The sequence below is a fragment of the Janthinobacterium sp. CG3 genome (genome assembly GCF_000344615.1).
Classification (GTDB): domain Bacteria; phylum Pseudomonadota; class Gammaproteobacteria; order Burkholderiales; family Burkholderiaceae_D; genus Janthinobacterium.
In genome coordinates this window covers 3,535,388-3,590,884 of record NZ_KB467824.1, presented here as the reverse complement: position 1 = coordinate 3,590,884, position 55,497 = coordinate 3,535,388, and the positions used below count along the sequence as shown (strand labels likewise).

At 66.4% G+C, this 55,497-nt stretch carries 55 protein-coding genes (2 of these 55 only partly in view); 28 read left to right on the top strand and 27 right to left on the bottom strand.

The window, feature by feature from the left end:
• The 3 genes from JANGC3_RS0115815 to yjgA form a co-directional block, all read right to left on the bottom strand.
• A protein-coding gene (locus tag JANGC3_RS0115815) for an alpha/beta hydrolase (protein ID WP_026133049.1) crosses the window boundary here: on the bottom strand, positions 1–524 show its 5' portion. Its footprint begins 145 nt before the window's first position; 524 of the gene's 669 nt are visible here — the first part of the coding sequence; it begins with the start codon at positions 522–524; its stop codon lies off the left edge, out of view.
• A complete protein-coding gene (mog, locus tag JANGC3_RS0115810) occupies positions 521–1,147 on the bottom strand; it encodes a molybdopterin adenylyltransferase (protein ID WP_017877466.1) in 627 nt (208 codons plus the stop codon). Before mog ends, JANGC3_RS0115815 begins: the two co-directional genes overlap by 4 nt.
• A gap of 143 nt (positions 1,148–1,290) precedes the next feature.
• Positions 1,291–1,905 (bottom strand): ribosome biogenesis factor YjgA, encoded by a 615-nt coding sequence (yjgA, locus tag JANGC3_RS0115805; RefSeq protein WP_026133047.1) that lies wholly within the window; start codon positions 1,903–1,905, stop codon positions 1,291–1,293.
• 89 nt (positions 1,906–1,994) lie between these two features.
• Between yjgA and pmbA the strand changes: the two genes are divergently transcribed.
• Both pmbA and JANGC3_RS0115795 read left to right on the top strand, forming a co-directional pair.
• Positions 1,995–3,347, top strand: a complete 1,353-nt coding sequence (gene pmbA / locus JANGC3_RS0115800; protein ID WP_017877464.1) for a metalloprotease PmbA — start codon at positions 1,995–1,997, stop codon at positions 3,345–3,347.
• A 168-nt stretch (positions 3,348–3,515) separates the two neighbouring features.
• Positions 3,516–4,601 carry a TRAP transporter substrate-binding protein gene (locus JANGC3_RS0115795; protein ID WP_026133046.1) on the top strand — a complete coding sequence of 362 codons (1,086 nt, stop codon included), beginning with the start codon at positions 3,516–3,518 and terminating at the stop codon, positions 4,599–4,601.
• A 73-nt stretch (positions 4,602–4,674) separates the two neighbouring features.
• Here JANGC3_RS0115795 and JANGC3_RS0115790 read toward each other — a convergent pair whose 3' ends face one another.
• From JANGC3_RS0115790 to JANGC3_RS0115740, 10 genes are all read right to left on the bottom strand, one after another.
• Entirely contained in the window at positions 4,675–5,292 is a 618-nt protein-coding gene (locus tag JANGC3_RS0115790) for a LysE family translocator (RefSeq protein ID WP_017877462.1), read from the bottom strand.
• A gap of 81 nt (positions 5,293–5,373) precedes the next feature.
• Complete coding sequence (locus JANGC3_RS0115785; RefSeq protein WP_198292031.1) at positions 5,374–6,225, bottom strand: sugar phosphate isomerase/epimerase family protein; 852 nt, start codon at positions 6,223–6,225, stop codon at positions 5,374–5,376.
• A 43-nt stretch (positions 6,226–6,268) separates the two neighbouring features.
• A complete protein-coding gene (locus tag JANGC3_RS31680) occupies positions 6,269–6,421 on the bottom strand; it encodes a rubredoxin (RefSeq protein WP_327075952.1) in 153 nt (50 codons plus the stop codon).
• Positions 6,422–6,608: 187 nt separating this feature from the next.
• On the bottom strand, positions 6,609–7,238 hold the full coding sequence (locus JANGC3_RS31675; RefSeq protein WP_081611880.1) for a helix-turn-helix domain-containing protein: 630 nt from the start codon (positions 7,236–7,238) through the stop codon (positions 6,609–6,611).
• 86 nt (positions 7,239–7,324) lie between these two features.
• Complete coding sequence (locus JANGC3_RS0115765; RefSeq protein ID WP_017877457.1) at positions 7,325–7,813, bottom strand: DUF4405 domain-containing protein; 489 nt, start codon at positions 7,811–7,813, stop codon at positions 7,325–7,327.
• 60 nt (positions 7,814–7,873) lie between these two features.
• A complete protein-coding gene (locus JANGC3_RS0115760; RefSeq protein WP_026133044.1) occupies positions 7,874–8,701 on the bottom strand; it encodes an FAD:protein FMN transferase in 828 nt (275 codons plus the stop codon).
• Positions 8,698–9,234, bottom strand: a complete 537-nt coding sequence (locus JANGC3_RS0115755; protein ID WP_017877455.1) for an FMN-binding protein — start codon at positions 9,232–9,234, stop codon at positions 8,698–8,700. Before JANGC3_RS0115755 ends, JANGC3_RS0115760 begins: the two co-directional genes overlap by 4 nt.
• A 9-nt stretch (positions 9,235–9,243) precedes the next feature.
• Entirely contained in the window at positions 9,244–10,557 is a 1,314-nt protein-coding gene (locus JANGC3_RS0115750; RefSeq protein WP_017877454.1) for a hypothetical protein, read from the bottom strand.
• Positions 10,558–10,581: 24 nt separating this feature from the next.
• The gene (locus JANGC3_RS0115745; protein ID WP_017877453.1) at positions 10,582–11,811 is read right to left on the bottom strand and encodes a cytochrome-c peroxidase; all 1,230 of its coding nucleotides are present in this window, start codon (positions 11,809–11,811) and stop codon (positions 10,582–10,584) included.
• A gap of 408 nt (positions 11,812–12,219) precedes the next feature.
• Entirely contained in the window at positions 12,220–13,350 is a 1,131-nt protein-coding gene (locus JANGC3_RS0115740; RefSeq protein ID WP_017877452.1) for a M14 family metallopeptidase, read from the bottom strand.
• Positions 13,351–13,556: 206 nt separating this feature from the next.
• Here JANGC3_RS0115740 and JANGC3_RS0115735 point away from each other — a divergent pair, with 206 nt between their 5' ends.
• The 3 genes from JANGC3_RS0115735 (at position 13,557) to JANGC3_RS0115725 (ending at position 16,046) form a co-directional block, all read left to right on the top strand.
• On the top strand, positions 13,557–14,648 hold the full coding sequence (locus JANGC3_RS0115735) for a TRAP transporter substrate-binding protein (protein WP_026133040.1): 1,092 nt from the start codon (positions 13,557–13,559) through the stop codon (positions 14,646–14,648).
• Positions 14,649–14,814: 166 nt separating this feature from the next.
• Positions 14,815–15,081 carry a hypothetical protein gene (locus JANGC3_RS29440; RefSeq protein WP_035788736.1) on the top strand — a complete coding sequence of 89 codons (267 nt, stop codon included), beginning with the start codon at positions 14,815–14,817 and terminating at the stop codon, positions 15,079–15,081.
• A gap of 209 nt (positions 15,082–15,290) precedes the next feature.
• Positions 15,291–16,046 (top strand): hypothetical protein, encoded by a 756-nt coding sequence (locus JANGC3_RS0115725; RefSeq protein WP_017877449.1) that lies wholly within the window; start codon positions 15,291–15,293, stop codon positions 16,044–16,046.
• On the opposite strand, the gene paaX is transcribed toward JANGC3_RS0115725, so the two are convergent.
• Positions 16,043–16,966 (bottom strand): phenylacetic acid degradation operon negative regulatory protein PaaX, encoded by a 924-nt coding sequence (gene paaX, locus JANGC3_RS0115720; protein WP_017877448.1) that lies wholly within the window; start codon positions 16,964–16,966, stop codon positions 16,043–16,045. The genes JANGC3_RS0115725 and paaX overlap by 4 nt on opposite strands.
• Positions 16,967–17,190: 224 nt before the next feature.
• Here paaX and paaA point away from each other — a divergent pair, with 224 nt between their 5' ends.
• The 20 genes from paaA (at position 17,191) to JANGC3_RS0115620 (ending at position 37,856) form a co-directional block, all read left to right on the top strand.
• Positions 17,191–18,180 carry a 1,2-phenylacetyl-CoA epoxidase subunit PaaA gene (gene paaA / locus JANGC3_RS0115715; RefSeq protein ID WP_026133039.1) on the top strand — a complete coding sequence of 330 codons (990 nt, stop codon included), beginning with the start codon at positions 17,191–17,193 and terminating at the stop codon, positions 18,178–18,180.
• A 21-nt stretch (positions 18,181–18,201) separates the two neighbouring features.
• On the top strand, positions 18,202–18,486 hold the full coding sequence (gene paaB, locus JANGC3_RS0115710; protein ID WP_026133038.1) for a 1,2-phenylacetyl-CoA epoxidase subunit PaaB: 285 nt from the start codon (positions 18,202–18,204) through the stop codon (positions 18,484–18,486).
• A gap of 18 nt (positions 18,487–18,504) precedes the next feature.
• Positions 18,505–19,257: a 1,2-phenylacetyl-CoA epoxidase subunit PaaC gene (gene paaC, locus JANGC3_RS0115705; RefSeq protein ID WP_026133037.1), complete on the top strand. Its 753-nt coding sequence runs from the start codon at positions 18,505–18,507 to the stop codon at positions 19,255–19,257.
• Positions 19,258–19,776 (top strand): 1,2-phenylacetyl-CoA epoxidase subunit PaaD, encoded by a 519-nt coding sequence (paaD, locus tag JANGC3_RS0115700; protein ID WP_017877444.1) that lies wholly within the window; start codon positions 19,258–19,260, stop codon positions 19,774–19,776.
• A 35-nt stretch (positions 19,777–19,811) separates the two neighbouring features.
• Positions 19,812–20,888, top strand: a complete 1,077-nt coding sequence (paaE, locus tag JANGC3_RS0115695) for a 1,2-phenylacetyl-CoA epoxidase subunit PaaE (RefSeq protein ID WP_026133036.1) — start codon at positions 19,812–19,814, stop codon at positions 20,886–20,888.
• A gap of 92 nt (positions 20,889–20,980) precedes the next feature.
• The gene (gene paaG / locus JANGC3_RS0115690; RefSeq protein WP_017877442.1) at positions 20,981–21,772 is read left to right on the top strand and encodes a 2-(1,2-epoxy-1,2-dihydrophenyl)acetyl-CoA isomerase PaaG; all 792 of its coding nucleotides are present in this window, start codon (positions 20,981–20,983) and stop codon (positions 21,770–21,772) included.
• 3 nt (positions 21,773–21,775) lie between these two features.
• Complete coding sequence (gene paaH, locus JANGC3_RS0115685; protein WP_017877441.1) at positions 21,776–23,332, top strand: 3-hydroxyacyl-CoA dehydrogenase PaaH; 1,557 nt, start codon at positions 21,776–21,778, stop codon at positions 23,330–23,332.
• Positions 23,325–23,777, top strand: coding sequence for a hydroxyphenylacetyl-CoA thioesterase PaaI (gene paaI / locus JANGC3_RS0115680; protein WP_017877440.1), 453 nt, complete (start codon positions 23,325–23,327; stop codon positions 23,775–23,777). The genes paaH and paaI overlap by 8 nt, the downstream gene beginning before the upstream one ends.
• Positions 23,778–23,831: 54 nt before the next feature.
• The gene (paaK, locus tag JANGC3_RS0115675; protein WP_026133035.1) at positions 23,832–25,160 is read left to right on the top strand and encodes a phenylacetate--CoA ligase PaaK; all 1,329 of its coding nucleotides are present in this window, start codon (positions 23,832–23,834) and stop codon (positions 25,158–25,160) included.
• A gap of 96 nt (positions 25,161–25,256) precedes the next feature.
• Entirely contained in the window at positions 25,257–26,462 is a 1,206-nt protein-coding gene (pcaF, locus tag JANGC3_RS0115670; protein ID WP_017877438.1) for a 3-oxoadipyl-CoA thiolase, read from the top strand.
• A 111-nt stretch (positions 26,463–26,573) separates the two neighbouring features.
• On the top strand, positions 26,574–27,725 hold the full coding sequence (locus JANGC3_RS0115665; RefSeq protein ID WP_017877437.1) for an ABC transporter substrate-binding protein: 1,152 nt from the start codon (positions 26,574–26,576) through the stop codon (positions 27,723–27,725).
• 160 nt (positions 27,726–27,885) lie between these two features.
• Complete coding sequence (locus JANGC3_RS0115660) at positions 27,886–28,761, top strand: branched-chain amino acid ABC transporter permease (RefSeq protein WP_026133034.1); 876 nt, start codon at positions 27,886–27,888, stop codon at positions 28,759–28,761.
• Complete coding sequence (locus JANGC3_RS0115655) at positions 28,758–29,711, top strand: branched-chain amino acid ABC transporter permease (protein ID WP_017877435.1); 954 nt, start codon at positions 28,758–28,760, stop codon at positions 29,709–29,711. Before JANGC3_RS0115660 ends, JANGC3_RS0115655 begins: the two co-directional genes overlap by 4 nt.
• Before the next feature lie 3 nt (positions 29,712–29,714).
• Positions 29,715–30,470, top strand: coding sequence for an ABC transporter ATP-binding protein (locus JANGC3_RS0115650; RefSeq protein WP_017877434.1), 756 nt, complete (start codon positions 29,715–29,717; stop codon positions 30,468–30,470).
• Entirely contained in the window at positions 30,467–31,198 is a 732-nt protein-coding gene (locus JANGC3_RS0115645; protein WP_017877433.1) for an ABC transporter ATP-binding protein, read from the top strand. The genes JANGC3_RS0115650 and JANGC3_RS0115645 overlap by 4 nt, the downstream gene beginning before the upstream one ends.
• 35 nt (positions 31,199–31,233) lie before the next feature.
• Positions 31,234–31,845, top strand: coding sequence for a phenylacetic acid degradation protein PaaY (gene paaY, locus JANGC3_RS0115640; RefSeq protein WP_017877432.1), 612 nt, complete (start codon positions 31,234–31,236; stop codon positions 31,843–31,845).
• A gap of 63 nt (positions 31,846–31,908) precedes the next feature.
• On the top strand, positions 31,909–33,957 hold the full coding sequence (paaZ, locus tag JANGC3_RS0115635) for a phenylacetic acid degradation bifunctional protein PaaZ (protein ID WP_017877431.1): 2,049 nt from the start codon (positions 31,909–31,911) through the stop codon (positions 33,955–33,957).
• Between the two features lie 514 nt (positions 33,958–34,471).
• Positions 34,472–35,704: a hypothetical protein gene (locus JANGC3_RS0115630; RefSeq protein WP_017877430.1), complete on the top strand. Its 1,233-nt coding sequence runs from the start codon at positions 34,472–34,474 to the stop codon at positions 35,702–35,704.
• Positions 35,705–35,714: 10 nt separating this feature from the next.
• Entirely contained in the window at positions 35,715–36,128 is a 414-nt protein-coding gene (locus JANGC3_RS0115625; RefSeq protein ID WP_017877429.1) for a hypothetical protein, read from the top strand.
• 147 nt (positions 36,129–36,275) lie between these two features.
• The gene (locus JANGC3_RS0115620; protein WP_017877428.1) at positions 36,276–37,856 is read left to right on the top strand and encodes a methyl-accepting chemotaxis protein; all 1,581 of its coding nucleotides are present in this window, start codon (positions 36,276–36,278) and stop codon (positions 37,854–37,856) included.
• 143 nt (positions 37,857–37,999) lie between these two features.
• Here JANGC3_RS0115620 and JANGC3_RS0115615 read toward each other — a convergent pair whose 3' ends face one another.
• The 11 genes from JANGC3_RS0115615 to JANGC3_RS0115565 form a co-directional block, all read right to left on the bottom strand.
• Positions 38,000–39,229, bottom strand: coding sequence for a M24 family metallopeptidase (locus tag JANGC3_RS0115615; RefSeq protein ID WP_017877427.1), 1,230 nt, complete (start codon positions 39,227–39,229; stop codon positions 38,000–38,002).
• Positions 39,230–39,413: 184 nt separating this feature from the next.
• A complete protein-coding gene (locus JANGC3_RS29435; RefSeq protein ID WP_017877426.1) occupies positions 39,414–39,992 on the bottom strand; it encodes a hypothetical protein in 579 nt (192 codons plus the stop codon).
• Between the two features lies 1 nt (position 39,993).
• Positions 39,994–40,386 carry a type II secretion system protein gene (locus JANGC3_RS0115605; RefSeq protein WP_017877425.1) on the bottom strand — a complete coding sequence of 131 codons (393 nt, stop codon included), beginning with the start codon at positions 40,384–40,386 and terminating at the stop codon, positions 39,994–39,996.
• A 4-nt stretch (positions 40,387–40,390) separates the two neighbouring features.
• The gene (locus JANGC3_RS0115600) at positions 40,391–40,864 is read right to left on the bottom strand and encodes a type II secretion system protein (RefSeq protein WP_017877424.1); all 474 of its coding nucleotides are present in this window, start codon (positions 40,862–40,864) and stop codon (positions 40,391–40,393) included.
• Positions 40,861–42,798: a hypothetical protein gene (locus JANGC3_RS0115595; protein ID WP_017877423.1), complete on the bottom strand. Its 1,938-nt coding sequence runs from the start codon at positions 42,796–42,798 to the stop codon at positions 40,861–40,863. The genes JANGC3_RS0115600 and JANGC3_RS0115595 overlap by 4 nt, the downstream gene beginning before the upstream one ends.
• Positions 42,795–43,328, bottom strand: coding sequence for a hypothetical protein (locus JANGC3_RS0115590; RefSeq protein ID WP_017877422.1), 534 nt, complete (start codon positions 43,326–43,328; stop codon positions 42,795–42,797). Before JANGC3_RS0115590 ends, JANGC3_RS0115595 begins: the two co-directional genes overlap by 4 nt.
• Positions 43,325–43,933, bottom strand: a complete 609-nt coding sequence (locus JANGC3_RS0115585; protein ID WP_017877421.1) for a hypothetical protein — start codon at positions 43,931–43,933, stop codon at positions 43,325–43,327. The genes JANGC3_RS0115590 and JANGC3_RS0115585 overlap by 4 nt, the downstream gene beginning before the upstream one ends.
• Entirely contained in the window at positions 43,921–44,472 is a 552-nt protein-coding gene (locus JANGC3_RS0115580; RefSeq protein WP_017877420.1) for a hypothetical protein, read from the bottom strand. Before JANGC3_RS0115580 ends, JANGC3_RS0115585 begins: the two co-directional genes overlap by 13 nt.
• A complete protein-coding gene (locus tag JANGC3_RS29430; RefSeq protein WP_017877419.1) occupies positions 44,463–45,329 on the bottom strand; it encodes a hypothetical protein in 867 nt (288 codons plus the stop codon). The genes JANGC3_RS0115580 and JANGC3_RS29430 overlap by 10 nt, the downstream gene beginning before the upstream one ends.
• Positions 45,316–47,013: a GspE/PulE family protein gene (locus JANGC3_RS0115570; protein ID WP_017877418.1), complete on the bottom strand. Its 1,698-nt coding sequence runs from the start codon at positions 47,011–47,013 to the stop codon at positions 45,316–45,318. The genes JANGC3_RS29430 and JANGC3_RS0115570 overlap by 14 nt, the downstream gene beginning before the upstream one ends.
• Positions 47,010–48,200: a type II secretion system F family protein gene (locus tag JANGC3_RS0115565; RefSeq protein WP_017877417.1), complete on the bottom strand. Its 1,191-nt coding sequence runs from the start codon at positions 48,198–48,200 to the stop codon at positions 47,010–47,012. The genes JANGC3_RS0115570 and JANGC3_RS0115565 overlap by 4 nt, the downstream gene beginning before the upstream one ends.
• A gap of 1,146 nt (positions 48,201–49,346) precedes the next feature.
• Here JANGC3_RS0115565 and JANGC3_RS0115560 point away from each other — a divergent pair.
• The 3 genes from JANGC3_RS0115560 to JANGC3_RS30860 are packed head-to-tail and all read left to right on the top strand — an operon-like array spanning position 49,347 to position 51,984.
• Entirely contained in the window at positions 49,347–49,814 is a 468-nt protein-coding gene (locus JANGC3_RS0115560; RefSeq protein WP_017877416.1) for a (2Fe-2S)-binding protein, read from the top strand.
• Complete coding sequence (locus tag JANGC3_RS30865) at positions 49,811–50,863, top strand: molybdopterin cofactor-binding domain-containing protein (protein WP_051068314.1); 1,053 nt, start codon at positions 49,811–49,813, stop codon at positions 50,861–50,863. Before JANGC3_RS0115560 ends, JANGC3_RS30865 begins: the two co-directional genes overlap by 4 nt.
• Positions 50,767–51,984 (top strand): xanthine dehydrogenase family protein molybdopterin-binding subunit, encoded by a 1,218-nt coding sequence (locus JANGC3_RS30860; RefSeq protein WP_081611878.1) that lies wholly within the window; start codon positions 50,767–50,769, stop codon positions 51,982–51,984. The genes JANGC3_RS30865 and JANGC3_RS30860 overlap by 97 nt, the downstream gene beginning before the upstream one ends.
• Positions 51,985–52,228: 244 nt before the next feature.
• Here JANGC3_RS30860 and JANGC3_RS0115550 read toward each other — a convergent pair whose 3' ends face one another.
• Both JANGC3_RS0115550 and JANGC3_RS0115545 read right to left on the bottom strand, forming a co-directional pair.
• Positions 52,229–54,481 (bottom strand): M4 family metallopeptidase, encoded by a 2,253-nt coding sequence (locus tag JANGC3_RS0115550; RefSeq protein WP_026133031.1) that lies wholly within the window; start codon positions 54,479–54,481, stop codon positions 52,229–52,231.
• A gap of 278 nt (positions 54,482–54,759) precedes the next feature.
• Positions 54,760–55,497, bottom strand: the final stretch of a protein-coding gene (locus JANGC3_RS0115545) for a M4 family metallopeptidase (protein WP_026133030.1). Its footprint extends 1,782 nt past the window's final position; the window shows 738 of its 2,520 coding nt (coding positions 1,783–2,520); its start codon lies beyond the right edge, outside the window; it ends in the stop codon at positions 54,760–54,762.

Here is a 55,497-nt window from a genome sequence, read left to right as displayed (position 1 = left end):
ACCACCGGGTCGGCGCTGCCGTGCGCCATGAAGATCGGCGTCGCCAGGCTGGCCGCGTGGCGCTCGGCGGCGGCCTTGTCGGCCAGCGGCAGGTAGCCAGACAGGCACAGCATGCCGGCCAGGCGCTCGGGGTGGCGCAGGCCGGTTTGCAGCGTCATCGCGCAACCCTGCGAGAAGCCGGCCAGGACGATGCGTTCGGCCGGGATGCCGCGCGCCTTTTCGCGGGCGATCAGCGCTTCGATCTGCGACTGCGAGGCGCGCAGGCCGCTTTCGTCCTCGCGCCGGGTCAGGTCGGTGGCGACGATGTCGTACCACGAGCGCATTTCGTAGCCGCCGTTGATGGTCACCGGCATCACGCCGGCGTGCGGGAAGACGAAGCGGATGCCCGCCAGGCCGCTCAGGTCCAGTTCCCGTACCAGCGGCACGAAGTCGTTGCCGTCGGCGCCCAGGCCGTGCATCCAGATGATGGCGGCGCCCGGGTTGGGCGCGGTGTCGACTTCAATGTTCTCTAGCAGCATGCTCATTGTTTTTCCTCGGTGGTGGTCGGCGCCGTTCGCAGCGCGTTTTTTGGGCGGAAGGCCTTGCAGACGGCCGGGTCGGTTTCCATGTAGGGGCCGCCGATCAGGTCGACGCAATACGGCACGGCGGCGAAGATGCCGCCGACGATCTGTGTGCCGTCGGCGTCCTTCAAGCCTTCCAGGGTTTCCTTGATGGCCTTCGGCTGGCCCGGCAGGTTCATGATCAGCGCGGCGTGGTCGGGCGTTTCGCGGATGACCGCGAGCTGGCGCGACAAAATCGCCGTCGGCACGAATTGCAGGCTGATTTGCCGCATCTGCTCGCCGAAGCCCGGCATTTCCTTGCTGCCGACGGCCAGCGTAGCCTCCGGCGTGACGTCGCGCCGGGCCGGGCCGGTGCCGCCGGTGGTCAGCACCAGATGGCAGCGGGCCTGGTCGACCAGTTCGACCAGGGTCGCCTCGATGTGCGCGCGCTCGTCGGGAATCAGGCGCGTTTCGACGCGGAACGGCGTCGTCAGGGCGGCGCCCAGCCAGTCGCGCAGCGCCGGAATGCCCAGGTCCTGGTAGACGCCGCCGCTGGCGCGGTCGGAGATCGACACCAGGCCGATCACCAGTTCATGTTGGTTTGTCATGGTCGTCCTGTCGTAAAAACCACAAAACCGGGCGGATCCCGGTTTTGTCGTGTGCAGCGGCTGATTCAGTCAACAACCAGCGGCGGGGGCGGGGGGGCGGACCCCGAGGATCCGCCCCCCGGCTCCTTGCCGGTGGCTCTTTATTACTCGTCGTCGCGCTCGGCGGCGTCGTCGTCGGTCTCGCCGTCTTCATCGTCGCCGCCCTTGCCGCCGGCGGTTTTCTTGGCCACTTGCTTGAGGATCTGGAAGATTTCGCGGTAGGCCTTCGGCGGCTTGTTCTCGGCCTGCTCCTTGCGGGCGTTGCGGATCAGGGTGCGCAGTTGCTGCACGTCCAGTTCCGGGTTCTCCGACAGCAGCACCGTCAGCGCCTTGTCGTCCGTCAGCAGCTTCTCGCGGCGGCGCTCCATCGCGTGCATCGCCGCGGTGTCGGCCTTCGACAAGCCCTTCCAGCTGTCGATGGTGCGCTGGACCGCGGCCAGTTCGGCCTCGTCCAGGGTGCGCATCTTCTTGCCGACGAATTGCAACTGGCGGCGGCGGCCCTCGTGGTCCTTGATCAACTGGCAGGCGAGGATGGCGTCGCGCACGTCCTCCGGCAAGGGCACCCGCTTGACGCGGTCGCGCGCTTCGTTGACCAGCTCTTCGCCCAGCTTTTGCAGGACGGTCATTTGACGCTTGAGCTCGGATTTCGACGGACGGTCGTATTCCTGTTCGAATTCGGAGGATTGGAAGCCGCAAGCTCCCCGGTTTGGATTTGGCATGATGTGTCGATTTGGCGTGCGGCCATATCTGTAAACTGTAAACGACTGCTATGATAACTGTTTTAGCGGTCATCCGAAGAAAACACCTCATGAACGATTCCGTATTTACCCACACGCAGGACCAATTGAAGCAACTTGCGCGCGATGTGTTGTCTTTTGCGCGGGAGAAGGGCGGCACCGACGCCGCCGTCGAAATCAGTGAAGGCGGTGGGCTCTCGGTCTCGGTGCGCAAGGGCAAGATCGAGACGATCGAGCAGAACAAGGACAAGGGCATGGGCGTGACGGTGTTCGTCGGCCAGAAGCGCGGCAACGCCAGCACCTCGGACTTTTCGCCGGCGGCGCTGCGCGCCACCGTCGACGCGGCCTACAACATCGCCCGCTTCACCGCCGACGACGACTGCGCCGGCCTGGCCGACGCCGACATGCTGGAAATGGCGCCGCGCGACCTGCAACTGTTCTACCCGTGGCTGATCTCGGCCGAGGAGGCGGTGGCGCTGGCGCAGCGCGCCGAGGCGGCCGCCTTCGCGGTCGACTCGCGCATCAGCAACAGCGAGGGCGCCGGCGTGCATGTGCAGCAGTCGCACTTCGTGTCGGCCAACTCGCGCGGCTTCATCGGCGGCTACCCGTTCTCGCGCCATACGCTGTCGGTGGCGCCGATCGCCGGCAAGGGCGCCAAGATGCAGCGCGACGACTGGTACTCGTCGGTGCGCGACCCGGCCAAGATGGCCGCGCCGGAAGCGGTCGGCCGCTACGCCGCCGAGCGCGCGCTGTCGCGCCTGAACGCGCGCAAGCTCGACACCCGCACCTGCCCGGTGCTGTTCGAGGCGCCGCTGGCGGTCGGGCTGCTGGGCGCCTTCGTGCAGGCGACCTCGGGCGGCGCGCTGTACCGCAAGTCGACCTTCCTGCTGGACTCGCTCGGCACGCAGGTGCTGCCGTCGCACATCCAGATCGTCGAGGACCCGCACATTCCCGGCGGCGTCGGCTCGGCGCCGTTCGACGAGGAGGGCGTCAAGACCCAGCGCCGCGACGTCGTCAAGAACGGCGTGGTGCAGGGCTATTTCCTGTCGACCTACTCGGCGCGCAAGCTGGGCATGCAAACGACCGGCAACGCCGGCGGCTCGCACAACCTGTCGCTGACGTCGAGCAAGACCAAGCGCGGCGACGACTTCGTGGCGATGCTCAAGAAAATGGGCACCGGCCTGCTGGTCACCGAACTGATGGGCCAGGGCACCAACTACGTCACCGGCGACTACTCGCGCGGCGCGTCCGGCTTCTGGGTCGAGAACGGCGTGATCCAGTACCCGGTCGAGGAAATCACCATCGCCGGCAACATGAAGGACATGCTGCGCCAGATCGTCGCCGTCGGTTCCGACGTGCTGCTGCGCGGCACCAAGCAGACCGGCTCGATCCTGATTGAAAACATGGTCATCGCCGGCGGCTAAGCGCCGAAGCCGGCGGCGCGCTACGCCATCGCCCCACGGGCGGCGGCGTATTGCGCCGCCGCCGCATATTTTCGTTGCACGCAAGGTCTCCCGCCTCTACACTAGTCCCAGCATATTGCATGCTGTAACGTTTTTTTAGTGACGTAAAACTTCGGGAGACACACAAATATGGAACGTCGTTCCTTTCTAAAAAAAGCCGCAGTGGGCGCATCGGCCGGCGCCATCGCGGCGCCGGCGCTGGCCCAAGCGCTACCGACCATTAACTGGCGCCTGGCGTCGAGCTTTCCGAAATCGCTGGACACCATTTACGGCGCGTCGGACACCTTCATCAAACGCATCTCCGAGCTGACCGGCGGCAAGTTCAACATCCGCGCGTTCGCGGCCGGCGAAATCGTGCCGGGCCTGCAAGTGATGGACGCGGTCCAGGCCGGCACCGTCGAATGCGGCCACAGCGCCTCCTACTACTACTTCGGCAAAGACGCCACCTTCGCGTTCGACTGCGCGGTGCCGTTCGGCCTGACCTCGCGCCAGCACACCGCCTGGTACGACCAGGGCGGCGGACGCGAGCTGACGCGCGAATTCTTCAAGGGCTACGGCATCGTCAACTTCCTGGGCGGCAACTCCGGCACCCAGATGGGCGGCTGGTTCCGTAAAGAAATCAAATCGGTGGCCGACCTGAAGGGCACCAAAATGCGCGTCGGCGGCTTCGCCGGGCGCGTGCTGGAACGCCTCGGCCTGGTGCCGCAGCAACTGGCCGGCGGCGACATCTATCCGGCGCTGGAAAAGGGCACGATCGACGCGGCCGAATGGGTCGGCCCGTACGACGATGAAAAGCTCGGCTTCTTCAAGGTCGCGCCGTATTACTACGCGCCGGGCTGGTGGGAAGCGGGCGCCTCGTTCTCGTTCTACGTCAACATCAAGGAATGGGAAAAGCTGCCGAAGGAATACCAGGCGGCGGTCGAAGTGGCGTCGTACGAAGCCCACGTCGTGATGCAGGCCGAATACGACGCGAAAAACCCGGCGGCGCTGGCGCGGCTGCTGAAAAGCGGCGTCAAGCTGCGCAACTTCCCGAAAGACGTGATGGACGCCTGCTACAAGGCGGCCACCGACGTCATGAACGAAGAAGCGGCGAAGAACGCCAAGTTCAAGAAAATCTACGAGCCGTGGAAGCGTTTCCGCCAGGACCAGAACCAATGGGCCTCGGTCGCCGAGGCAACCATGCAAAACTACCTGATCAACGCCGGCCGCAAATAAGCCGGATTGCTCCCCAAAAAAACCCGCGGATTGCGGGTTTTTTTTGACGACGCCGCGCCGTCGGCCATCGCCGTCAGCGTTTCGCCGTCGCTAGCATTACACCAAAGAAGACCAGCGTGCCCCCGCCGACTTTGTTCACCACCAGCCCGCCTTTTTCCGAAGTCAGCCACGTCTTTGCCTTGGACGCAAAGAAGGCGTACATGAAATGAATCCCTATCAGCAGCGCGCTGAAAGTCAATACCAGAAATGAAAACTGGGTCCCGTAAGCGGCGGACGGGTCGATGAACTGCGGGAAGACTGACAGAAAGAAAAAAATCGATTTGGGATTCGTCACCTGCAGCGACAGGCCTTCCGCGAAGCGCCGCCGCATGCTCACTTCACGCGGCGCCAATTCGTGAAACTGGAAGGGTGGCGCGCGCCACAGCCGCACGCCCAAGTAAACAAGGTAGCCGGCACCGATAAATTTGATCACCGTGAAGGCGAGGGCGGAAGTCGCTAGGACGAGACCCAAGCCGGTGGCGGAAATCCCGGCCACGATCACGATGCCAAAGGCCAGCCCCATAATGCCGCTAACGGTGCCACGGAAGCCCTCGCGCAAGGAATTGGTCAGCGTCATAATCACGCCCGGACCCGGGCTCAGGATGGTCATCGTCGCCATGATGAGGAAAAGGGCGTAAAGCTTCATGTTCATGTTTATCCTATAGAAAAAACCGCCGATATCAACGCTGGCCCGCCCTCGGGTGGCGGGCCAACGCCACCCGAACCCTTGCGCCTAGTTACCCACGGCTTCCAGGAGTTTCTGGTTGATCTCCGAGATATCCGCCACGCTTTGCGCAGTGGAGCGGCTTCTCGTCTCAAAGGCAACGAGGCCGCGCCATCCGCACTTTAAAATCTCGTCAATAATGGCGTCATAATCCAAAGTGCCTTCACCGATGCCAAAGTGCTGGTCTTGAACGCCGTTGTTGTTGCTGAACGATATCCCTTTAATTCGGTGGTGGTGCTTTCTGATGACGTCGACAGGGTTGCCGTCGCAAATATTCTCATGGCCGATGTCGAGGAACATGAAAACGTTTTGATTGCCCTTTAAGTTATCAAAAATATAAGCATATTCATCAAAGTTGGTGAAGATGTAGTGGAACGGCCGGTAGTTCTTGTAGTTGGAAAGATTCTCCAAGTAGATATCCACACCTTTGTCCGCAGCGTATTCGGCTAGCTCCGTCACGGATTTCAAGTAGTTGTCCAGCGCAATTTTTTTTGCCTGAACCACCATTTTTGGCTCGACAATGCAGCCGCCGTGCGCGATCAACGGCGCTTTGATTTTGGCGCAAATATCTATTTCTTTTTTTACATAGGCGACTGCGGCGACCCGGAATACATCGACGTCGCTGGCGAGGGGCGCCTTGAAATTCCCGTGGAAGATAGGCTGGACGCGGGTCTTCCGGATCAGCGTGTTCAAGTTGTCAATCCGCTCGTCGGTCCAATCGTCGACCATCTCGCCGATCAAACTGGCATCCAGATACCAATGCGTGCATCCCGACTCAAACGCTACATTGATTCCGTCCTCCGCCCTGAGATATTTTTGATGCGCGATGCCACTGGCGAAAGAAATTGAATCGTCAAACATGGCGCTATTCTGCGTAACCATAATCAATTACCTCAAAAAAAAGTTAAAATTCTAAAAGTATAAAATCGGATTTTGTCAAATCGCAGTCAGGGCAGTTCCAGCCGTCTGGGATGTCGGTCCACAGCGTTCCTGGTGCGATTCCATAGGCCGATAATCCAACTTCCTCGTCATAGATAAACCCGCAATCCACGCACATATACTTCTTCATAGTTGACTAATTAATGGGAGGTTGATGGAGGAAATGATGGAACATTCCCCCGCAAAGTGAGAAAGGATCTTGGATCGGCTGGTAAGATACAAGGGACCACTGGTGTCGAAATCGCCGGTGATTCAAGCTGCCCACATGCGGACGCGCAGTGTAGCATGTGTACAAATAGCAAATGTTATTTTTTAATTAAAATTATTTGCGGTTTGTTTTTAATCAATTGTTGATTGAAAAATAGTTGACGCTGCGACCGGGCTGCTATATGCCGGCCGCCGGGGTGGCGGGCGGGGAAGCGGCAACGCCGAACCAGCTGATCAAGGCCCCCCTTCCATGTAGTAACAGGTGCCGCCGACCGTGTGCTCGATCTCGGACAAGCGCGCCAGGAACTGCTGCCACAGCGGCGGCAGTCGCTCGGCGATATTGTTTTTCTCCGAGTCGGTGCCGAAGAAGCTGGTGCGCATGCCGACCAGGTGCATCCGCGCCTGCGCGTAGATTTCCTGCTCGGCGCTGACGCCGTGCTTGATGTGCGCCAGGTAGTCCTGGTCGAACCTGGCCTTGGGCTGTCGTCGGCTTCAACGGCGATGTCGATGATCCGCCTATCCGTGTTCAGCAGCAGCTCCAGCGCCCGCGCCAGCCGGCGCGAGCGGATGTAGTCCTTGACGGTGTCGCCCGTCAAACCTTTGAACATGCGCTGGAAATGCCACGGGCTCATGCCCGACTCGCGCGCCACCGCGCCGATGGCGATGGGCGGGTCGAGATGGCCTTCGATGTAGTCGACGCCGCGCTGGATGTGACCGAGATAGTTCATGTGCTCTCCTAAGTGAGCACATAATTAGGGAGGCGCCGGGCTGGCTTTTGATATTTTGTGCCGGTTACGGCGCGCCCGCTACCGCCTCAGTGGCCGCGCGACGGGTTGGCGCGTCGGCCAAGCACGATGTGCAGCACCGTCAAGGCGCCCAGCGCCAGGCCGACGACCCAGTGCAGCGCCGACCACAGCGGCCGGTCGCTTTCGCCGGCCAGGTAGTAGAGCCCGAAGCCGCTGACGACCAGCAGCGCGAACGTGGCGATCATGGCCCAGCCCGACGCCAGATTGCGGCCCGCCTTGAGGGCGCGGCGGATGTGGGCGTTCATCAGGCTGCCGAGGAAAAACAGCGTGACCATGGCGGCGGCGCCGTGCGTCTTCATCGCCCATGGCTCCAGCGGATGGATGGTTTCGCCGAATTGGCCGGGAGCGCGCAGGCAGTAGCGCGCCAGCAGCCAGGCGACGCCGCTGGCGAACAGCGCCGCGCAACTAAGGTAGACGCAGCGGCGGTGCCAGCGCTCCAGCCGCAGGTTGACGTGGTGGCGGGCGTGGGCGGCGGTGGCGGGTTTGGTCGAAGGCATGGGGCCGATTATAAGGGTTGGCCGGTGTTATACGGCGAATGGCTGTGGCGGACGTCCCGCTCACAGTATCAGCGCGCTGGCGCCGAAGGCCGCCAGCGCCGGGTGGCGCGGGTCGCCGCTGGCCAGCACCACCTTGGTCAGCGCGTCGGCCACGGCGCAACTGGCCGCGCGCACCGAGGCGCTGGCGGCGCTGCCCATCGGCCGGCCGTCGCGGCCGTCGACCAGCGCGCCGACCCGCACGCCGTCCTTCATCCCGGCCGAGAAGTAGCTGGCCGAGGTGGCCATCGCCGCGTCGCCCAGCAGCAGTTCCAGCGCCGCCGATTGCGGCCGCCGCGGCGCGCGCAGCGCCACCACGAACGGCGCCTCGCCGAGCACGCGCAGGTCGCCGCCGGCGTTGACGCAGGCCGAGCGCACGCCGGCGCCGGCCAGCGCGGCGACTGCCAGGTCGACCGCGTAGCCCTTGGCGAGGCCGCCCAGGTCGATCCAGCCGGGCGCCAGCTTGCGCACCCCGCCGCCGCGCTCGCAGCGCAACACCGCCAATTCGGGCTGGTAGCGCGGCGCCGCGCCCGGCGGCGCCGGCAGTTGTTCCCACGCCACCAATTGCGGCGCGCAGGCGATATTGAAGATGCCTTCCGAGGCGGCGGCCACCCGCTGCGCCAGCTCCAACACGCGCCGGGTGTGCCGGTGCACCTCGACGAGCGCGCCGGGCGGCGCGCGGTTCAGGCGCGCGACGTCGCTGGCGTCGTCGTGAAAACTCATCAGACGGTGCACCAGCGCGACCTCGGCGAAGGCCAGCGCGGCCGCGGCGTGCGCCTCGGCCGCCGGCAGCGGGTCGGCGACGCGGATGTCGACCAGCGTGCCCAACCAGGGCTGGGCACGCCGTATCATTTTTTCAGCATCACCTGGGCGATCGCGGCGATGCGCCGCACGCCGTCGGTGACGTGGCTGGCCGACAATGTGGCGCCGCTGATGTTGGCGACGCCGTCGCCGATGGCCAGCCCGGCCGGCGCGCTCTTGCCGACGAATTGCCGGCGCCAGGCCGGGTTGCGGATCTCGCCGCCGTGGCTTTCGCGGTAGGTCAGGATTTCCACCTGGCGCACGCTGGCGTCGAGGTTGACGCCGACCGCGTACGAGATCAGCTCGAACTTGCCGACGACGTCGTCGAGGATCAGGTAGCCGATCGCCGCGTCGGCCTTGTAGGCGCCGAACACGCGCCAGTTGACCGAGCGCGCCGGCAGGGCGCAGAGTTTTTCGATGTCCCGCATCTGCGCCGCGCTCAGCGCCAGGTTCTGTTCGCGGAAGGCGCTCGCCTCGGGGAACACCAGGCGCTGCGCCTGTTCCAGGGTGAGGTATTGGGTGGCGAAGGCGGGCGCGCTGGCCGCGCCGGCCGCCAACGCGGCCAGGTGCAGGGTTTTCATCATGCCCGGATTTTAATACGAAAAGCCGACGCCCAGGTTGAGGCGGTCGCGCGAGCTGTCTTCGCTAAATTTCTGGTAGTCGGCCTTGAGCACCACGCCTTCGCCCACGCGCAGGTTGGCGCCGATGGTGCCGACCTTCTCGTCGCTGGCGGCGGTGATGCCCAGGCCCGGTGGCACGCCGGAGAGGCGCTTGGCGGTGTTGAACCGCTCGTAGCGCAGGAACGGGCTGAGCGTGTAGTCGCCGGCCTTCAGCAACTGGTAGGCCGCCTGCAGGTACCAGCCGGAGAAGGCGCTCGGCACCGGGTTGGGTTGGCCGAAGTTGGCCTCGTTGAGGGCGGCGGTGTGGCTGATCTGGCCGCGCGCGTACAGCGCCGACAGGTCCCAGCGGCCCGGCGTGTAGCGCCCGTGCAGGTCGAGCAGCGTGATGCGGGCGTTCGGCGCGGCGAAATCGGCCGACTTGTGGCCGGCCTTGCCGGTGAAGAGCGAGCCGCCCAGCAGCAGGCCGGGCACGCCGCGCCAGTTCAGCGCGCCGTGCACGCTCAGGTCGCGCGACTTGGCCAGCATGCCTTCCTGGTGGATGCTGCCCAGCGGCGATTCGCGCCCCTCGCCGTCGGCGTCGTAGCCCCAGCCGCCCAGATTGAAGCCGGTGGTGACGCCGGCGTCCCAGCTCAAGGCGTTGGCGAATTCGCCCGACAGGCCCAGGCCGACTTCGCGCCAGGTGGTCGGAATGATCGCCGTCTCGACGAAGTTGCGTTCGACGCCGTAATACGCGGTCGGTTCGTGGTTGGTGTTGAGCAGGCCGACCGGCATCAGGAACAGGCCGGCCTTGCCGCGCATGCCGTTGCCGAATTCGCGTTCGACGTACAGCTGTTCGACTTCGACCTCGCCGCTGTCGTCCTTGGAGACGACGGCGTGCTCCAATTCGAACTCGCCGACCACCTTGGTCTTGTCGTCGAAGCGGTGCTGGACGCCGATCACGGCGCGCCGCACGTCGCTCTGGGCCGCGCTGGCGTCCTTGCTCGGGCGGTTGTAGTTGATCTCGCCGTAGCCGGTGATCACGGTGGCGGGGGCGGACGGGCCGGCGGCGTCCGCCGCGCCGGCCGGCGCGCGGGCCGGCGTTGCGGCCTGCGCCGCCAAGGTTTGCTGGCGCTGCTCGACGGCGTCGGTTTTCCTGGCGCTGGCGCGCAGCTCCAGCTTCAACTGTTCCAGCTCGGCGGCCATTTTTTCAATCCGCTGCAGCAGTTCGGCTTCGCCGGCGGCGGCGCCCGGCGCGGCGCCCAGGAATGCGGCGGCGATAGCGGCGGCGATCAGGTTTTTGTTCATCATATTGGTTCTCTTTGAAGTAAGGGGTTAGGGGGCCAGGTAGCCGTCCGTGAGGGTGCCGAGGAATTTCACGACGTCGCCGATTTCGCTCTCCGTCAGCGCCGGCGCCATGCCGGGGCGGCGGTTGTACGGGCCTTCGACGACGTTGACGTTGGCGCGGTATTGCGGCGGCAGGTCGTTGAATTTGTCCACCGCGCCGTCGGCGCCGAGCGGATACCATTCCTCGGGATTGGTATCGCGGCGCACGTAAAAGCGCAGCACCTCGGTCAAGTCGCTGAAGGCGCCGTTGTGGAAGAAGGCCGTGCGGGTGGCGACGTTGCGCAGCGTCGGCACCTTGAACGCGCCGCACAGGTCGGCGCGGGCGGCGAGGTCGCCGCGGTCCGGGCCGCACAGGCCCAGGTCGAAGTAGGCCGGGTCGAGCGTGGCGGCGAGGCGCTTGTTGCGCGGCACGCCCAGGTTGTCGAAGCTGAAGTCGGTGAACAGCGGCGGCGCGCCGTCGGCGCCGCGGGCGCTGGCGTGGCAAGCGGCGCAATTGCCCTTGCCCGGATTGTTGAACAAGGCCAGGCCGCGCATTTCCGCGTCGTCCAGTTTGGTTTTACCGGCCAGGAACAGGTCGTATTTCGAATCGTAAGGGTGGAAGGCCGGGTCCTCCTTCTGGAACTGCTGCAGCGCGAAGGTTAGCCGGGCGAAGGCCTGGTCGGCGTTGTCGAGGATGGCGGCGCCGAACACTTGGCGGAACTGCTCGGCGTAGGCCGCGCGCCGCAGGCGGGCGAGCACCTCGTCCTTGTTGGCGTTGGCCATTTCGTGGGCCGCCAGGAAGGGCCGCTCGGCCTGCTCGGCCAGCGAGCGGGCGCGGCCGTCGCGGTCGAGGCCGCCGGTCGGGGTGCCGTCCTTGGCAAAGAAAAACGCCGGGTTCAAGTCCAGGTAGCGTAGCGACGGCGAGGTGCGGAAACCCTGCACGTCGCCGTTCGGGCCGCCCAGCTGGGCCGCCAGCTTGTCGCTCGGGGCGTGGGCGTTGGCGGGGTTGTGGCAAGTGGCGCAGGATTGCTTGCCGGACGCCGACAGCGACTGGTCGCTGAAGATTTTTTCGCCCAGGGCGGCGGCTTGGCTCAGGGCGCCGGCCGGGGCGGGCGCCGGGGTCGGCGCGGCGTCGCCGCCGCCGCCGCAGGCGGACAGGCCGAGCGCCAGCGCGAAGGCGGCGGCGCGGGATAACACCGAGGAGCGCGCGGAGGGCCGGGCGGTTGTGCTGTTTGTCATTGCGTCGATATCGATATAAAAGGTGCGGTAAAAGGTGCGCCCAGGCGCAAATGCGAATGATTATAATTTCCAATTCGTATTGCCGCAATTCGGCCGTATGAACTAGATCGGGGAGGGGTGGGCAAATGGCGGGCGCGCGCGGCGCCGGAATGGCTGGGAAATGGCGGGGAAAGGGCTGGCCCCATAGCGCGGGCGGGGGGCTGGACGGGTGGCGCGGCGGGCGCCGCCGGGGTAAAGCGCGGGTGTTGTATTTTTACAAATGGCGGGCGCCCACCGTGGCGCCGCGCGGGCGGCGGGCGCAATCCGGCCCTGTGCCCGCAGCGGGCCGCGCCGCCCCGGGGGCTTGCGTTGCCGGCTGACGCCGCGCGCACCCGGCCGCCGGCGCCACGCCCCGCGGCGCTCGCCCGCTTATTGCGCCGCGCGCAGCGTTTGCAGGATGGGTTGCAGGATGGCTTGGCCGAGGCGCACGCTGCGCGGACCGCTCCAGCCCGCTTGCGGGTCGGGGTCGTTGGCGTTGTCCTTGAACGGCATCTCCAGGGTCAGCGCCAGGCAGCCGAAGGCGTGCGTGATGTGCGGCGAGCCCATCGTCAGCACTTCCGGCGTGAACGGCGCGTCCGGGTAGCCGACCGCGTCCTGGAAGTCCGGGCTGGCGATCTTGAAGTCGGCGATGAAGCGGTCCTGCTCGGCCTTTTGCGCCGGCGTGAAGGTTTCCAGCGCGTCGCTGCCGGCCACGAACACGTACGGCAGGCCCTCGTCGCCGTGGATGTCGAGGAACAAGTCGCAACCGACCTCGTGCATTTTGTTCTTGACCACGAACACTTCCGGGCTGCGCTCCATGCTCGGCGTCATCCATTCGCGGTTCAGGTTGGCGCCGACGGCGTTGGTGCGCAGGTTGCCGCGCACCGAGCCGTCCGGGTTCATGTTCGGCACCACATAGAACACGGCGTCCTTGAGCAACTGGCGGGCGAACGGGTTGGCGTTGTCGAGCAGGGCGTCGAGCATGCCCTCGACGAACCATTCGGCCATCGTCTCGCCCGGATGCTGGCGCGCGATGACCCACACCTTGTTGGCGGCGTCGGGGTTGCCGACCACCAGCAGGTTCATGTCGCGCCCCTCGACGCTGCTGCCCAGGTCGAGCATTTTCACCAGCGGCGACGCCTGCGCGTTGTCGAGCAGGGCCAGGTGGCGGTCCCACGGGTACGGTTCGAAGTAGGCGTAGTAGACGCTGTCCTCTTCCGGCGTGTGCTCGATGGTCATGACGCTGCCGTCGTAGCTGGTCGGCACGCGGAACCAGGTTTCGCGGTCGTAGCTGGCGACGGCCTGGTAGTCGACCCAGCCGTCCGGGTAGGCGGCCTTGCCGGCGTTCAGGAAACGCATCGTGCACGGCTCGGCCTGCGCGCCCTGCAGGCGGAAGTAGAACCATTGGATGATGTCGGCGTGCGTATCCTTGCGGATGTTCAGTTCGATGGCGTGCGGCGCGTCGGCGCGCACGACGTCGATCGCGCCGGCGTCGAATTGGTGGCTGATTTTGATGGACATGGGGAAGTTCCTGTTAAATTTTAGTACGCTAGGTATCGCATCAATGTGCAATGACTTCATGATACTTGTTTTGCCAGTGTTGTAGAAATTGCGCATCAGGATTTGCGCTATTGCCAGCGCGCGGCGCGGCCCCTACACTAGAGCGGTGAATGACAGGCTTGTTATTTATGCATTTCCGACAATAAAAAACTTCCGGAGACTTTGATATGGAACGTCGTTCTTTCTTGAAAAAAGCAGCGGTCGGCGCCTCCGCCGGCGCGGCCATCGCCGCTCCGGCGCTGGCGCAGAGCGGGCATCCCGCCGTCAGCTGGCGCCTGGCGTCGAGCTTCCCGAAAACGCTGGACACCATTTTCGGTTCGGCCGACCAGTTCGTGAAGCGCGTCGCCGCGCTGACCGGCGGCAAATTCCAAATCCGCCAGTTCGCCGCCGGCGAAATCGTCCCCGGCCTGCAGGTGATGGACGCGGTCCAGGCCGGCACCGTGGAAATGGGCCACACGCCGTCCTACTATTACTTCGGCAAGGACCCGACCTTCGCCTTCGATTGCGCGGTGCCGTTCGGCCTGACCTCGCGCCAGCAGACGGCGTGGATGGACCAGGGCGGCGGACGCGAGCTGATGCGCGAGTTCTTCAAGGGCTACGGCATCATCAATTTCTTCGGCGGCAACACCGGCACGCAAATGGGCGGCTGGTATCGCAAGGAAATCAAGTCGGTCGCCGACATCAAGGGCTTGAAGATCCGCATCGCCGGTTTCGCCGGCCGCGTGATGGAGCGCATGGGCGCGGTGCCGCAGCAGATTCCGGCCGGCGACATCTACACGGCGCTGGAAAAAGGCACGATCGACGCGGCCGAGTGGGTCGGCCCGTACGACGACGAGAAGCTGGGCCTGGTCAAGGTGGCGCCGCATTACTATTCGCCGGGCTGGTGGGAGGCCGGGCCGCAGCTGTCGTTCTACATCAACATCAAGGAATGGGAAAAGCTGCCGAAGGAATACCAGGCGGCGATCGAGGTGGCCAGCTACGAGTGCCACGTCGTCATGCAGGCCGACTACGACGCCAAGAATCCGGCTGCGCTGGCGCGGCTGATGAAGAACGGCGCCAAGCTGCACAATTTCTCGAAGGACATCATGGACGCCGCCTACAAGGAGTCGAACGCGGTGATGGAGGAGGAGGCCGGCCGCAACGCCAAGTTCAAGAAGGTCTACGAGCCGTGGAAACGCTTCCGCCAGGACCAGAACCAGTGGGCCTCGGTGGCCGAGGCGACGATGCAGAACTATCTGATCGGCATCGGCCGCAAGTAGGCCCGCCTGCCGGCTACAAGGACCAGGCCGGGCCTGGTCGTTCGCGCCGGCGGCATGCGCCAGCGCAAGCGCGCGCCCCTTCAGTTTGCTATGTTCGATGGTGACCGCGCGCGCCGTGCGCCGGTTTGCCCGGGCCGGCGCGCGGCCCATCGAAGGGGGGCCGAGCATGGACAAGGGGCACGACCACGTCAAGCAGCTGGAACAGAAAATCGACGCGCTCAGCGACGCGCTGGCGCGCCTGGGGCAGGGCGCGACGCTGAAGGAATTGCTGCGCATCATACGTTTTCCCGGCTACACCACGCCGGCCGAGTTCGTCTTCAACGGCGCCATCCTCGACGCCATGCAGGCGCAGGTCGTCGCGCTCGACAAGCTGGGCCGGGACTTGCTGGCCGGCGCCAAGCTGGTGGTGAAGGACGCCGGCGCGGAACTGTAGCGGGCCGGCGGCGCTGGAAACCAAGCCAAGACGGGGAGCCGGGGTCAAGTCTTCTGGCCTTGGCGCGAGGGGGCGGACCCCGGGCTTACGCCTTTGGTGTCGACGACCCCGGCGCCGACGCCACCGCTATTGCTGCGGCGTATTTTTTTCTGGGCGCGCCCGACGAAACCGATTACACTGCTAGGTTGTCAATACACCCGGGAGTGGGCATGGTTTGGTCGCGTTGCTGCCTGTGCGCCGCACTGTTGTTGCCCGCGCACGCGCAGGCCCTCAAGCTGCGCCTGTGCGTCGACGCCCGGCCGCACCCGCCGTTCCTGACGCCCGACGGCGGCGGCTCGGTCGGTGCGCTGGTCAAGGCCGCGGCGGCCGAGGCCGGCGTCGGGCTGGAGCTGTACCACGCGCCGGTGACGCGCTGCCGCGAGGAGATCCGCGCCGGCCTGGCCGACGGCTATCCCAGCGCATCGTACACGCCGACTTGGCGCGAGCTGCTCGACTATCCAATGAAGAAGGGCCGCCCGGACCCGGGCCGCGCGGTGCTGTTCGTGCGCGTGCTGGCGTACCAGCGCAGCGGCGGCGGCGTCGGCTGGGACGGCCAACATTTCAGCAAGCTGAGCACTCCGGTGCTGGTCAGCTACGGCAGCGTGATGATCGGCGACCGCCTGGCCGCGATCCGGCAGCCGAGCGACGCCACCGGCAAGAACCTGGAGGTCAATTTCACCAAGCTGGCGGCCGGCCGCGGCGACGTCGCGCTCGGCTGGGAGAATGACGGCCAGGCCTTGCTGGAGAAGCTGGAATTCGCCGGCAAGGTGGAGCCGCTGGCGCTACCGTTCGCCGAGGAAATGTTCTACCTCGGCCTGTCGAAGCGCTTCGTCCAGGCCAACCCCGCCGCGGCCGAGCAGTTGTGGGCGGCGATCGGCCGCATCAAAAATCCCGCGAGCGCCGCCGACGCCGCCAAGACCCGCTAGCGCAGGCCGCCGAAACGCTGGTAAAACGCCTCCTCGGCCGGCGCGGCGCGCTCGTCCTCGCGCCGCAGCGTCGCCATCAGGTGCCCCTCGGCGCCGGTGTAGACCAGCCGGTACAGCGCGCGCGCCAGTTCGTAGGCGGCGCTGCCCGGCCACTGCGCCGGCAGCAGCTCCAGCGGCAGTTGCGGGTCGTGCAGCTGGACCCGGCGGTAGGCGTGGATCAGCAGCAGACGGATGACGAAGGCTTGCTCGGGCGCCACCGGGGCCGCCCGCAGCAGCGCCAGCAGCGGCTGGAACTGCGCGCTGAACTGTTCGTAACCGCGCGTCACGGCGGACAGGTCCCAGCCTTCGGCGACCATGTCGCGCAGCGGCCGCAGCGGCACGCCCGGCAGCTCGGTGGCGCGGCAGACGTACAGCTTGCCCTGCACGCCGTTGCGGCTGAGGATCTCTTCGAGCACCTCGGCGTCGGCGCCGGGGTGGCCGAAGATGCCCGGCGCAATCACGCTATACCCTTCCCACAGCAATTCCTTGCGCAGCGCGCCGCGCTCGGCCGCGGCGATGTTGCCGCCCGAGCCGATGATGATGGTCCAACTGCCGTCCCAGTGCGCCGCCAGCGGCGCGTAGATGCGCCGGTAGGCGCGCGCGAAACGCCGCCGCGCCGCCGGCATGATCGCGTAGGCGCTGCGGCGGCCGTCGCGTTGCGCCCCCAGCCAGCCCTCCTGCGCCAGGCGGAACACGCTGGTGCGCAACAGCCGGTCGTTGACGCCGAACGGCGCCAGCAGTTCGATCAGGCTGCCCAGCCAGACGACGCCGCCGTGCGGCACGATGGCGTCGCCGAAGATCGTCATCACCAGCGACTTCGAGCGCGGCGGGTCGGCCGCCAGAAAGTCGCTGATCCATTCGGTGCTGGTGCTGTCGCTCATCGGGCCCTTTGCGCAATCGCGCGTTCACATTCGAAGAAAGCAGGAGTTTACTTTGCCCTTGCATCGGCGCAGCATTATTTTTGCACGGGGCGCCGCAAACGTGCGCACGGGATACGGAATCTGTAAATGATTCAAATCAAGTGTATTCAAATATAATTTTGTATCGTATTATCCGTTCATCGCGTGTGCCTCGCTGCGCACCAAAACCGACATGGAGAGTGATCATGTACGCACAAATGGTTGAAACCGGTCTGAAGAACGTACGTTCGGCCGACGACATGGGCGCCGACGAACTGGCCTTCCAGGCCCGCATCGACGCCGGCATCAAGATCGAGGCGAAGGACTGGATGCCCGAGGCCTACCGCAAGACGCTGATCCGGCAAATTTCCCAGCACGCCCATTCGGAAATCGTCGGCCAGCTGCCCGAGGGTAACTGGGTGACGCGCGCGCCGACGCTGAAGCGCAAATCGATCCTGCTGGCGAAGATCCAGGACGAGGCCGGCCACGGCTTGTACCTGTACAGCGCCGCCGAGACGCTGGGCGTGTCGCGCGACGAAATGCTGGCCGCGCTGCATTCGGGCAAGGCCAAGTATTCCAGCATCTTCAACTACCCGACCCTGAGCTGGGCCGACATGGGCGCCGTCGGCTGGCTGGTCGACGGCTCGGCCATCATCAACCAGATTCCGCTGTGCCGCTGCTCGTACGGGCCGTACGCCCGCGCCATGATCCGCGTCTGCAAGGAGGAATCGTTCCACGCGCGCCAGGGCTACGACATCATGATGAGCCTGTGCAAGGGCTCGCCGGCGCAAAAAGCCATGGCGCAGGACGCGCTGAACCGCTGGTGGTGGCCGGCGCTGATGATGTTCGGCCCGTCCGACGCTGAGTCCGTCAACAGCGCCCAGTCGGCGCAGTGGCGCATCAAGCTGTTCTCCAACGACGAGCTGCGCCAGCGCATGGTCGACCAGACCGTGCCGCAGATCGAATACCTGGGCCTGACCGTGCCCGACCCGGACCTGAAATTCAACGCCGAGAGCGGCCACTACGAGTTCGGCGAGATCGACTGGTCCGAGTTCCACAACGTCTTGAAGGGCAACGGCCCGTGCAACAGGGAGCGCCTGCAAACCCGCGTCAAGGCCTACGAGGACGGCGCCTGGTTCCGCGACGCGCTGCTGGCCTACGCCGACAAACACGCCGACGTCAAAGCCGCGGCCTAATAAAATGAGAAGGGGATATTCATGAGCAAAGAATGGCCATTGTGGGAAGTCTTCATCCGCAGCCAGCACGGCCTGGCGCACAAGCACGTCGGCAGCCTGCACGCGTCCGACGCCGAAATGGCGGTCAACAACGCGCGCGACGTCTACACCCGCCGCAACGAGGGCGTCAGCATCTGGGTGGTGCGCGCCGCCGACATCGTCGCCAGCAGCCCGGGCGACAAGGGCGCGCTGTTCGAGCCGTCCAACAGCAAAGTGTATCGCCACCCGACCTTCTTCCCGATGCCGGAAGAAGTCAAAAACCTGTGACGCGCGGAGACCGTGATCGTGGATGATAAAGTCAATTACCTGCTGCGCCTGGGCGACAACGCGCTGATCCTGAGCCAGCAGCTGTCGCAGTTGTGCGGCAAGGGGCCGGCGATGGAAGAGGATATGGCGCTGACCAACGTCGCGCTCGACCTGCTGGGCCAGACCCGCCTGTGGCTTGACTACGCCGGCGAACTCGAAGGCCTGGGCCGCAGCGAAGACCAGCTGGCCTTCCTGCGCGACGCGCACGACTTCAAGAACTGCCTGCTGCTGGAGCAGGCGAACGGCAACTACGCCGACACCATCGTGCGCCAGTTCTACTTCGACACCTGGCACTACTTCCAGCTGCAGGGCCTGGCCAAGTCGGTCGACCCGCGCATCGTCGAAGTGGCCGAGAAGTCGCTCAAGGAAGTGACCTACCATTTGCGCCGCAGCGGCGACCTGGTGGTGCGCCTGGGCGACGGCACGGCCGACAGCCACGCCAAGACCCAGGCCGCCGCCAGCCGCCTGTGGCCCTACACCGGCGAGATGTTCAAGTACGACGCCGTCGACCTGGCGATGGTCGCGGCCGGCGTCGCCCCCGCCGCCGAGGAACTGCGCGCGCAATGGCTGGAGCACGTCGGCGAGATCTTCGCCGAGGCGACCTTGGCCATGCCGGCGCCGGACGCCTGGATGCAAAAGGGCGGCAAGCAGGGCACCCACACCGAGCACCTCGGTTTCCTGCTGGCCGAAATGCAGTTCCTGCAGCGCGCCTACCCGAACTCGGAGTGGTAGGTGGATACCGCGACGGTCAGCGCTGAACAGGTTTGGGACTGGCTGGGCGAGGTGCCCGACCCCGAGATCCCGGTCATTTCCGTGGTCGACCTGGGCATCGTGCGCGCGGTCGAGCTGCGCGGCGCCGAGTGCGTCGTGACCATCACCCCGACCTATTCCGGCTGCCCGGCGATGGCGGTGATCGCCGAAGCGGTGACGGCGGCGCTGCACGGCCACGGCGTCGCCAACGTGCGGCTGGTGAACCAGTTGTCGCCGGCCTGGACCACCGACTGGATGAGCGAGGGCGGCAAGGCCAAGCTGAAGGGCTACGGCATCGCGCCGCCGGCGCAGCAGGTGATCGACATCAGCGGCTTGAGCGCCGGCGTCAAGCGCCGCCCGGCGCCCAAGCTGGTGGTGGCGTGTCCGAACTGCGGCTCCAGCCACACCGAGTTGACCAGCCAGTTCGGCTCGACGCCGTGCAAGGCGCTGTACAAATGCGTCGATTGCCGCGAACCCTTCGATTACTTCAAGTGTCACTAGCGGCGGCCCGCCCGTCTGCAATGGAGAGCAAGACCATGAGCAAATTTTATCCGCTGTCCGTGTCCAAAGTCAGCAACGAAACGCGCGACACCATCGCCGTCACCTTCGCCGTGCCGGCGGAGCTGCAAGAGAGCTTCCGCTTCCAGCAGGGCCAGCACCTGACGCTGCGCGCCAACATCAACGCCGAGGACATCCGCCGCTCGTATTCGATTTGCTCGTCGGTGCAGGAGGGCGCGCTGCGCGTGGCCATCAAGCGCACCCCGGGCGGCGCTTTTTCAACCTGGGCCAACGACACCTTGAAGCCCGGCGCCACGCTGGAAGTGATGCCGCCGATGGGCCACTTCAACGTGCCGCTGGCGGCCGACAACCGGAAGCACTACCTGGCCTTCGCCGCCGGCAGCGGCATCACGCCCATCCTGTCGATCATCAAGACCACGCTGCTGGCCGAGCCGCACAGCCGCTTCACGCTGTTCTACGGCAACCGCGCCTCGTCCACGGTGATCTTCAAGGAAGAGCTGACGGATTTGAAGGACAGCTACATGGAGCGCCTCAACCTGGCCTACGTGATGAGCCGCGAGCAGCAGGACATCGACCTGTTCAACGGCCGCATCACCAAGGAAAAGTGCGAGCAGTTCCTGCGCCATTGGATCAACATCGAGGACTTCGACACCGCTTTCATCTGCGGTCCGGAAGACATGATGCTGGGCGTTTCGGCGGCGCTGCAGGCGGCCGGCATGGCCAAGCAGAACATCAAGATCGAACTGTTCGCCGCCAGTATTCCGAAGCACCAGCACAAGCCGCGCGCGCTCGACACCGCCGCGCACCAGGAGACCCAGGTCACCGTCATCATGGACGGCAACCACACCACCTTCACGATGGACAAGGACAAGGAATCGATCCTCGACGCCGGCCTGCGCCAGGGCATCGACATGCGCTACTCGTGCAAAGGCGGGGTTTGCTCGACCTGCCGCTGCAAACTGGTTGACGGCAAGGTCGATATGGATGTCAACTACGCGTTGGAGGATTACGAAATCGCCCGCGGCTTCGTGCTCAGTTGCCAAAGCTTCCCGGTGACCGACACCGTCGTGGTCGACTTCGACCAGGCCGAATAAAACTAGCCTACGCAGGGGACAGAAGGGGACAGACTCCGTACGGGGTCTGTCCCCGGTTCACACCACGCAACTACAACACTACCGAGACGCCCATGAACTACGAAAACATCCTCTTCGAGATCACCGACGGCATAGCCAAACTGACGCTGAACCGTCCCGACAAGTTGAACAGCTTCACCCAGGCGATGCACGAGGAAGTGCGCCACGCGATGGCGCAGATCCAGGCCGACAAAAGCGTGCGCGTGATGGTGCTGACCGGCGCCGGGCGCGGCTTCTGCGCCGGCCAAGACCTGTCCGACCGCGCCGTCGAGCCGGGTTCGCGCGGCGTCGACCTGGGCGACTCGGTGGAAAAAAACTACGCGCCGCTGGTGCTGGCGCTGCGCGCGCTGCCGATGCCGGTGATCTGCGCCGTCAACGGCGTCGCCGCCGGCGCCGGCGCCAACCTGGCGCTGGCCTGCGACATCGTGCTGGCGGCGCGCTCGGCCAGCTTCGTCGAAGCCTTCTGCCGCCTCGGCCTGATCCCCGACACCGGCGGCACCTACTTCCTGCCGCGCCTGATCGGCGGCGCCCGCGCCATGGGCCTGGCCATGCTGGGCGAAAAGCTGACCGCCGAGCGCGCCGAAAGCTGGGGCCTGATCTGGAAATGCTATCCCGACGAATGCCTGGCCGAGGAAACCATGGCGCTGGCCAGCCACTTCGCCAGCGCGCCGACCAAGGGCCTGGCCTTCACCAAGCAGGCGCTGTACGCCAGCCCGTCCAACAACCTGGAACAGCAGCTCAAGCTCGAATGCGGCATGATGAGCGAGCTGGGCAACAGCAACGACTACCGCGAAGGCGTCGCCGCCTTCATGGCCAAGCGCGTCCCTGAATTCAAGGGGAACTGAGCGATGAGCGCACTGACAGCAGGCAGCGTCGTCGCCGTCATCGGCAGCGGCGCCATGGGCGCCGGCATCGCCCAGGTCGCGGCGGCCGCCGGCTACCGCGTAAAACTCTACGACACCCGCCCCGAGGCGGTGACCAAGGCGCTGGCCGACATCGGCAAGATGTACCTGAAGCTGGCCGAAAAGGGCCGCATGACGGCCGAGCAGGCCAGCGCCGCGACGGCGCGCCTGCAAGCGGCCGGCGCGCTGGCCGAGGTGGCCGACGCCGCCCTGGTGGTCGAGGCCATCGTCGAAAACCTCGACGTCAAGCGCGCCCTGTTCGCCGAGCTCGAAGCGGTGGTGGGCGACGCCTGCATCCTGGCCACCAACACCTCGTCGATCTCGGTCACCGCCATCGCCGCCAAGCTGCGCCTGCCGCAGCGCCTGGTCGGCATGCACTTCTTCAACCCGGTGCCGTTGATGGCGCTGGTCGAGGTCATCAGCGGGCTGGCCACCGACGCAGGCGTCGCCGCGACGGTCCACGCCACCGCCGCCGCCTGGGGCAAGAACCCGGTGCACGCGAAATCGACGCCCGGCTTCATCGTCAACCGCGTGGCGCGGCCGTTCTACGCCGAGGCCCTGCGCCTGCTGACCGAGCAGGCCGGCGACGCCGCCACCCTCGACGCGGTGTTGCGCGAGGCCGGCGGCTTCCGCATGGGACCGTTCGAACTGATGGACCTGATCGGCCACGACGTCAATTTTTCGGTGACGCAGTCGGTCTTCCACGCCTACTTCAACGACCCGCGCTTCACGCCCTCGGTGCTGCAGCAGGAAATGGTCAACGCCGGTTTCCTCGGCCGCAAATCCGGCCGCGGCTTCTACCAGTACGGCGAGGGCGCCGCGGCGCCGCAGCCGCGCACCGAGGCGCCGCAGCCGCGCCCCGACTTCGTCAGCTACAGCCTGGAGGCGGGTAGCGGCGACGGCGGCGTCAGCGGCCTGCTGGCGCGGCGCCTGACCGCGGCCGGTTTCCACATCGCCAACCGCGACAGCGGCGCCGGCGAGCACAACGACCCGGCCCCGGCCTTCCATTGCAACGGCGCGGCGATCTACCTGAGCGACGGGCGCAGCGCCACCGAACGGGCGCGCGCCAATGGCCACCCCGACACCGTGCTGTTCGACCTGGCGCTGGACTACGCGACGGCCACGCGCATCGCCCTCAGCTGTGCGGACCAGTGCAGCCCGGCCGCCTGGCACGCCGCGGTCGGCCTGTTCCAGGGCGCCGGCTTCGCCGTCTCGCGCCTTGACGACGTGCCCGGCCTGGCCGTGATGCGCACCGTGGCGATGCTGGCCAACGAAGCGGCCGACGCCGTCAACCAGGGCGTCTGCACCGCCGCCGCCGTCGACGTGGCGATGCAAAAGGGCGTCAACTACCCGCGCGGGCCGCTGGCCTGGGCCGACGCCGTCGGCGTGGCGCACATCGCCACCGTGCTGCACAACCTGGCCGACAGCTACGGCGAGGACCGCTACCGCGTCGCGCCGCTGCTGCGCCGCAAACTCGCCACCAAAGGACGCTTCCATGCATAACCAGGGCCACCCCGTCGAAGCGCTGGCCCTGGCCCGGGCCGCCGGCGCCGCGATGTACGCGCGCGACCGCGCCAGCCAGGCCATGGGCATGCTGCTCGGCGAAATCCGCCCCGGTTACGCGCGCATGACGATGGCGGTGCGAACAGACATGCTGAACGGGCACCAGAGCTGCCACGGCGGCTATATTTTTGCGTTGGCCGACAGCGCCTTCGCATTCGCGTGCAACAGCCACAACCAAAACACTGTGGGCGCCGGTTGCACGATCGACTACCTGGCGCCCGGGCGCCAGGACGATGTGCTGACGGCGGAGGCGGTGGAGCAGGCGCTGGCAGGGAAAAGCGGCGTCTACGACGTCAAGGTCAGCAACCAGGACGGCCGCCTGATCGCGCTGTTCCGCGGCAAATCCATCCGCATCGCCGGCGAGGTCGTTCCCACGCACATCTGAAGCAAACATAGCGACCGCGCAGGCACCACGCGCAAGCACAACGAGGAGACTCCGATGGTTCAACGTACCCCCGCACCCGCCGACTTGGAAGCGATCGAACGCGCCAGCAGGGACGAACTGCAGGCGCTGCAACTGCAACGCATGAAATGGTCACTGCGCCACGCCTACGACAACGTGCCGCACTACCGCGCCGCGTTCGACGCCGCCGGCGTCCATCCGGACGACCTGAAGACGCTGGCCGACCTGGCCAAGTTCCCCTTCAGCGACAAGAAGACGCTGCGCGACAACTACCCGTTCGGCCTGTTCGCCGTGCCGCGCGAGCAGGTGGTGCGCATCCACGGCTCCAGCGGCACCACCGGCAAGGCCACCGTGGTCGGCTACACCAGGAACGACATCGACACCTGGGCCAACGTGGTGGCGCGCTCGATCCGCGCCGCCGGCGGGCGCGCCGGCGACATGGTGCACATCTCCTACGGCTACGGCCTGTTCACCGGCGGGCTGGGCGCGCACTACGGCGCCGAGCGGCTCGGTTGCACCGTCATCCCGATGTCGGGCGGCCAGACCGAGAAGCAGGTCCAGCTGATCTGCGACTTCAAGCCGGACATCATCATGGTGACGCCGTCGTACATGCTCAACATCATCGAGGAGTTTTCGCGCCAGGGCATGGACCCGGCCGAGTCCTCGCTGAAGGTCGGCATCTTCGGCGCCGAACCGTGGACCGAGGCCATGCGCGCCGAGATCGAAAGCCGCGCCGGCATCGACGCCGTCGACATTTACGGCCTGTCCGAGGTGATGGGCCCGGGCGTGGCCAGCGAGTGCATCGAGAGCAAGGACGGCCCGGTCATCTGGGAAGACCATTTTTACCCGGAGATCATCGACCCGGACACCGGCGCAGTGCTGCCGGACGGCGCCGAGGGCGAGCTGGTGTTCACCTCGCTGACCAAGGAAGCCATGCCGGTGATCCGCTACCGCACGCGCGACCTGACGCGGCTGCTGCCGCCGACCTCGCGGGCGATGCGCCGCATCGGCAAGATCACCGGCCGCTCCGACGACATGCTGATCATCCGCGGCGTCAACGTGTTCCCGTCGCAGATCGAAGAGCTGATCCTGAAGATGCCGAAACTGGCGCCGCACTACCAACTGGTGGTGTCGCGCGAAGGCCACCTGGACAAGCTCGACGTGATCGGCGAACTGCGCCCGGAGGTGTCCGGCAAGCTGAACGCATCCGACACCGCGGCGCTGGCGAATGAACTGTGCCACCAGATCAAAACCTACGTCGGCGTGACGACCGGGGTGCGCCTGCTGGCGGCGGGCAGTATCGAACGCACGCTGACCGGCAAAGCCAGGCGCGTGGTCGACAAGCGTCCGAAAACCCCGGCATGAAGCGTAGGTCGGATTAGCGCGGCGTAATCCGACGCGGCGCCGCCGACGCCAACTAAACTGGCAATGACAATGACAACGAAAACTGGAGCAAAAATAGTGAACGAAGCCTTTATCTGTGACGCGGTGCGCACCCCGTTCGGCCGCTACGGCGGCTCCCTGGCCGGCGTACGCGCCGACGACCTTGGCGCGCTGCCGATCGCCGCGCTGATGGCGCGCAACCCCGGCGTCGACTGGAGCCTGGTCGACGACGTCTACTACGGCTGCGCCAACCAGGCCGGCGAAGACAACCGCAACGTCGGGCGCATGTCGGCGCTACTGGCCGGCTTGCCGGTCGAGGTCCCGGCCAGCACCATCAACCGCCTGTGCGGCTCCAGCCTGGACGCGGTCGGCATGGCCGCGCGCGCCATCAAGGCCGGCGAGGCCGAGCTGGTCATCGCCGGCGGCGTCGAAAGCATGACGCGCGCGCCCTTCGTCATGGCCAAGGCCGACAGCGCCTTCTCGCGCGCCGCGAAAATCGAAGACACCACCATGGGCTGGCGCTTCGTCAACGCCCAGATGAAGGCCAAATACGGTATCGACAGCATGCCCGAGACGGCCGAGAACGTGGCCGAGGAATTCGGCGTCAGCCGCGCCGACCAGGACGCGCTGGCGCTGCGCAGCCAGCAGCGCTGGGCCGCCGCCCACGCCGCCGGCGTCTTCGCCAACGAGATCGTGGCGGTCTCGCTGCCGCAAAAGAAGGGCGATCCGAAAATCTTCGCGGTCGACGAGCATCCGCGCCCGGACACCAGCTACGAGGGGCTGGCCAAGCTGAAGGGCGTGGTGCGGCCCGACGGCGGCGTCACCGCCGGCAACGCCTCCGGCTTGAACGACGGCGCCTGCGCGATCCTGCTGGCCTCCGGCGCCGCCGCCGACAAGCACGGCCTGAAGCGCCGCGCCCGCGTGCTGGGCATGGCCACCGCCGGGCTGGCGCCGCGCATCATGGGTTTCGGCCCGTCGCCGGCGACGCGCAAGGTGCTGGCGCAGACCGGCCTGGGCATCGAGCAGATGGACGTGATTGAATTGAACGAAGCCTTCGCCGCGCAGGCGCTGGCGGTGACGCGCGACCTCGGCCTGGCCGACGACGCCGCCCACGTCAACCCGAACGGCGGCGCCATCGCCGTCGGCCATCCGCTGGGCGCCTCCGGCGCGCGGCTGGTGATGGCGGCGCTGAACCAGCTCGAACGCACCGGCGGCCGCTACGCCTTGTGCACCATGTGCATTGGCGTCGGCCAGGGCATCGCGCTGATTATCGAACGCGTGTAGCACAACGTCGGTCGGGTTACGCCGCGCTAACCCGACCTACGAGACAAGTTAACAATAAAAGCCGCACGAGCGGCGCCGTATCCGATTGTTGTAAAACTGGGGGAGACACACATGGTATCGAAATTCTGGAAGCAAACCGTCATTGCCGCGGCACTGTTCGCCGTCGCCGGCGCCACCTGCGCCGCCGAGAACATCAAAATCGGTTCGGTGCTGTCGGTGTCCGGCTCGGCCGCCTTCCTCGGCGACCCGGAGCTGAAAACGCTGCAGATGTACATCGAGAAAATCAACGCCGCCGGCGGCGTGTTGGGGCGCCAGTTGGAACTGGTGCATTACGACGACGGCAGCGACGCCGCCAAGGCGAACGGCTTTACCAAGCGCCTGATCGAGTCCGACAAGGTCGACGTGCTGATCGGCGGCACCACCACCGGCGCGACGATGGCGATGGCGCCGCTGGTCGACAAGGCAGGCCTGCCGTTCATTTCGCTGGCCGGCGCCGTGGTCATCGTCGACCCGGTCAAAAAATGGGTGTTCAAGACGCCGCACACCGACCGCATGGCGGCCGAAAAAGTGTTCGAGGATATGAAGAAGCGCGGCATCGGCAAGGTCGGCCTGCTGTCCGAAACCAGCGGCTTTGGCGCGTCCGGGCGCAAGGAATCGCAGGCGGTCGCGGCCAAGTATGGCATCACGCTGGTGGCCGACGAAACCTACGGCCCGAAAGACACCGACATCACCGCGCAACTGACGCGACTGAAGGGCGCCGCCGGCATCCAGGCGGTGTTCGTGTTCGGCCTGGGCCAGGGGCCGGCGGTGGTCACCAAGAACTACGGCCAGCTGGGCATGGGCGCGCTGCCGCTGTACCAGTCGCACGGCGTGGCGTCGGACGAGTACATCAAGCTGTCGGGCAAATCGGCCGAAGGCGTGCGCCTGCCGACGCCAGCGCTGCTGATCGGCGCCATGCTGCCGGCGGCCGACGCGCAGAAAGCCATCGTCACCGACTACGACAAGCAGTACAAGGACCGCTACAAGATCGACCCGTCGACCTTCGGCGGCTACGCGCTGGACGCGCTGTACCTGTCGGTCGACGCCATCAAGCGCGCCGGCTCCACCGACAAGGAAAAGGTGCGCAACGCGCTGGAGCAGACCAAGGGCTTCGTCGGCACCACCGGCGTGTTCAACATGTCGCCGACCAACCACATGGGCTTGGACCTGTCGGCCTTCCGCATGGTGGAAGTGAAGAACGGCGAATGGGTGATGCTGAAGTAGCCAGCTTGTGTAGGTCGGGTTAACCCAAAGGGCGTAACCCGACAACGTTGGCCCAGAGCGGCGCGTCGCGCTTCGGCCAACATTGTCGGATTACGCTGCGCTAATCCGACCTACGGTTTCGCTTGCCCGTGAACGGCGCCAGGATCTAATCGGAGACACCATGCTTGCCCAATTTTTGCAGTTCCTGTATTCGGGGATGACGGTCGGTTCGGCATACGCGCTGGCCGCGCTCGGCTTCACCATTATCTATAACACCAGCGGGGTGATCAATTTCGCGCAGGGTGAATTCATCATGCTCGGCGGGATGCTGGCGGCGCTGCTGTCGGCCGGCGGCGTGCCGCTGCCGCTGGCGATCATCGTCGCCGTCGCCGTCACCGGCCTGGTCGGCCTGGTCATGGAAAAGGCCGTCATCGAGCCGGCGCAAAACGCCCAGGTGGTCTCGCTGATCATCATCACCATCGGCGCCTCGCTGGTGGTGCGCGGACTGGTGCAGATCTGGCTCGGCAAGGGCACGCACACGCTGCCGGCGTTTTCCGGCGACACGCCGATCCTGTTCCTCGGCGCCAGCCTGCTGCCGCAAAGCCTGTGGGTGCTGGGCGTGACCCTGCTCATCGTCGGCGCGCTGGCCTGGTTCTTCGGCCGCACCATGCTGGGCAAGGCCATGCTGGCGACCTCGCACAATAAAACCGCGGCGCAGCTGGTCGGCATCGACACCCGCCGCGTGCTGCTGTTCTCGTTCGGCCTGGCGGCGCTGCTGGGCGCCATCGGCGGCGTCCTGGTCGCGCCGATCACCTACACCTCGTACGACGCCGGCATCATGCTGGGGCTGAAGGGCTTCGTCGCGGCGGTGCTGGGCGGCCTGGGCGGCGGCGTCGGCGCCATCGCCGGCGGCCTGATCCTGGGCATCGCCGAAGCGATGACGGCCGGTTACATCTCCTCGGCCTACAAGGACGCGGTGCCTTTCGTGCTGATCCTCCTGATCCTGTTCTTCCTGCCGCGCGGCCTGTTCGGCGCGCAGATCTCGGAGCGCGTATGAAGTCGCCGTCGAAGACGCTGATTCCGCGCCACGCCGGCCTGCTGGCGCTGGCCCTGGTGCTGGCACTGCTGCCGCTGGCGCTGCCGAACGCCTTCTACTACGACGTCGCCATCCGCATCGCGCTGAACGCCGCCGTGGTCATCGGCCTGAACCTGCTGATGGGTTACACCGGCCAGATCAGCCTGGGCCACGCCGGCTTCTACGGCCTGGGCGCCTACGCCTCGGCGGTGCTGACCACGCACTTCAACTGGCCGCCGCTGGCCGCGCTGGCGGCCGGCGCCGTCGCCACCGGCCTGCTGGCGCTGTCGCTGGCGCGCCCGGTGCTGAAGCTGAAGGGCCACACGCTGGCCATGGCCACGCTCGGCCTGGGCATCATCATCTCCATCGTCATCAACAACGAAACGCAGTGGACCGGCGGCCCGGACGGCATCGCCGTGCCGGCGCTGGCGCTGTTCGGCGCCGAACTGTCGGGCGAAAAATCCTGGTACGCGCTGGCCGCCGCCATGCTGCTGCTGGTGACCTGGTGCGCCTTGAACCTGATCGACTCGCCGGTCGGGCGCGCGCTGCAAGCCATCCACGGCTCCGAAATCGCCGCGCGCGTGGTCGGCGTCGACACCACCCGCTTCAAGGTGCGCGTGTTCGTGCTGTCGGCGGTCATCGCCAGCGTCGCCGGCAGCGTCAGCGCCCACTACATCGGCTTCATCACGCCCACCCTGGCCGGCTTCTTCCATTCGATCGAGCTGGTGACGATGGTGGTGGTGGGCGGCATGGCGTCGGTGTTCGGCTCCATCGTCGGCGCCGCGCTGCTGACGATCCTGCCGCAACTGCTGTCGACCTTCGAAGGCTGGGAGACGGTGGTGTTCGGCGCGATCCTGATGGCGACGATGATCTTCATGCCGAAGGGCCTGGTGCCCAGCCTGGCGCGCCGGCGTGGTAGACAAGGGAACTGAGCCATGTTATCGATTCAAAACCTGAGCAAGAGCTTCGGCGGCGTGCACGCGGTGCAGGACGTCAGCTTCAACGTCAAGGAGGGCGCGATCCACTCGGTGATCGGGCCCAACGGCGCCGGCAAGACCACGCTGTTCAACCTCATCACCGGGGTCTATACGCCGAGCCGCGGGCAGATCCTGCTGCGCGGCGAGAACGTGGCCGGCATGCCGCCGGACGCGCTGGCGCGGCGCGGCATGAGCCGCACCTTCCAGAACCTGCAAGTGTGCATGAACATGACGGCGCTCGCCAACGTGATGGTGGGCGCGCACCTGCAACTGAACCAGAACCTGTTCGCGGCGATGCTGCGGCTGCCGTCGGTGCGCCGCGCCGACGCCGCCTGCCGCGACGAGGCCGCGCGCCTGATGGAGTTCGCCGGCGTCGGCCGCCACGTCGACGACCACGCCGGCGAAATGTCGTACGGCGCCCTGAAGCGCCTGGAGATCGCGCGCGCCTTGGCGGCGCGGCCGAAGGTGCTGCTGCTGGACGAGCCGGCCGCCGGCTTGAACCACACCGAAACCGGCGAGATCGAGGCGCTGATCCGCAAGGTGGCGCAGTCCGGCGTGACGGTGGTGCTGGTCGAGCACGACATGAAATTGGTGATGAATTTGTCGGACCACATCCTGGTGCTCGACTACGGCAAGAAACTGGCCGAAGGGACCGCCGCCGAAGTGCGCGCCAACCCCGACGTGGTCGCCGCTTACCTGGGAGCGCCAGCATGAAAATGGACGTCGACAATCCGCCGCTGGTATTGGAAATCAAGGGGCTGACCAGCCACTACGGCCGCATCCAGGCGCTGCACGGCGTCGACATCGAGGTGCGCAAGGGCCAGCTGGTGGCGCTGGTGGGCGCCAACGGCGCCGGCAAGACTACCTTGCTGCGGGCGATCTCGGGCGTGCAGCCGATCAGCGGCGGCGGCATCCGCTTCGGCGCCGACGACATCAGCCGCATGCGCGCGGACAAGCGCGTGCGCGCCGGCATCTGCCAGGTGCCCGAAGGGCGCCAGGTGTTCGGCCCGATGTCGGTCGAGGACAATCTGCGCCTGGGCGCGTTCACGCGGCCGCAGCGGGACGTGGCCGGCGACATGCAGCGCATGTTCCAGCTGTTCCCGATTTTGAAGGAAAAGCGCCTGCTGCCGGCCGGTACGCTGTCCGGCGGCCAGCAGCAAATGCTGGCGATGGCGCGCGCGCTGATGGGGCGGCCGCAATTGCTGCTGCTCGACGAGCCGAGCATGGGCTTGGCGCCGCTGCTGATCGCCGAGGTTTTCCGCGTCGTGCAGGAGCTGCGCGACCAGGGCATGACGATATTTCTGGTCGAGCAGAACGCCCACGCGGCGCTGTCGATCGCCGACGTCGGCTACGTCATCGAGACCGGCGCGATCACGCTGTCCGGCCCGGGACCTGAACTGCTGAAGAACGAACAGGTGCAAAGCGCCTACCTGGGAATGTAAGCGCCGGCGCCACACCCGAATTGGAGAATACATATATGGTTAAAGTCTACGAAATCAACGGCGTCACGCCGGTGGTCCACCCCAGCGCCTACGTGCATCCGAGCGCGGTGCTGATCGGCGACGTCATCATCGGGCCGCGCTGCTACGTCGGCCCGCTGGCCTCGATCCGCGGCGACTTCGGCCGCCTGATCCTGGAGGAGGGCGCCAACCTGCAGGACACCTGCGTCATGCACGGCTTCCCCGGCTGCGACACGGTGGTCGAGGTCGACGGCCACATCGGCCACGGCGCCGTGCTGCACGGCTGCCGCATCGGCCGCAATTCGCTGGTCGGCATGAACGCGGTGGTGATGGACAACGCCGTCATCGGCGAGGAATGCGTGGTCGCGGCGATGAGCTTCGTCAAGGCCGGCATGATCGTAGCGCCGCGCAGCATGGTAGTCGGCACGCCGGCGCGCGTGCTGCGCGCGCTGAGCGACGAGGAAATCAAATGGAAAAGCGCCGGCACCGGCCAGTACCACGAACTGGCGGTGCGTTCGATGCTCAGCATGCGCGAAGTGGAGGCGCTGACCGAGGTCGAGGCCGGCCGCAAGCGCATCGACTGGGAATCGTCGCTGCCGCTGCACCTGCACAAAAACGCCTCGGCCTGAGCCAATACGCAGCGGCCCCGAATTGAATAAACAAACCCGATATTTTTACTGGAGAACTGACAAATGGCCGTATCCACCCTACAAAGCCTGATCGCCGGCCGTTGGCTCGGGGCGTCCGCCGCCGTGCCGCTGCACAGCGCCCTCGATAACAGCCTGATTTACCACACCCACTCGGAGGCGATCGACTTCGGCGAGGCCGTCACCTACGCCCGCAAGACCGGCGTGCCGGGCTTGATGGCGCTCGACTTCCAGCAGCGCGCCGCGCGCCTGAAGGCGCTGGCGCTGTACCTGGTCGAGCGCAAGGAAGAGTTGTACGCGATCTCGCACCTGAGCGGCGCCACCCGCGCCGACAGCTGGGTCGACATCGAGGGCGGCAGCGGCACCCTGTTCGCCTACGCCAGCATGGGCAGCAACGAGCTGCCGTCGTCGAACGTGCTGCACGAAGGCCCGGCCATGGCGCTGGGTAAAAAGGGCGGCTTCGCCGGCACCCACATCCTGGTGCCGCGCGGCGGCCTGGCGGTGCACATCAACGCCTTCAACTTCCCCATCTGGGGCCTGCTGGAAAAATTCGCGCCGAGCTTCCTGGCCGCGATGCCCTGCATCGCCAAGCCGGCCACGGCCACCTCCTACCTGACCGAGGCGGTGGTGCGCATGATGCACGCCTCCGGCCTGCTGCCGGAGGGCAGCCTGCAACTGGTGATCGGCAGCACCGGCGACCTGCTCGACCGCCTCAACGGCCAGGACGTCGTCACCTTCACCGGCTCGGCCGCCACCGCCGCCAAGCTGCGCACCAACCGCAACCTGATCGAGCACTCGGTGCCCTTCAACGGCGAGGCCGACTCGCTCAACTGCGCCATCCTGGCGCCCGACGTCAAGCCCGACGACGTCGAGTTCGACCTGTTTATCAAGGAGGTGGCGCGCGAAATGACCGGCAAGTCCGGCCAGAAATGCACGGCGATCCGCCGCATCATCGTGCCGCACGATATGCTCGACGCGGTCGGCACCCGCCTGCGCGAGCGCCTGTCGAAAATCACCGTCGGCGATCCGTCCATCGAGGGCGTGCGCATGGGCGCGCTGGCGTCGAAGGAGCAGCAGCGCGACGTCGCCGAGCGGGTGGCGATTCTGTCGGCCGGCAACGAGGTGGTGTACGGCGCGGCCGACGGCTTCGCGCCGCTCGGCGCCGGCGCCGCCGACGGCTGCTTCTTCAGCCCGACGCTGCTGATGTGCCGCGACGGCCTGGCCAACGATTCCGTGCACGACGTCGAGGCCTTCGGCCCGGTCAGCACCATGATGCCGTACACCGACATCGACGAGGCGCTGGCGCTGGCCGCGCGCGGCAAGGGCAGCCTGGTCAGCACGCTGGTGACGCGCGATCCGAAAATCGCCGCCTACGCGGTGCCGGTGGCCGCCGCGCTGCACGGCCGCGTCCACATCCTCGAGCGCGAGGCGGCGGTTGATTCGACCGGCCACGGCTCGCCGCTGCCGCAGCTGAAACACGGCGGTCCGGGCCGCGCCGGCGGCGGCGAAGAGCTGGGCGGCGTGCGCGCCGTACGCCACTATTTGCAGCGCGCCGCCATCCAGGGCTCGCCGACCATGCTGGCCGCGGTCACCGGCGAATACGTGCGCGGCGCCGCCGTCAAGGAAAGCGCGCTGCACCCGTTCCGCAAGCATTTCGAGGATTTGGAAACGGGCGATTCGCTGCTGACCCACCGCCGCACCGTCAGCGAAGCCGACATCACCGCCTTCGGCGGCATCTCGGGCGACTTCTTCTATATGCACTTTGACGAGATCGCCGCCAAGGAATCGCAGTTCGGCAAGCGTATCGCGCACGGCTACTTCGTGCTGTCGGCGGCGGCCGGGCTGTTCGTCTCGCCGGGCGTCGGCCCGGTGCTGGCCAACTACGGCCTGGACAACCTGCGCTTCGTCAAACCGGTCGGCATCGGCGACACCATCCGCGCGCGCCTGACCTGCAAGCGCAAGGTCGACCGCAACCGCAAAGACGTGTTCGGCGTGGGGCAGGGCGTCGTCGCCTGGGACGTGCAAGTGACCAACCAGGACGAGGAGCTGGTGGCCAGCTATGACATTCTGACGCTGGTGTCGAAGCGCGAGTGAGGCGATTCGTTGGTCGGAGTAGCGTAAGGTCATCCGACAATGTTGGCTCGGAGCCAGCCCGTTTTGCCGCGGCCAACGTTGTCGGGTTACGCCGTTCCGGCTAACCCGACCCACAAAACCCGGCTAACTCGGCTTTTCTTCGGCGAAGCCGCCAGCAGCGGGGCCGACGGCGCTGGCGGCGCGCACCGACGCGCACGCGTGGATGCGCCAAGAGCGGCCGAATGCGCTGCTGAAGCCCTTCTTTTTGCATCCTCGCAAAGGATGATCTAGTCGACCGGGTTTTAGATTTTTCCCTCTAAAAACCCCTGTTTTCTGCCGTGAAAACAACGAAACGACCTATCGGCGTAAGAATATTCTTCGAGGGAAATATATTTCCCTGTAGCATTCTATTTCTCCCAGGTCGCGCACGATCCCGCGCATACATAGTGAGTCCGGCCCAACCCATCGCCGGCGTAATCACATGGCCTTGAACCGGCATTCCCATCAATGAGTTACATACGCTACGGGTACAACAATGAACAAACGTTTTTTAGCCACACTGCTGACCATGCCGCTGGCGCTGGCCAACGCTTTCGCCGATGAAGCCGGCGCCGGCCCGACCGTCAAGATCAGCGGCTACGGCACCGTCGCCATGACCGGCACCGACACCAACGACGCCCAATTCGCCCGTCCGAACCAGGCCAGCGGCGTCGGCAAGACCGCCCGCACCGGCGTCGACTCGAACCTGGGCCTGCAGGCCAACGTCACCGTCAACGACTGGTTGTCGGGCATCGCGCAGGGCCTGGTGCGCAAGGACGGCGAGGACAACTACGGCGCCGACCTGGCATGGGCCTTCGCCAAGGCCAAGCTGTCGGACAATTTCAGCGTCCGCGTCGGCCGCATGGGCCTGCCGGTCTTCATGATTTCGGACTACCGCAACGTCGGCTACGCCAACACGCTGCTGCGCCCGCCCGGCGAGATGTACTCCCAGGTTCCGCTGAACAGCATCGACGGCGTCGACGGCACCTACCAGCGCAGCTTCGGCGATACCAACCTGACCGCCCAACTGGCCCTCGGCAGCACCAAGGCGACCCTGGCCACTGGCCCGGACTCGACCGTGCACATCCGCGGCAAGTCGATCGTCGCCCTGAACCTGGTGGCCGAACACGGCCCGCTGACGCTGCGCTTCGGCCGCGCCGACACCAAGATCAGCATCGACGATTCGCGCGAGCAGAATAAGCTGATCGGCGCGCTGCGCGCCACCGGCGCCGCCTTCCGTATTCCACAACTGGGCGCGCTGGCCGACGAGCTGGTTGTCAAGGACAAGAAAGCCTCGTTCACCTCGCTTGGCCTGGGCCTGGACTGGAACAACATCGTGGTGCAGTCCGAGTACGCCAAGCGCAAGACCGACAGCTACGTCAACGACAGCACCTCGTGGTACCTGATGGCCGGCTACCGCATCGGCAAGTTCCTGCCGTACTACAGCCACGCCGACCTGAAGTCCGACGGCACCGTCGCCAACAGCGTCCCGCGCATTGCCGCGCTGGCGCCGCTGGCGGCCGGCGTCAACACGCTGCTGCACACCCGCAACCAGCAAGAGCAGTCGACCGATACCGTCGGCCTGCGCTGGGACTTCCACACCTCGGCGGCGTTGAAGGTGCAGATCGACCGCGTCAAGCCGGTCGGCCAGGGCCTGTTCCTGCAACCGGCGGCCGGCTTCAAGGGCCCGGTCACGGTTGCCGCGGTGGCTATCGATTTCGTATTCTAAGGACCGGCACATGAAGATGACAATGAAGGCGCTCGTTGTGGCGGGCGCGGTATGGGCGGTAACGATCCCGGCCCTGGCCGAAGTGGTGGTGGTGGTGGTCAATCCGAAGAGCGCCAGCGGCGCCATGACGAACGACCAGGTGGCCCAGTTCTTCCTCGGTAAATCGACGGCGATGACGCCGATCGACCAGCCGGAGAGCGCGGCCATCCGCGCCGAGTTCTACAAAAAGGTGACGGACAAGGAACCGTCGCAGGCGAAGGCGCTGTGGTCCAAGCTGGTCTTCACCGGCAAGGCGACCCAGCCGAAAGAGGCGGCCAACAGCGCCGACGTGAAGAAGGCCGTCGCGGCCGATCCGAAAGCCATCGGCTACATCGAAAAAAGCGCGGTCGACGCCTCCGTAAAGGTTGTGTTGACGGCCCCATAAGGCTACATTATCCAAGGAACGCGCCGCCGACCCGCAACCACGGTCGGCGACGCCTTCGAAATGGCCTCGGCCCGCATCGCCACTCTACGGTTTGGCGATGCGGGCTTTGTAGCATGGTTAAAAATACTATAGATACAGGAGACGGCAATGAGCATCAAACGCAAGATATGGGCACTTCCGGTCATCTCGACCATCATTTTCGGCCTGGGTCTTGCGGGCAGCGCTTATCTGGCCACCTCCGCACTCAATTCGATACGCACCACTGAAAGCGTCGACTACCCGGTGCTCGACACCGCCAAGTCGCTCACGCTCGACGTCGGCGCGGTGGCCGACAGCCTGCGCGATGCCGTCACCGAGGGCGACAAGAACCGCATCGGCCAGGTCGGCGAGCAGGCCGGCAAGCTGCGCGCCAAGCTGGCCAAGTTCGGCGAGATCCCCGGCCAGCGCGAGGCCGGCGCGCGCCTGGGCAAGGAATTCGACGCCTACTACGCGCCGGCGCTGAGCGCGGCGCGCATCATGCTGGAAATGGAGCAGGGCGACCCGCAGGCGACCGTGGCGCGCATGCAGTCGGCGCTGACGCTGCTCAACGCCGACCTGGCGAAAACCAACGAGGCGGCGCAGAAGCAGTTCAAGGCCGGCATCGCGAACAGCGAGGCGAGCGTGCGCAACGTGCTCACCACCAGCATCCTTGTGGCGCTGGTGGTCATCATCAGCCTGGCGCTGGTGTCGTACTTCGTGGTGCAGGCGATCTGGCAGCAGCTTGGCGGCGAACCCGAATACGCCCGCGAGATCGCCCGCGCGGTGGCCGACGGCGACCTGTCGATGGACATCGCCACCGATCCGAAGGACACCGGTAGCCTGCTGGTGGCGCTGAAGGACATGCGCGGCAAGCTCGGCAACATGGTCTCCGAGATCAAGGTGTCGGCCGAGACCATCAAGATGGCCAGCGCCGAAATCGCCCACGGCAACGCCGACCTGGCCTCGCGCACCGAGTCGCAGGCCGGCAGCCTGGACCAGACCGCGCGCTCGATGGAGAGCCTGACCAACACCGTGCGCGAGAACGCCAACAACGCCACCGAAGCGAACGAGCTGGTGGTGTCGGCGTCGAGCGTGGCGATCAAGGGCGGCAAGGTGGTCAGCCAGGTCGTCACGACGATGGGCGAGATCAACGACTCGGCCAAGAAGATCGTCGACATCATCGGCGTCATCGACGGCATCGCCTTCCAGACCAACATCCTGGCGTTGAACGCGGCGGTGGAAGCGGCGCGCGCGGGCGAGCAGGGCCGCGGCTTCGCCGTGGTCGCCTCGGAGGTGCGCAACCTGGCGCAGCGCAGCGCCGGCGCCGCCAAGGAAATCAAGCAATTGATCGGCGACTCGGTGGCCAAGGTCAACATCGGCTCCAAGCTGGTCGACGAGGCCGGCCTGACGATGGGCCAGATCGTCGATTCGGTCAAGAAAGTGGCCGACATCATGGCCGAAATCAGCGCCGCCAGCCAGGCCCAGAGCACCGGCATCGAGAACATCGGCCAGGCCATCGGCAGCATGGACGAGATGACGCAGCAGAACTCGGCGCTGGTCGAGGAAGCGTCGGCGGCGGCCGAATCGCTGCGCGAGCAAGCCGACCAGCTGAGCGGCGCGCTGGCCGTGTTCAAGCTCGAACAAGTGTCGGCCTCGGCGCCGCGCCCGACGCGCGCGGCGCCGCCGCAGCGGCTGGCCCTGGGCCGCTAAAACGCTGCGCGGCAAACAAAAAAACGGCGGCGCGCCCAAAGCGCCCGCCGTTTTTTTACGCGCGCCGCGAACGTCATTCCAACCCGACGGCAAAGAACCGGGGTCAGTCCCCGAGGGTCCGACCCCGGGGTTACGCCCTTGGTTTAAAGCGCCAGCCCAAACGGATCGTCGATGCTGTGGGCCGGCTCGGTGAACCACTTCGGCCCCTGTTCCGTCATGTAAAAATGGTCTTCGTGGCGGATACCGAATTCGCCGGGGATGCAGATCATCGGCTCGTTCGAAAAGCACATGCCGACCTCCAGCGGGGTGCGGTCGCCGCCGACCAGGTAAGGCCATTCGTGGATGTCGACGCCGATGCCGTGGCCGGTGCGGTGCGGCAGCCCCGGCAGCGCGTAGCCGGGGCCGAAGCCGTCCGCTTCCAGCGCGGCGCGCGCGGCGCGGTCGACGTCCTGGCACGGCACGCCCAACTGGGCGGCGTTGAAGGCGGCTAGTTGGGCCTTCTTTTCGCTATTCCAGACCGAACGCTGGCGTTCGCTGGCGGCGCCGAACACATAGGTGCGGGTAATATCGGAGATGTAGTTCAGCATCTGGCAACCGGTGTCGATCAAGACCACGTCGCCGCGCTTGAGCGTTTGCACGTAGCTGACGCCGTGCGGGTAGGCGCTGGCCTCGCCGAACAGCACGATGCAGAAGTACGAGCGCGGCGCCCCCACTTTGCGGTGGGCGCGCTGGATGAATTCCTCCACCTCGACGGTGCTGACGCCCTCGTACAACATGCTGGCGGTGGCGACGTGCACCGCCAGCGTCATGTCCTTGACCCTTTGCATCAGCGCGATTTCGGCGGAAGATTTTTTGCCGCGGCAGTGGGCGGTCACGCCGCCGGCGTTCTCCAGCGCGTAGCCGCCTGCCAGCGGACGGATGCCGTCGGCGATGAAGAAGGCGGCGCTTTCGCAGATGCCGACCCGGCTTGGCCGCGCCGCGCCGGGCGCCACGCCCATCCGCGCCAGCACGTCGATGAACAACTGGTACGGACTCTCGTGCTCCTGCCAGCCGTTGACCCGGCCGTCGACCAGCATGCAACCCTGCAGCGTGCATTCCTCAAAGGCGGGCGCGATGTATTCAAGCGCACCGTTGGCTGGCAGGATCGCGCCGACCATGCGCTCGCTGGCGTACCATTTGGTGCCGGTGAAATAGCTCAGGTTCGAGCCGGCGTTCAGGTAGATCGCGGCGATGCCCTGGGCGCGCATAAACGCCTGCGCCTTGTCGATGCGCTGCAGGTGCTCGGCCTTGCCGATCGGGACCATGCCGGCGCTCATGTCGGAGAGGGAGGCCAGCGCCTCGTCGATGCTTTTGCCGCCTATGCCTACGCTCATGCTGTTCTCCTGGGAATGTGGACTCGGCGACTGCATCCACACCGGGGACAGACCACGATTTCCGAGAAACCTTTCTCGGAAATCGTGGTCTGTCCCCTTCGCAATCGCCCTGGGAATTGGGCGCGATGATAGCAGTTCGCGCCGGCGGTGGATTGTGGTTTTCCTGGCCGCCCCGTGCTGGTTTTTACATGTCGCTGGCTTTGGGTTTGGCGTTTTGCGACTGTCCGCCCGTCGTGCCGTCCTTGGGGTTGCCGTCCTTCGGCGCGCCGTCCTGCGGGCCGGTGAACAGGTCCGCCGGGTAGGTGAAGATCCAGTCGGCGTAGCGCTGTTTCAGGCGCAGGCCGGCGTCGTCGTCGTCGAAGTTGTCCTGTTTGATCGGCAGGCGCGTCGACAGCGAATGCACGCCGACGATGCGCCCTTCGCGCATCACCAGCGCCCATTCGGCCCGGCCGGTGGTCGGGTCGGTGTAGAGCCGGCGCAGGTGGCGTTTCGGATTGGGGAAGCGCGGGTCCTTCAGCAGCTCTTCCAAGGTCAGCGGGTAGTGGTGCTGGCCGTTGGCGCCGTTGACGTCGTAGTAGCGCCCGATGGCGTTGCGGAATTCGTGGCCGATGAAGATCAGTTGGCGCTCCTTGTCGCGCCGCGCCGCCGTCGCGTACAGGTCGCCGCAGACGGCCAGGCCGGCGCCCATGAGGGCCACCAGCGCCAGGGTCCACAGGTAGGCGAAGCCGTCCGCGCGCCGCCGCCAACGAGGCGTCCGCTTCATGTCACAGCTGCTCGAACGGGGTGCCGTCGCGGGTCTTGCCCTTGGCGCCGCTGCGGATGTCGGCCACGCCCGGCTTGTCGCCGTCGGGCGAGGTCAGCAACTGCCAGGTGCCGGCCGATTCCGTCACCGGGTCCACCGGCACCGCGCGGAAGTAGCGCTGCGCTACCAGCTCGCTCAGCGCCGACGGGTATTCGCCCTTGTCGGCGTAGAATTTGTCGATACCGCCGCGCAGCAGCCGCAGGTTTTCCTTCAGCGCGACCTCCTTGGATTTTTCCACCGAGCCGAAGTAGCGCGGCAGCGCGATCGTCAGCAGCAGCGAAATGATGGCCAGCACCACCAGCAGTTCGATCAGCGTGAATCCGCCGCGCGTCGCGCGGCCCCGTGTGTGCGTCATGGCGTCACCATTGTTTCAGCGGCACGCCGTTCAGGCCCACCAGGTTGGAGCGCGAGGCGACGTCGAAGACGTCTTCGCCTTCGCTCGGGTTGTCCGGCGGCGAGGCGTAGCCGCGCTTGGCCCAGCTGTCGGCGGCGCTGCCGGCGTCGGCCGGCTGGAACGGGTCGCGCGGCAGTTTGCGCAGGAAGTACATATTTTGCTTGCGCACGCTGCGCTGGTCCGGCACGCCCTCCACCAGTTCCTCCAGCTTTTTCGGGTAGCCGGAGGCGCCGATGCCGAGCTTGACGCGGCCGTTGTCGGCGGCGCGCTTGTAGGCGTCCAGCCCCTCGCGGATCTGCACCAGGGCGGCGCGCAACGCGTGCTCGCGCTCGCGCTGCAGCGCCACCTGCGCCAGCGGCGCGGCCACCAGCGCCAGCGTGGCCATGATCGCCAGCGTGATCATCAGCTCGATGAAGGTGAAGCCGCGCTGGCGTGTCACCGCATGACCTTGATCGGCGCGTTCGGCGACGGCCCGCTGGCGGCCGCCTTCTCCGCCGGCGCGGCCTTGTCGGGCGCGGCCGGCGCGTCGTCGCCGCCGGTCATCGGCGAGGCCGGGCGGTTCGGCGGCGGCGCCTCGGCCAGCACCACCGCCTCGGCGGCGCCGACCGGCGCGCGGCCGCCGACCGTGGTCTCGGTGCCGGAGTTGAACTCGGCCGTCATCAGGTCGGGCCGGCGGATGCTGCGCAGGATGCGCGGCGTGATCGACAGTACGATCTCGCTGCGGTTGCTGTCGTCCTTTTGGCTGCCGAACAGGCGGTTCAGCAGCGGCAGCTCGCCCACGCCCGGTACCTTGCTGGCGTTGCTGCGGTCCTCGTCGCTGATCAGGCCGGCCAGCACCTGGGTTTCGCCGTCGCGCAGGCGCAGCACGGTGTTGGCGGCGCGGGTGCCGATCTGGTAGGCCAGCGTGCCCGACTTGCTGGTGACGTCCTTGACCACGTTGCTGACCTCCAGGTTGACTTTGATGGCCACCTCGTCGTCGAGGTAGACGTTCGGCTCGACTTCGAGCTTGATGCCGACGTCGACGTAGTTCACGCTGTCCGAACTGACGCCGTTGTTGGTGGTGACGGTAATGACCGGCACGCGGTCGCCGATCAGCACCTTGGCCTTTTCCTTGTTGCGCACGCGGATGCGCGGGTTGGCCAGGATATTGCTGTCGGTGTCGACCTTGTTGGCGTTGACGACGACGTCGCTAATGCCCAGGTTGATGTTGCCGCCGTTGATGCTGCGCAGGTCGGCGACCTTCAGCGCGCTCAGCCCGGTCACCGCGCTGGCGCTGCCGGCCAGGCTCAGCGACGCCTTTTCCGGCCAGCGCACGCCCAGCTCCATCAACCGCGTGCGCTTTACCTCCAGTACCTCGACCTCCAGCATCACCTCCGGGTCGGCCAGGTCCTGCACCGAGATCAGGCGCTCGGCCAGGCGGATCATTTCGGGCGTGTCGCGCATCATGATCAGGCCGAGCCGCTCGTCGGTGACGATGTCCTTCGCCTTCAGCAAAGTCTTGATCGAGAACGAGACGTTTTTCACGTCGGCGTTGGCGAGGAAGAAGGTGCGCACCACCAGCTGCTGGTAGTCCTTCACCTTCTGCGGCGTGTTCGGATAGATGGTGATCGACTTTTCATTCGACACGCTCTGTTCCAGCTGGTTTGCGCTCAGCAGCAGGCCGATGGCTTCCTCGATGCTGGTGTCGCGCACCGAAATGGTGGCCTTGATGTTCGGGTCGATTTCGCGGTCGAAGACGAAGTTCAGGCCCGACACCTTGCCGATGAAGTCGAACACGGAACGCAGCGGCGCGTCGCGGAATTCCAGCGTGACCGGCTTGCGGTAGGCCGCCGCCAGCTTGCCGGCGGCCGGGCGCTTTTTGGCCTGCTCGTCGCCGATGCGCCCGCGCAGATTGAGCGCCTCGCGCTGGCCGGGGCGCTCCAACAGCACCAGGCGCAGCGTTTCCTGCGCCTGCGCCAGATTGGCGTCGCCGCCGCGCTGGTGCAGCGCCTCGGCCTCGGCCACCATCTGCCGCTGGCGCCGCTCCTGCGCCAGCGCCGCCAGGCCCTGCTGCGCCACGGTGTTAGTCGCGTCGACCGCCAGCGCCTGCTGGAACGACTGCTCCGCCTCGGCGATATTGCCCTGCTGGCGCTGGACGTCGGCGCGGGCGTTGGCGGCGTTCACCAGGCGCATCTTGCGGTTGCTCAGGGCGATGCGGTATTGCGCGTTGCCGGGTTCGGCCTGGATTGCCAGTTCCAGCTTGGCCAGGCCCTGTTCCACCTTGCCCTCGTCGAGCAGGGCGTTGCCTTCCTTGAAGGTCTGGTTGCTGGCGCACGCGCCCAGCAGGGCGCTCATTACCAGCAAGTTCAGGCGGGCGATTACGGTGTGGTTCAATTGACGTCCCCTACGACTAAGGATTGCTGTTGATTGAGCGGTACATAGGTGAAGTGCAGCGCGTCGCCGCTGGCGCTGTCGAGCGTGTAGTGCTCGTCGACCTTCTCGCCGACGCGCGCCACCAGGTTGCGCCCGTCGGCCTGCAGGAAGTAGGCGGCCTTGCCCTCGTCGACGAAGCGGCCGAGGAACTGGAACGGCAGCGGCGGCGCGCCCGGCGCGGCGGCGGCGGCGATCTTGGCGCCGGCCGGTTCGGCCTGCGCCAGCATGATTTTTTTCGGCGTCTCCGGCTGCCAGCTGTGCTTGGCGAAGACATTGCCCAGGTCGTCGTCGGCGACGCTGCGCGGATGGATTGTCAAGTCCGGCCCGGCCTCCCGCGCGATGGCCTGCAAGCCGGCCGCGAGGGTGGGCGCGGCCGGGCGCTCGCGGGTGGTGGCGGCGGCGGGGCCGACCACGCCGCCCTCGTCCTCGGGGGCGAAGTAGGCCGCCAGCAGGGTGGCCGCGGCGGCGACGCCGATGACGGCTTTTCTCATGGTCGGGCCTCGGGTTTTTTCACCAGCAGGATGAACTGGATGCGCGCCTCGATTTCAGCGGCCTCGATCTGTTCGCGTTTGAACAGCACCGACTCCAACGTCAGCGTCGGCAGCGCCTGTAGCGCGGCGACGATGAAGCTTTGCACGTTGGCGTAGTCGGCCTTGACCGGCAGCGTGATCTGGTAGCGCAGGAAGGCGGCGTTGCCCTCCATCTGCGGCTTGTATTCGGCCTTGACCAGCGTGACGTCGCTTTTCCGCGCCACCGCGACCAGTTCCTTCAACTGCTCGGGAATCGCATCGTGCGCCGGCAGGTAGGCGTAAAACGCGGCCACGCCGTCGGCGCCGCCGGGCGGCGGCGGCAGCGCCGCGGCGATGGCGGCGGCCTTGCCGGCGGCCGCCAGTTGCAGCGTCAGCGTCTGCTGGCGCGCCACCAGGGCCGGCGTTTGCAGCAGCGCCAGCGCCGCCAGCGCCAGCGCGGCGGCGCCGCCGGCGCCGGCCCAGCCAAAGCGGCGCCAGCAACGTTGCGCCTGCCACGACAGGCGCGCGCCCAGTTTGCCGGGGCCGCGCGCGGCCAGCGGCGCCGCTCCGGTTTTTATTGCCGCCATTGGGCCTCCAGTTGAAAACGATACGGGTGCTCGGGTGCGGCCACGTTCATTTCGTGTTTGACCAGATACACCGAGCGGAACAGGCTTTGCTGGTTCAGGAAGGCCAGGTAATTGATCATGTCCTGCGCGGTTTCGGCCTCGGCGGCGATCTTCAGCGCGCCGGCGGCGCGGCCGCCCTGGTCGGCGCCGGCCTCGCCGTTCAAGTCCAGTCCCAGCAGCGCCACGCGGACGTCGCGCGGCGCCTGCACGGTCTTGATCAGGCGCGTCACCGGCAGGTTCAATTGGCGCACCGCGTCGGCCACCAGTTTCAGTTGGGCGTCGTGCTCGCGCTGGCGCTCCGGCGCCAGGCGCGGCCGCTCCACCTTGCGCGGCTGCGCCTGCGCCAGTTGCGCCTCCAGCCGGCTCACCGCCTGGGCCTGCGCCAGCCAGTGCGCGGCGGCCGGCAGCAGGGCCAGCGCGCCGGCGAGCAGCAGCGCCAGGCGCCAGCCGGAACAGCGCGCCGGCTCCCGGTTCAGGAAATCCAGGTTGCTCAGGCCCATGCCGATTCCCCCATCAGGTGGACCGGGCCGAGTTGCGCCATGGCCGCGGCGGCCGGCACGAACGGCGCCGCCAGCGCGCCGCCCGGCGCGTCGGCGGCGGCGTCGGCCGACGCGCCGCTGAGGTCGACCACGGCAACCCGCGCCAGCGTGGCCAGCTCCGGCGCGCGCAGGCTCCAGCGCTGCCAAGCCCGCGCCAGTTCGGCGCGCCAGTCGTCCGGGCAAGCCTGCGCGTGCAGCGCGACGATACGCCCGCCGCTGACCGCCGCCATCAGCAGGCGGCCCGGTTCGACGACGGCGAAGGCTTGCGGCTTCGTCGCGGCGATCGCCCGCCAAGCCACCGTCAGCAGCGGTTCGATGGCGTGGCAGGGCAGGCCGTGCGCGCCGGCGAGCTCGCGCAGCGACTGCAAAAAATCGCCGTCGACGCCGCACACCAGGCGCGGCTGGCCGTACCCCGCGTCGTCGGCGCTGATGCTCCAGCCGCGCGCGCCCTCGCCGTACAGCGCCACCAGCTGGCTTTGCAGATAGCGCCCGCCGGCCGGTTCGCTCAGCAGCGCGTCGCTCCACGGCGCCAGCGCCATGCGGCACCAGCCGCTGGCCAGGCTGATCGACAGCGGCAGGCCGGCGCCGGGCCGGCCGGGCTGGCGCAACCAGGCGTCGAAGGCGGCCAGCGGCAGTTGCCAGTGGCCGTCCGGGTTGTCGATGGCGATCCGCCCGGCGCTGCCGGGGACGATGCGGCCGCGCTGGCGCAGCGCCCAGCCGAGCTGGCGCGGCGCCAGGTGCAGGCACAGGTTGCAACCCAGGTGGGCGCCGGGGATCTTGCCGGCGCTGTTGGCAAACAGGCGCTTAATAAGTGACACGGTTCAGCTCCGTCAAGGTGGTTTCGCCCAGCCGCACCAAGTCCAGCGCGGCCTCGCGCGCCAGCCGGAAGCCCATCGCCGCGGCCTCCTCCTTCATGCGGCTGACCGGGGCGCGGGTGCAGATCATTTCGCGCATCGCGTCGTTCAGGATCAGCACCTCGGCGACCGCCTTGCGGCCCTTGTAGCCGGTGCCGCGGCAGTGGCCGCAACCCTTGCCGGCCATGAAGCGCCAGTCGGCCACCTGCTCCGGGCGCAAGCCGCTGTCCTGCAGCTCCTGCGGATCGGGCGCGGCGTCCACCGCGCAGTGCTCGCAATTGAGGCGCAGCAGGCGCTGGGCGACGATGCCGTTGAGCGCGGCGGCGAAGCTGTAGGCGTCCACGCCCATGTGCAGGAAGCGCCCGACGACGTCGAACACATTGTTCGCGTGCACGGTGGTGAACACCAGATGGCCGGTCAGCGACGCCTGCACGGCGATCTGCGCGGTTTCGTCGTCGCGGATCTCGCCGATCATGATTTTGTCGGGGTCGTGGCGCAGGATCGAGCGCAGCCCGCGGGCGAAGGTCAGGCCCTTCTTCTCGTTGACCGGGATTTGCAGCACCCGCGGCAGGCGGTACTCGACCGGGTCCTCGATGGTGACGATCTTGTCGCGGCCGGTGTTGATCTCGGTGATGGCGGCGTACAGCGTGGTGGTCTTGCCGGAGCCGGTCGGTCCGGTCACCAGCAGCATGCCGTGCGGCTTCGCGGCCAGGCGGCGGATCTGCTCGATGGCGTCGGCGTTCAGGCCCAGGCTTTCCAGCCGCAGCGCCTGCGCCGCCTCGGTCAGCGCGCGCCGGTCGAGCAGGCGCAGCACCGCGTCCTCGCCGAAGATGTTGGGCATGATCGAGACGCGGAAGTCGATCTCGCTGCCCTTTACGCGCACCTTGAAACGGCCGTCCTGCGGCACCCGGCGTTCGGCGATGTCGAGGTCGGCCATGACCTTGATGCGCGAGATGATTTGTTCGGCCATTTGCAGGCCCTGCACCTGGCCGGCCTGCACCAGCACGCCGTCGACGCGGTACTTGATGATCAGGCTGGCGACGTCGCATTCCAGGTGGATGTCGCTGGCCTGGAATTTCAGCGCGTCGTAAATGGTCGAGTTGACCAGCTTGACCACCGGGCTGCTGTCCTCGCTGATCTTGATCAGCGAGATGTCCTCGACGCCCGGGTCGAGGTCGGGCATGTCGCCGCCGTCGCCGCCCATTTCCTGCATCGCCTGTTGCACGCTTTCCTGCTGCGCCAGGTAGGCGCTCAGGTCGTCGGCGTGCGCCAGCGCCACCGTGAACGGCGCCTTGACGGCGTAGTCGGCCCACTGCAGCAGGTCGTCGGCGAAGGGGTTGCCGATCACCAGCACCGGCGCCGCACCGGTTCCAGCGGCGGCGGCGGCGCGCATCAGCACGCAGTCGCGCTGGGCGCAGTCGGTGTAGGGCAGCAGGTCGAAGGCCGGGGCGGCGTCCTGCAACTGCGCCATGCTCCAGGCCGGATAATGGAACAGCGCCGCCAGCTCGCGGGTGAACTGCTCCGGCGTCAGCCCGGCCGATTCCTGCAGCACCAGCAGTTGCGGCCGGCCCTGCGCCAGCGCCTCGGCGCGCCCGCGCTGCAACGCGGCGGCGCTGAGCGGCTCCCCGGCCTGTTCGCGTGCGTTCAAGACAAGCTCCCCGCCAATTCAAAGATCGGCATATACATCAACACCACGACGCCGCCGATGACGACGCCGATGAACATCATTAAGACCGGTTCGAGCAGGCGCGAGGCCCAGTCGACCCAGCGGGCGAATTCCTCGTCGTGGAACTTGGCCGAGCGCTCCAGCATGTCGCCCAGGCGGCCGGTGTTTTCGCCGACCTTCAACAGCGACTGCGCCACCGGCGTGGCCAGCGCGTTCTGCTCCAGCGCGGCGGAAAAGGGCAGCCCCTCCTGCACCGCGCGGCGCGCCTGCGCCAGTTGCCCCTGCTGGCCGGGCAGCAGCATCGCCGACACCATCGCCAGCGCCTTCGACAGCGGAATGCCGGCGTGCAGCAGCAGGCTGAGGGCGCGGTAGAAGCGCGCCAGGCGGAACTCGGCGGCCTTCTCCGACAGCACCGGCAGGCGCAACACCGCCAGGATCAGGCGCTGGCGCATGCTCGGATTGGTGGCGGCGAACACCAGCGCGCCGACTGCGCCTGCCAGCGCGGCCAGGCACAGCAGCGGATGCGCCGCCAGCGACTGGCCGAAGCCGAGCAGCATCTGCGACATCCATGGAATGTCGCGGCCCGAACTTTCGTACACCACGCTGAACTTGGGCACCACGTAGCCGAGCAGGAACAGCGTAACCAGGGTGCCGACCAGCAGTAGCATGCTCGGATAGATCGCCGCCGCCACCAGCTTCTTGCGGATCGCGTCGAACTGCAACTGGTAGCCGACGAAGCGCGCCAGCGCCTCCGGCAGGTTGCCGGAGCGCTCGGCCGCGTGCACCGTGGCGATGTACAGCTCGGGAAAGATGGCGGGGAAGTCGGCCAGCGTGTCGGAAAAGCTTTTACCCTGCTGCAGCGTGCGCAGGATCGCCGCCAGCGTGGCCTTGGCGCCGGCGCGGTTTTCCTTGTTGTGCAGCGTGGCCATGGCCTCGCTCAGGTTCAGGCCCGCTTCGAGCAGGGCCAGCAGCTCCTGGCTGAACTGCAGCAGCGGGAAGGCGTGCTTGCCGGCGCCGGCGGCGGCCGGCGCGTCGGCCTGGGCGCCGGCGATGGCCAGCACGCGCCAGCCGTTGCGGGCGGCCTGGCGGATCGCCTCGGCTTCGCTGGCCGCTTCAATGGCGATGGCTTGGCGGCGGCCGGCGCCCTGCACCTGGAGTTGGAACTGCATCGCCGCCTCAGGCGCTCAGGCTGGCGACGCTGGCAACATGCGCGGGCGGGGCCGGGGGCGACGGGCTGCGGTCGCTGCGCGAATTCTGTTTAGGCATCGGTGAATAGCAATCGGAAAAATGTTCTCAACAAGCCGGCAATGCTGCGAATGCAACAACCCAACCTTAGACCCGGCATGAGTAAAAAGCAATGTTGTTTTAAGGTTTATTTTGTGGCCGCCCGGCGGCGTGCGCGCGGCGCTTACTGCGCGGTGTCGGCCGGCGTCGTCATGGGCTGGGCGCCGATAGCCGCAGCAAGCAAGGTCTGGCGAAAGTTCATGAAAGCTCCGAGAGAGGAAGTAAAAACGGGTCAGGCATCTCGGTATGGGCGATAGCGCAAACACCGGGTAGGACGACACTATTCCTATCGGCTGCGGCAAGTCAAAAATCTTCGGAATTTCGTCGGAAAACCCCGGAATGTCCAGAATTGGACATTCCGGGCGGGAACGGGGGGGGAGGTGCGGTGGAACGGTTATGGAAGGCTTCACATTACCGTTCTTGTAGAAAACATATCGTTATGAAAAGATAGGCGTGGAAATCCACAAAATTTCGGGAATCCGGTGCCGCCGTTGACGGCGTTCTGCAAGTCAAGGAACGGCCGCTGCCGTCCTATAGCGGACGTTGGGAAAATGGAAAGTGGAGTGGATTCCAACGTTACAGCTCAGCCGCCGCCGTAGGTCGTCTGTTCGTGCGCGGGGGGCGGCGTTTCTGTCACGGCAATCCTTCCCTTTGACTGGCATCCAGTACTCGACGTTGCAGCAGTCTCGTGCGCCTAGGCACATGAGCCGCTGACCGCTGCCTCCAGGACAAGCCTGAATGTCGCAAATGGCGGTACCGTACGCGCTTCATTTACGCCGTAGTCTGGACACTGAGGGCTGCATTTGCCGTCGTATTGCTGTCGCGGAAGGTATATCGCGTTGCGCATTATCGTGTATCGCTTACGCGACAACGATGTCAACTGAACGTCCAGATGCTTTGCATGTCGTCCAGTCTGTTCCCATGAAACCGCCATCTGTCGCCTGATGTTTGACCGACTTTTCGTACTGTGCTTAAATGCATTTTTCGCCTCGCCCGGGTTGAGGTGATTCCACATTTTTCGAAGGTCAGGCATGTCCTATTGCGTCAGCATCAACGGCACTTCACATCAGGTGGACGCCGACGCCGACACGCCGCTGCTATGGGTGCTGCGCGATTGCCTGGGCCTGACCGGCACCAAGTTCGGCTGCGGCATCGGCATCTGCGGTGCCTGCACCGTCCACCTCGACGGCCAGGTGGCGCGCAGTTGCACGGTAGCGTTGTCGGCCGTTGGCAAGGCGCGCGTGAACACCATCGAATCGCTCTCGCCGGACCGGAGCCACCGCCTGCAACAGGCGTGGATCGCCGAACAGGTGCCGCAGTGCGGCTACTGCCAGTCCGGCATGCTGATGGCCGCGGCGGCCCTTCTCAAGGAAAATCCAAAACCAAGCGACGCCGACATCGACGCCACGATGACCAATCTTTGCCGTTGCGGCACCTACAACCGCATACGGCGCGCCATCAAGCGCGCTGCCGGCATGAGCGTGGCGGAGCAGGCATGAAAGCGGCTTCGCGCCGCGACTTCCTCAAGAGCGCCGCTGCCGGCGGCATCCTGCTGGCGATTGCACCGGCCGCGCTGGTGTCGGCTGGCGCCGCGACGTCACCGGCCTCGGCGACGCAAACCGCGCTTCAAGGCTGGGTGCGCATCGCCGCCGACGGTGGCGTCACCATCCTTTCAAACAGCAGTGAAATCGGCCAGGGTACCGGCACCGCCATCGCTCAGATTTTGGCCGATGAACTCGATTTGGACTGGCGCAGCGTACGCATCGAGATGGCCCCGGTCGAGGCGCAATTCTTCAACGCGGGCTGGGGTGAATACGCGACCTACGGCAGCGGCGGCGTGGCGCGCCAGTTTGCGCCATTGCGCAAGGCCGGTGCACAGGCGCGCGCGATGCTGATCGGCGCTGCCGCCGACGAATGGAAAGTGCCGGCCGGCGAATGCGACACGGACAGCGGCCAGGTACTACACAAGCCAAGCGGCAAGCGGCTGGCCTACGCGCGGCTTGTCGTTAAAGCGGCGGGCAAGCCGGCGCCGGAAAACCCGGCCTTGATGCCGAAAGAGCGTTGGCGCCACATGGGCAAGAACATTGCGCGCCTTGACTTGCCGGGCAAGGTTGACGGCAGCGCGGGCTTTGGCATCGACGTCAAGGTGCCGGGCATGCTGGTTGCCACTGTCCTGCAATGCCCCCACTTTGGCGGGCGTCTGGCCTCGGTTGATGTCAAGCCGGCGCTTGGGATACGCGGCGTTGTGCGCGTGGTGCGGCTCGATAACGCGGTCGCCGTCGTCGCCGACGGTTACTGGCGCGCCAGGAAGGGGCTCGACGCACTCAAGCCGGAATGGGATTTAACCAAGGCGAGCAAGCATACGTCGAGCGCTTACAACGCCTCGCTCCAGGCGGCGGTCAACGCCGGCGGTGTCGTTTTCCCGCCGCGTAATTCGACTGCGGAAAGGCCATGGCCGCTTACGACGCCGCGACGAGCAACACCACGCGCAGCGTCGAACAGCTCTACACCGTGCCTTTCTTGTGTCACGCGCCGATGGAGCCGATGAACGCGACAGCCCATGTGAGCGCCGACAAGGCCGAACTGTGGCTGCCGACACAAACCCAGTCGAACTCGCGCAACGCCGTTGCGCAGGCGCTCGGCTTCGCGCCGGAGGCGGTCACTATCCACACGACTTTATCCGGCGGCGCCTTTGGCCGGCGCGTCGAATTCGACTTTGCGGTGCAGGCGGCGCTGATCGCGAGGGCTGTAGGCCAACCGGTCAAATTGATCTGGAGCCGCGAGGAGGACATGCGGCACGACTTCTATCGTCCCGCCGTCGCCATCAAGCTCAAGACGGGCGTGAACGCGCAAGGCATGCCGGTCGCGCTGCGCGTCGACAGTGCCTGCGAATCATTATTCGATTATTCGCGCAACGGCGACGAGCGCGCCATGGGAAAGCCGGTCGACCCGAGCGCAGTCGGCGAACTGCCCAGGTACTACAACATTGGCGCCACCCTGTTCCGGGTTACGACGATGGATGCGGGGATACCGGTAGGCTACTGGCGTTCGGTCGCGACGTCGCAAAACGCCTTCGCGTACGAGAGCTTCATCGACGAGCTGGCGCACCAGGCCAAGGTCGATCCGATCGCTTACCGCCACAAGCTGCTGACCGTCGGCAGCCGCGGGCGCCGTACCCTGGACGCGGCTGCCGAGCGTGCGGGCTGGACTAGTCCCGCGGCTGCGGGGCGCCACCGCGGTGTCGCGCTGGTCTGCGCGAATGGCAGTTATGTGGCCATCGTCGTCGAGCTGTCGGTTGACGCCACGTCGCACGTCAAACTGCACAAGATCACCGCCGCCATCGACTGCGGCGTGGCGATCAACCCGCAAAATATCCGTTCCCAGGTCGAGGGTGGGATCGTGTTCGCCTTGTCGGCAACTTTTTTCGGCGAGATAACCGTGCGTGACGGCGCGGTCGAACAGTCGAACTTCCATGACTACCGGCTGATTGGCCTGGCCGACATGCCGCCGGTCGATATCGTTATTCTGGAAAGTGGTGAGGTGCCGGGCGGCGCGGGTGAGGAATCGGTTGGGCCGCTTGCACCGGCAATTACCAACGCCTTGTTCGCGGCAACGGGCAAGCGCGTCACGCACTTACCGCTCGAAAAATCCGGGTTCAGGTTCGCATAGGTGCGCTAATGATCTGAGATCGTGGATCTCCTTGGGGCGGGCGGCGCACAGGTCGTCGCGCAGTCGCCAGCGAGGCGCTCTCCGATCGGATTGCCGAGTCGGCCGGGCGGGCGCTGTTGGGTGGCAGTTGGACGCCAATGTTACCAAGTGTCGAACCTTAGCGTATTGGCGGCATGACCGGCGTCCGGGGCCGGCTTCGCCGCTTGGCGACCGCCCCGCAGAGTGCGCGGGGCGGTAAGCGGTATTATTGCGCCAGCACGCTGACCTTGTCGACCACGAACGAGGTTTGCATCGACGAGTCTTCCGTCATGGCGAACGAGATCTGCACGGTCTGGCCCTTGTAGGCCAGCAGGCTGAAGCTGCGGCTCTGGTAGCCGGTGGCGGCGTTGGCGTTGCTGTAGGTGGCCAGGGTGCCGAGCACGGTGCCGGCCGTGTTCTTCACGGTCACCACCAGCTTGTCGTAGGCGGTCGTGCCGCTTTCGGCCGTATCGATGTGCAGCGCGAAGCTCAGGCTGGCCGCGGTGGCGGTGCTTGGAATGGCCACGCTTTGCGACAGCGATTGCGAGGTGCTGACGCCCTTGCCGCCCAACCAGGCGTACTTGCTGCCTTCAAAGGCGCTTTGGCCGGTGAAGGTGCCGATGGTGGCGGTGCTGCCGGTCCAGCTGGTGGCGCCGGACTCGAAGCCGCCGTTCAGCAGGCGCTCGGTGCCCGCCACGACGGTGCCTTCATCGACGTCGAGGCCGACGTTGATGGCGGCGTAGGCGCGTTTCACGGCGGTCGCTTCCTTGCTGGTGGCGCCGTACAGTTCCTCGGCCGCCAGCAGCACCTTGTTGCGCGCGTCGGCGTAGTCGGTCGACGAGGTGAACTTGGTGGTCAGGGCCTTGAACCAGATGCGGTAGGCCTTGTCGGTGCCGATGCCGGTCATCGCCAGCGGCGCCTTGTTCAGGTAGGAGCTGTAGTAGTCGCTGGTGGTGGTGGCGTTCGAACCCTGCGACAGGAAGTAGAACATGCGGTTGTTCGGGCCGCTGCTGTAATGCACGTTCAGGTTCTTCAGCGTGCTGCTCCAGGCGTTCGGGCTGGTGCCGTCCTTGCTTGGCTTGTACATCCAGCGCAGCGGCTGGCCGGACTTGCTGATTTCGCTGCCCATCATCCAGTCGTTGCCGCTGTTCGGGATGGTGGCGCCGGTGCCGCCGGCGCGCGCGTAGGCTTCGACGGCCTCGCCGCTGATGTCCGAGCTCGATTCGTTCAAGCCGCCCGATTCGGCGGTGTAGACCAGGTTGGAGGTGGCGGCGGTGACGCCGTGGCCCATTTCATGGCCGATCACGTCGATCGAACCGAGATTTTTGAACATGGTGTTGCCGTCGCCGATGTACATGCATTTGCAGGTGTCGTCGTAGTAGGCGTTGTCCTCGGCGGTCTTGAAGTGGACGCCGATGTAGGAGGCGGTGTTGTTGCCGTCCAGGCTGCTCCAGCCAAGCGTGTTCTTCAGCATGTCGTAGGTGTTCATCAAGCCCCACATGGCGTTCACGGCCGCGGTCTGGCCGTTGGCGTTGGTGGTGCTGCCGCCGGCCAGGTATTGCTGGCCGTCGCCCCAGGTGTTGCTGGTGTTGGTGTAGACGCTGCCGCCGCTGCTGCCGTGGTTGACGTTGGTGATGGCCATGCCGCCGTACGGTCCGCCGACGCCGCGGGTGGCGTCCTTCATCGAGTAGGTGGTGCCGCTCAGCGTGGTGTTGATGGGCACGGCGCCGTTGTATTGGCTGTTGCCGGTGCCGACCACGGTTTGCAGCGCCGACCATTGGGCCAGCACGCGGCCGTCCTTGGCGCTGACGACGGTGTCGAAGAACACCGGTTTGTTGGCGCTGGTCATGCGGGTTTTGACCAGATAGGCCAGTTCGTAACGTTCGACGACGTTTTCCATGTCAAGCGCGTTGAGGGCGCTCTCGGACTTGCTCAGGGCGTCGGCGACGCGCACCGACTTCATCACCGGCCAGACCAGCAGCTCGGCCGACGGCGCCGTCTGGTGGATACCGCGCGGGGCGACGCCCTTGACCACCAGGTCGATCGCGCCGATCTGGTTCAGCGTCGGATTGACGTCGAGCTGGGCGTTGCCGCGGCCGTCGAGGGCGTTACCGGCGCCGTTGCCCAGGCCGGCGCGGCGGTCCGACACCGATTCGCTGACGATGGCACCGGCGCCGTCGGTGACGACCACGGTTTCCGAGCCGAACACGCGCAGGCCCTTGAAGGTGTGCTGGGCGCGGCTGATCCGGGTGCCGGCGACGCCGGGGTGCTGCGTGCCGACGGCGAAGCCGTGGTCGGCGTTTAAGCCGGCCTTGCCGTGTTGCGCGGACAGCTTGGCGACCAGGCCGGCGCTTTCCTGCGGCGACATCTGGGCCACCGGGGCGGCCATCATGAAGGGGCCGGCGGCGTGCGCCTGGGCCGCCATCATCATGGGCAGGGCGCCGATAGCTGCTGCAAGCAAGGTCTGACGTAAGTTCATGTAATCTCCGGGGGTATTGTTATTTGACATGGTTGTGGGCCCAATGCGGCCGTCTGCAGAACGCGTGGTTCATGTCGGCGTGTGCGAAGCGGAAACGCCGGGTAAAGCGACACTATTCCTATCGACGCCGGCAAGTCAAAAATCTTCGCAAATTCGTCGAAAGGCGGGCGCTTGTTCAAAATGGGACATTCGCGGGCGTAAAAAGGCCCGGGGGCTGCGCGCTCCCGGGCCGGTGGCCCGGCGCGCCCCAGGCGCGCCGGGCGGCAACGCCGGCTGGCTTACTGGGTGACCAGGCTGACCTTGTCGACGACGAACGAGGTTTGCAGCGACGCGTCCTCGGTCATGCCGAACGAGATCTGCACGGTCTGGCCCTTGTAGGCGAGCAGGCTGAAGGTGCGGCTCTGGTAGCCACTGGCCGGGGCCGTGTTGCTGTACGTGGCCAGGGTGCCGAGCACGGTGCCGGCGGCGTTCTTCACGGTGACCTTCAGCGTGTCGTAAACCGTGCTGCCGGTTTCGGCCGTGTCGATGTGCAGCGCGAAGCTCAGCGTGGCCGCGGTGGCCGACGCCGGAATCGTCACGCTCTGCGACAGCGTTTCCGTCGAGGTCGTGCCGTTGCCGCCCAGCCAGGCGTACTTGCTGCCCTCGAAGGCGCTCTGGCCGGCGAAGGTGCCGATGGCGCCGGTGGTGCCGCTCCAGCCGGTGGCGCCGGCCTCGAAGCCGCCGTTGGTGACCAGCTCGCTGGAAGTGTTGCTCGACACCGTCAGCGTGGCGTTGCCCGAGGTCACGGTGACGGCCGGCGACGAAGCGTCGGTCACGCTGGCCTTGAACACGGCGCCGCTGTCGGCCGCCTGCGCGGTGAAGCCGTAGCTGGCCGAGGTGGCGCCGCTGATCAGGGCGCCGTTGCGGTACCACTTGTAGCTGTACGGCGCGGTGCCGCCGCCGGCGCCGACGGCGAACGAGGCGCTGGCGCCCGGCGCGACCGTGACGTTGGCCGGCTGGGTGGTGATGACGACGGC

Bases quoted from the DNA above. Each gene is read 5' to 3' on its own strand.
- JANGC3_RS0115590 (WP_017877422.1), bottom strand. From the start codon at position 43,328: ATGAGAAAAGCCGTCATCGGCGTCGCCGCCGCGGCCACCCTGCTGGCG.
- JANGC3_RS0115650 (WP_017877434.1), top strand. From the start codon at position 29,715: ATGTTATCGATTCAAAACCTGAGCAAGAGCTTCGGCGGCGTGCACGCG.
- JANGC3_RS0115725 (WP_017877449.1), top strand. From the start codon at position 15,291: ATGGTTTGGTCGCGTTGCTGCCTGTGCGCCGCACTGTTGTTGCCCGCG.
- paaB (WP_026133038.1), top strand. From the start codon at position 18,202: ATGAGCAAAGAATGGCCATTGTGGGAAGTCTTCATCCGCAGCCAGCAC.
- JANGC3_RS0115655 (WP_017877435.1), top strand. From the start codon at position 28,758: ATGAAGTCGCCGTCGAAGACGCTGATTCCGCGCCACGCCGGCCTGCTG.
- JANGC3_RS0115790 (WP_017877462.1), bottom strand. From the start codon at position 5,292: ATGAACATGAAGCTTTACGCCCTTTTCCTCATCATGGCGACGATGACC.
- JANGC3_RS0115605 (WP_017877425.1), bottom strand. From the start codon at position 40,386: ATGACGCACACACGGGGCCGCGCGACGCGCGGCGGATTCACGCTGATC.
- JANGC3_RS31680 (WP_327075952.1), bottom strand. From the start codon at position 6,421: ATGTGCGTGGATTGCGGGTTTATCTATGACGAGGAAGTTGGATTATCG.
- JANGC3_RS30860 (WP_081611878.1), top strand. From the start codon at position 50,767: ATGGCCGCTTACGACGCCGCGACGAGCAACACCACGCGCAGCGTCGAA.
- JANGC3_RS0115565 (WP_017877417.1), bottom strand. From the start codon at position 48,200: ATGCAGTTCCAACTCCAGGTGCAGGGCGCCGGCCGCCGCCAAGCCATC.
- JANGC3_RS0115580 (WP_017877420.1), bottom strand. From the start codon at position 44,472: ATGGGCCTGAGCAACCTGGATTTCCTGAACCGGGAGCCGGCGCGCTGT.
- JANGC3_RS0115585 (WP_017877421.1), bottom strand. From the start codon at position 43,933: ATGGCGGCAATAAAAACCGGAGCGGCGCCGCTGGCCGCGCGCGGCCCC.
- JANGC3_RS0115620 (WP_017877428.1), top strand. From the start codon at position 36,276: ATGAGCATCAAACGCAAGATATGGGCACTTCCGGTCATCTCGACCATC.
- JANGC3_RS0115615 (WP_017877427.1), bottom strand. From the start codon at position 39,229: ATGAGCGTAGGCATAGGCGGCAAAAGCATCGACGAGGCGCTGGCCTCC.
- JANGC3_RS0115740 (WP_017877452.1), bottom strand. From the start codon at position 13,350: ATGTCCATCAAAATCAGCCACCAATTCGACGCCGGCGCGATCGACGTC.
- JANGC3_RS30865 (WP_051068314.1), top strand. From the start codon at position 49,811: ATGAAAGCGGCTTCGCGCCGCGACTTCCTCAAGAGCGCCGCTGCCGGC.
- JANGC3_RS0115550 (WP_026133031.1), bottom strand. From the start codon at position 54,481: ATGAACTTACGTCAGACCTTGCTTGCAGCAGCTATCGGCGCCCTGCCC.
- paaA (WP_026133039.1), top strand. From the start codon at position 17,191: ATGTACGCACAAATGGTTGAAACCGGTCTGAAGAACGTACGTTCGGCC.
- paaX (WP_017877448.1), bottom strand. From the start codon at position 16,966: ATGAGCGACAGCACCAGCACCGAATGGATCAGCGACTTTCTGGCGGCC.
- JANGC3_RS0115760 (WP_026133044.1), bottom strand. From the start codon at position 8,701: ATGATACGGCGTGCCCAGCCCTGGTTGGGCACGCTGGTCGACATCCGC.
- yjgA (WP_026133047.1), bottom strand. From the start codon at position 1,905: ATGCCAAATCCAAACCGGGGAGCTTGCGGCTTCCAATCCTCCGAATTC.
- mog (WP_017877466.1), bottom strand. From the start codon at position 1,147: ATGACAAACCAACATGAACTGGTGATCGGCCTGGTGTCGATCTCCGAC.
- paaG (WP_017877442.1), top strand. From the start codon at position 20,981: ATGAACTACGAAAACATCCTCTTCGAGATCACCGACGGCATAGCCAAA.
- JANGC3_RS0115665 (WP_017877437.1), top strand. From the start codon at position 26,574: ATGGTATCGAAATTCTGGAAGCAAACCGTCATTGCCGCGGCACTGTTC.
- JANGC3_RS0115750 (WP_017877454.1), bottom strand. From the start codon at position 10,557: ATGATGAACAAAAACCTGATCGCCGCCGCTATCGCCGCCGCATTCCTG.
- JANGC3_RS0115630 (WP_017877430.1), top strand. From the start codon at position 34,472: ATGAACAAACGTTTTTTAGCCACACTGCTGACCATGCCGCTGGCGCTG.
- JANGC3_RS0115765 (WP_017877457.1), bottom strand. From the start codon at position 7,813: ATGCCTTCGACCAAACCCGCCACCGCCGCCCACGCCCGCCACCACGTC.
- JANGC3_RS0115735 (WP_026133040.1), top strand. From the start codon at position 13,557: ATGGAACGTCGTTCTTTCTTGAAAAAAGCAGCGGTCGGCGCCTCCGCC.
- paaE (WP_026133036.1), top strand. From the start codon at position 19,812: ATGAGCAAATTTTATCCGCTGTCCGTGTCCAAAGTCAGCAACGAAACG.
- paaY (WP_017877432.1), top strand. From the start codon at position 31,234: ATGGTTAAAGTCTACGAAATCAACGGCGTCACGCCGGTGGTCCACCCC.
- JANGC3_RS0115645 (WP_017877433.1), top strand. From the start codon at position 30,467: ATGAAAATGGACGTCGACAATCCGCCGCTGGTATTGGAAATCAAGGGG.
- JANGC3_RS0115625 (WP_017877429.1), top strand. From the start codon at position 35,715: ATGAAGATGACAATGAAGGCGCTCGTTGTGGCGGGCGCGGTATGGGCG.
- JANGC3_RS29440 (WP_035788736.1), top strand. From the start codon at position 14,815: ATGGACAAGGGGCACGACCACGTCAAGCAGCTGGAACAGAAAATCGAC.
- paaI (WP_017877440.1), top strand. From the start codon at position 23,325: ATGCATAACCAGGGCCACCCCGTCGAAGCGCTGGCCCTGGCCCGGGCC.
- JANGC3_RS0115795 (WP_026133046.1), top strand. From the start codon at position 3,516: ATGGAACGTCGTTCCTTTCTAAAAAAAGCCGCAGTGGGCGCATCGGCC.
- JANGC3_RS0115660 (WP_026133034.1), top strand. From the start codon at position 27,886: ATGCTTGCCCAATTTTTGCAGTTCCTGTATTCGGGGATGACGGTCGGT.
- JANGC3_RS0115560 (WP_017877416.1), top strand. From the start codon at position 49,347: ATGTCCTATTGCGTCAGCATCAACGGCACTTCACATCAGGTGGACGCC.
- paaH (WP_017877441.1), top strand. From the start codon at position 21,776: ATGAGCGCACTGACAGCAGGCAGCGTCGTCGCCGTCATCGGCAGCGGC.
- paaK (WP_026133035.1), top strand. From the start codon at position 23,832: ATGGTTCAACGTACCCCCGCACCCGCCGACTTGGAAGCGATCGAACGC.
- JANGC3_RS0115755 (WP_017877455.1), bottom strand. From the start codon at position 9,234: ATGATGAAAACCCTGCACCTGGCCGCGTTGGCGGCCGGCGCGGCCAGC.
- JANGC3_RS29435 (WP_017877426.1), bottom strand. From the start codon at position 39,992: ATGAAGCGGACGCCTCGTTGGCGGCGGCGCGCGGACGGCTTCGCCTAC.
- paaZ (WP_017877431.1), top strand. From the start codon at position 31,909: ATGGCCGTATCCACCCTACAAAGCCTGATCGCCGGCCGTTGGCTCGGG.
- JANGC3_RS0115785 (WP_198292031.1), bottom strand. From the start codon at position 6,225: ATGTTTGACGATTCAATTTCTTTCGCCAGTGGCATCGCGCATCAAAAA.
- JANGC3_RS0115745 (WP_017877453.1), bottom strand. From the start codon at position 11,811: ATGACAAACAGCACAACCGCCCGGCCCTCCGCGCGCTCCTCGGTGTTA.
- pmbA (WP_017877464.1), top strand. From the start codon at position 1,995: ATGAACGATTCCGTATTTACCCACACGCAGGACCAATTGAAGCAACTT.
- JANGC3_RS31675 (WP_081611880.1), bottom strand. From the start codon at position 7,238: ATGAACTATCTCGGTCACATCCAGCGCGGCGTCGACTACATCGAAGGC.